This window comes from Methanocalculus taiwanensis, from assembly GCF_024372745.1.
In the GTDB taxonomy this organism is placed as follows: domain Archaea; phylum Halobacteriota; class Methanomicrobia; order Methanomicrobiales; family Methanocorpusculaceae; genus Methanocalculus; species Methanocalculus taiwanensis.
Map to the genome: position 1 here is coordinate 1 of NZ_VOTZ01000017.1, position 56,428 is coordinate 56,428.

Annotated in this window: 59 protein-coding genes and 2 tRNA genes; 23 read left to right on the forward strand and 38 right to left on the reverse strand. The window is 49.9% G+C overall.

The annotated features are described in order from the left end of the window. From FTO68_RS08225 to cfbA, 7 genes are all read right to left on the reverse strand, one after another. The coding region (locus tag FTO68_RS08225) for an IS701 family transposase (protein WP_368659889.1) at positions 1 to 671 on the reverse strand (671 nt) is incomplete at its 3' end. Positions 672 to 982: 311 nt separating this feature from the next. Next, positions 983 to 1,055, reverse strand: a tRNA-Glu gene (locus FTO68_RS08230). A gap of 99 nt (positions 1,056 to 1,154) precedes the next feature. Continuing rightward, complete coding sequence (gene ilvE / locus FTO68_RS08235) at positions 1,155 to 2,018, reverse strand: branched-chain-amino-acid transaminase (RefSeq protein ID WP_255332913.1); 864 nt, start codon at positions 2,016 to 2,018, stop codon at positions 1,155 to 1,157. 30 nt (positions 2,019 to 2,048) lie between these two features. After that, complete coding sequence (gene cfbB / locus FTO68_RS08240; RefSeq protein ID WP_255332914.1) at positions 2,049 to 3,434, reverse strand: Ni-sirohydrochlorin a,c-diamide synthase; 1,386 nt, start codon at positions 3,432 to 3,434, stop codon at positions 2,049 to 2,051. Beyond that, positions 3,419 to 4,495 (reverse strand): Ni-sirohydrochlorin a,c-diamide reductive cyclase catalytic subunit, encoded by a 1,077-nt coding sequence (gene cfbD, locus FTO68_RS08245; RefSeq protein WP_255332915.1) that lies wholly within the window; start codon positions 4,493 to 4,495, stop codon positions 3,419 to 3,421. Before cfbD ends, cfbB begins: the two co-directional genes overlap by 16 nt. A gap of 7 nt (positions 4,496 to 4,502) precedes the next feature. Further along, positions 4,503 to 5,729 (reverse strand): coenzyme F430 synthase, encoded by a 1,227-nt coding sequence (cfbE, locus tag FTO68_RS08250; protein WP_255332916.1) that lies wholly within the window; start codon positions 5,727 to 5,729, stop codon positions 4,503 to 4,505. Further along, positions 5,707 to 6,111 carry a sirohydrochlorin nickelochelatase gene (gene cfbA / locus FTO68_RS08255; protein WP_255332917.1) on the reverse strand — a complete coding sequence of 135 codons (405 nt, stop codon included), beginning with the start codon at positions 6,109 to 6,111 and terminating at the stop codon, positions 5,707 to 5,709. The genes cfbE and cfbA overlap by 23 nt, the downstream gene beginning before the upstream one ends. 104 nt (positions 6,112 to 6,215) lie before the next feature. Between cfbA and FTO68_RS08260 the strand changes: the two genes are divergently transcribed. From FTO68_RS08260 to FTO68_RS08275, 4 genes are all read left to right on the forward strand, one after another. Next, positions 6,216 to 7,349, forward strand: a complete 1,134-nt coding sequence (locus FTO68_RS08260; protein ID WP_255332918.1) for a methanogenesis marker 9 domain-containing protein — start codon at positions 6,216 to 6,218, stop codon at positions 7,347 to 7,349. Continuing rightward, positions 7,321 to 8,142 carry a triphosphoribosyl-dephospho-CoA synthase gene (locus FTO68_RS08265; RefSeq protein ID WP_255332919.1) on the forward strand — a complete coding sequence of 274 codons (822 nt, stop codon included), beginning with the start codon at positions 7,321 to 7,323 and terminating at the stop codon, positions 8,140 to 8,142. Before FTO68_RS08260 ends, FTO68_RS08265 begins: the two co-directional genes overlap by 29 nt. Beyond that, entirely contained in the window at positions 8,130 to 8,792 is a 663-nt protein-coding gene (locus FTO68_RS08270) for a DUF447 domain-containing protein (RefSeq protein ID WP_255332920.1), read from the forward strand. The genes FTO68_RS08265 and FTO68_RS08270 overlap by 13 nt, the downstream gene beginning before the upstream one ends. Positions 8,793 to 8,996: 204 nt before the next feature. Further along, positions 8,997 to 9,080 carry a type II toxin-antitoxin system HicB family antitoxin gene (locus FTO68_RS08275; protein WP_255332972.1) on the forward strand — a complete coding sequence of 28 codons (84 nt, stop codon included), beginning with the start codon at positions 8,997 to 8,999 and terminating at the stop codon, positions 9,078 to 9,080. Here FTO68_RS08275 and FTO68_RS08280 read toward each other — a convergent pair. Beyond that, on the reverse strand, positions 9,071 to 9,883 hold the full coding sequence (locus FTO68_RS08280) for an acylphosphatase (RefSeq protein WP_255332921.1): 813 nt from the start codon (positions 9,881 to 9,883) through the stop codon (positions 9,071 to 9,073). The genes FTO68_RS08275 and FTO68_RS08280 overlap by 10 nt on opposite strands. Positions 9,884 to 10,051: 168 nt before the next feature. On the opposite strand from FTO68_RS08280, the gene FTO68_RS08285 reads away from it, so the two are divergent. Then, positions 10,052 to 10,396 (forward strand): DUF447 family spectrin-like domain-containing protein, encoded by a 345-nt coding sequence (locus FTO68_RS08285; RefSeq protein WP_255332922.1) that lies wholly within the window; start codon positions 10,052 to 10,054, stop codon positions 10,394 to 10,396. Between the two features lie 15 nt (positions 10,397 to 10,411). On the opposite strand, the gene FTO68_RS08290 is transcribed toward FTO68_RS08285, so the two are convergent. From FTO68_RS08290 to FTO68_RS08315, 6 genes are all read right to left on the reverse strand, one after another. Beyond that, entirely contained in the window at positions 10,412 to 10,780 is a 369-nt protein-coding gene (locus tag FTO68_RS08290; RefSeq protein WP_255332923.1) for a type IV pilin domain-containing protein, read from the reverse strand. Between the two features lie 170 nt (positions 10,781 to 10,950). Further along, on the reverse strand, positions 10,951 to 11,379 hold the full coding sequence (locus tag FTO68_RS08295; RefSeq protein WP_255332924.1) for a hypothetical protein: 429 nt from the start codon (positions 11,377 to 11,379) through the stop codon (positions 10,951 to 10,953). A gap of 41 nt (positions 11,380 to 11,420) precedes the next feature. Continuing rightward, positions 11,421 to 11,696 carry a hypothetical protein gene (locus FTO68_RS08300; protein WP_255332925.1) on the reverse strand — a complete coding sequence of 92 codons (276 nt, stop codon included), beginning with the start codon at positions 11,694 to 11,696 and terminating at the stop codon, positions 11,421 to 11,423. A gap of 41 nt (positions 11,697 to 11,737) precedes the next feature. Then, positions 11,738 to 12,178 (reverse strand): Lrp/AsnC family transcriptional regulator, encoded by a 441-nt coding sequence (locus FTO68_RS08305; RefSeq protein ID WP_255332926.1) that lies wholly within the window; start codon positions 12,176 to 12,178, stop codon positions 11,738 to 11,740. Between the two features lie 28 nt (positions 12,179 to 12,206). After that, positions 12,207 to 13,028 carry a bifunctional hydroxymethylpyrimidine kinase/phosphomethylpyrimidine kinase gene (gene thiD, locus FTO68_RS08310; protein ID WP_255332927.1) on the reverse strand — a complete coding sequence of 274 codons (822 nt, stop codon included), beginning with the start codon at positions 13,026 to 13,028 and terminating at the stop codon, positions 12,207 to 12,209. A gap of 14 nt (positions 13,029 to 13,042) precedes the next feature. Beyond that, positions 13,043 to 13,171 carry a hypothetical protein gene (locus FTO68_RS08315; protein ID WP_255332928.1) on the reverse strand — a complete coding sequence of 43 codons (129 nt, stop codon included), beginning with the start codon at positions 13,169 to 13,171 and terminating at the stop codon, positions 13,043 to 13,045. Between the two features lie 2 nt (positions 13,172 to 13,173). Here FTO68_RS08315 and FTO68_RS08320 point away from each other — a divergent pair, with 2 nt between their 5' ends. Beyond that, complete coding sequence (locus FTO68_RS08320) at positions 13,174 to 14,490, forward strand: AIR synthase-related protein (protein WP_255332929.1); 1,317 nt, start codon at positions 13,174 to 13,176, stop codon at positions 14,488 to 14,490. On the opposite strand, the gene FTO68_RS08325 is transcribed toward FTO68_RS08320, so the two are convergent. From FTO68_RS08325 to FTO68_RS08380, 12 genes are read right to left on the reverse strand one after another with little or no spacing between them, the layout of a single operon-like run. Next, a complete protein-coding gene (locus tag FTO68_RS08325) occupies positions 14,491 to 15,207 on the reverse strand; it encodes a class I SAM-dependent methyltransferase (protein WP_255332930.1) in 717 nt (238 codons plus the stop codon). After that, positions 15,204 to 16,196: a DNA polymerase III delta subunit-related protein gene (locus tag FTO68_RS08330; RefSeq protein WP_255332931.1), complete on the reverse strand. Its 993-nt coding sequence runs from the start codon at positions 16,194 to 16,196 to the stop codon at positions 15,204 to 15,206. Before FTO68_RS08330 ends, FTO68_RS08325 begins: the two co-directional genes overlap by 4 nt. Continuing rightward, the gene (locus FTO68_RS08335; protein ID WP_255332932.1) at positions 16,196 to 16,915 is read right to left on the reverse strand and encodes a 4-phosphopantoate--beta-alanine ligase; all 720 of its coding nucleotides are present in this window, start codon (positions 16,913 to 16,915) and stop codon (positions 16,196 to 16,198) included. Before FTO68_RS08335 ends, FTO68_RS08330 begins: the two co-directional genes overlap by 1 nt. Further along, positions 16,912 to 17,757: a GHMP family kinase ATP-binding protein gene (locus tag FTO68_RS08340; protein WP_255332933.1), complete on the reverse strand. Its 846-nt coding sequence runs from the start codon at positions 17,755 to 17,757 to the stop codon at positions 16,912 to 16,914. Before FTO68_RS08340 ends, FTO68_RS08335 begins: the two co-directional genes overlap by 4 nt. After that, positions 17,742 to 18,866 carry a bifunctional phosphopantothenoylcysteine decarboxylase/phosphopantothenate--cysteine ligase CoaBC gene (gene coaBC / locus FTO68_RS08345; RefSeq protein ID WP_255332934.1) on the reverse strand — a complete coding sequence of 375 codons (1,125 nt, stop codon included), beginning with the start codon at positions 18,864 to 18,866 and terminating at the stop codon, positions 17,742 to 17,744. Before coaBC ends, FTO68_RS08340 begins: the two co-directional genes overlap by 16 nt. Next, positions 18,863 to 19,738 (reverse strand): class I SAM-dependent methyltransferase, encoded by an 876-nt coding sequence (locus FTO68_RS08350; RefSeq protein WP_255332935.1) that lies wholly within the window; start codon positions 19,736 to 19,738, stop codon positions 18,863 to 18,865. The genes coaBC and FTO68_RS08350 overlap by 4 nt, the downstream gene beginning before the upstream one ends. Further along, positions 19,738 to 20,778 carry a 60S ribosomal export protein NMD3 gene (locus FTO68_RS08355; protein WP_255332936.1) on the reverse strand — a complete coding sequence of 347 codons (1,041 nt, stop codon included), beginning with the start codon at positions 20,776 to 20,778 and terminating at the stop codon, positions 19,738 to 19,740. Before FTO68_RS08355 ends, FTO68_RS08350 begins: the two co-directional genes overlap by 1 nt. Before the next feature lie 6 nt (positions 20,779 to 20,784). After that, positions 20,785 to 21,075: a DUF424 domain-containing protein gene (locus FTO68_RS08360; RefSeq protein WP_255332937.1), complete on the reverse strand. Its 291-nt coding sequence runs from the start codon at positions 21,073 to 21,075 to the stop codon at positions 20,785 to 20,787. 43 nt (positions 21,076 to 21,118) lie between these two features. Continuing rightward, positions 21,119 to 21,946, reverse strand: a complete 828-nt coding sequence (locus FTO68_RS08365) for a TatD family hydrolase (RefSeq protein WP_255332938.1) — start codon at positions 21,944 to 21,946, stop codon at positions 21,119 to 21,121. A 1-nt stretch (position 21,947) separates the two neighbouring features. Next, positions 21,948 to 22,271, reverse strand: a complete 324-nt coding sequence (locus tag FTO68_RS08370) for a dihydroneopterin aldolase family protein (RefSeq protein ID WP_255332939.1) — start codon at positions 22,269 to 22,271, stop codon at positions 21,948 to 21,950. 8 nt (positions 22,272 to 22,279) lie between these two features. Beyond that, the gene (locus FTO68_RS08375; RefSeq protein WP_255332940.1) at positions 22,280 to 24,400 is read right to left on the reverse strand and encodes a minichromosome maintenance protein MCM; all 2,121 of its coding nucleotides are present in this window, start codon (positions 24,398 to 24,400) and stop codon (positions 22,280 to 22,282) included. Then, positions 24,397 to 25,380 (reverse strand): replication factor C small subunit, encoded by a 984-nt coding sequence (locus tag FTO68_RS08380; RefSeq protein WP_255332941.1) that lies wholly within the window; start codon positions 25,378 to 25,380, stop codon positions 24,397 to 24,399. The genes FTO68_RS08375 and FTO68_RS08380 overlap by 4 nt, the downstream gene beginning before the upstream one ends. A gap of 82 nt (positions 25,381 to 25,462) precedes the next feature. Here FTO68_RS08380 and FTO68_RS08385 point away from each other — a divergent pair, with 82 nt between their 5' ends. From FTO68_RS08385 to FTO68_RS08395, 3 genes are read left to right on the forward strand one after another with little or no spacing between them, the layout of a single operon-like run. Further along, positions 25,463 to 26,155: a hypothetical protein gene (locus FTO68_RS08385; protein WP_255332942.1), complete on the forward strand. Its 693-nt coding sequence runs from the start codon at positions 25,463 to 25,465 to the stop codon at positions 26,153 to 26,155. Further along, positions 26,152 to 26,916, forward strand: a complete 765-nt coding sequence (locus FTO68_RS08390; RefSeq protein ID WP_255332943.1) for a metallophosphoesterase — start codon at positions 26,152 to 26,154, stop codon at positions 26,914 to 26,916. Before FTO68_RS08385 ends, FTO68_RS08390 begins: the two co-directional genes overlap by 4 nt. Then, entirely contained in the window at positions 26,852 to 29,584 is a 2,733-nt protein-coding gene (locus FTO68_RS08395) for a DEAD/DEAH box helicase (RefSeq protein WP_255332944.1), read from the forward strand. Before FTO68_RS08390 ends, FTO68_RS08395 begins: the two co-directional genes overlap by 65 nt. Positions 29,585 to 29,590: 6 nt before the next feature. Here the strand turns inward: FTO68_RS08395 and FTO68_RS08400 are convergent, their stop codons facing one another. After that, entirely contained in the window at positions 29,591 to 30,145 is a 555-nt protein-coding gene (locus FTO68_RS08400; protein WP_255332945.1) for a TATA-box-binding protein, read from the reverse strand. Between the two features lie 224 nt (positions 30,146 to 30,369). Here FTO68_RS08400 and FTO68_RS08405 point away from each other — a divergent pair, with 224 nt between their 5' ends. Further along, positions 30,370 to 32,100, forward strand: coding sequence for an AMP-binding protein (locus FTO68_RS08405; RefSeq protein WP_255332946.1), 1,731 nt, complete (start codon positions 30,370 to 30,372; stop codon positions 32,098 to 32,100). 176 nt (positions 32,101 to 32,276) lie between these two features. Beyond that, positions 32,277 to 32,361: transfer RNA gene (locus tag FTO68_RS08410), tRNA-Leu, on the forward strand. A gap of 17 nt (positions 32,362 to 32,378) precedes the next feature. Here FTO68_RS08410 and rsgA read toward each other — a convergent pair. Beyond that, positions 32,379 to 33,473: a ribosome small subunit-dependent GTPase A gene (gene rsgA, locus FTO68_RS08415; protein WP_255332947.1), complete on the reverse strand. Its 1,095-nt coding sequence runs from the start codon at positions 33,471 to 33,473 to the stop codon at positions 32,379 to 32,381. A gap of 147 nt (positions 33,474 to 33,620) precedes the next feature. Here rsgA and FTO68_RS08420 point away from each other — a divergent pair, with 147 nt between their 5' ends. Then, positions 33,621 to 33,740 (forward strand): type II toxin-antitoxin system HicB family antitoxin, encoded by a 120-nt coding sequence (locus FTO68_RS08420; protein WP_255332948.1) that lies wholly within the window; start codon positions 33,621 to 33,623, stop codon positions 33,738 to 33,740. Between the two features lie 402 nt (positions 33,741 to 34,142). On the opposite strand, the gene FTO68_RS08425 is transcribed toward FTO68_RS08420, so the two are convergent. Beyond that, complete coding sequence (locus FTO68_RS08425) at positions 34,143 to 34,334, reverse strand: hypothetical protein (protein WP_255332949.1); 192 nt, start codon at positions 34,332 to 34,334, stop codon at positions 34,143 to 34,145. A gap of 393 nt (positions 34,335 to 34,727) precedes the next feature. Here FTO68_RS08425 and FTO68_RS08430 point away from each other — a divergent pair, with 393 nt between their 5' ends. The 3 genes from FTO68_RS08430 to FTO68_RS08440 are packed head-to-tail and all read left to right on the forward strand — an operon-like array spanning position 34,728 to position 36,565. After that, positions 34,728 to 35,375 carry a zinc-ribbon domain-containing protein gene (locus tag FTO68_RS08430; protein ID WP_255332950.1) on the forward strand — a complete coding sequence of 216 codons (648 nt, stop codon included), beginning with the start codon at positions 34,728 to 34,730 and terminating at the stop codon, positions 35,373 to 35,375. A gap of 58 nt (positions 35,376 to 35,433) precedes the next feature. Further along, positions 35,434 to 36,351: a hypothetical protein gene (locus FTO68_RS08435; RefSeq protein ID WP_255332951.1), complete on the forward strand. Its 918-nt coding sequence runs from the start codon at positions 35,434 to 35,436 to the stop codon at positions 36,349 to 36,351. Next, entirely contained in the window at positions 36,332 to 36,565 is a 234-nt protein-coding gene (locus tag FTO68_RS08440; RefSeq protein WP_255332952.1) for a hypothetical protein, read from the forward strand. The genes FTO68_RS08435 and FTO68_RS08440 overlap by 20 nt, the downstream gene beginning before the upstream one ends. Before the next feature lie 44 nt (positions 36,566 to 36,609). Here FTO68_RS08440 and FTO68_RS08445 read toward each other — a convergent pair whose 3' ends face one another. Then, positions 36,610 to 41,607: a right-handed parallel beta-helix repeat-containing protein gene (locus FTO68_RS08445; RefSeq protein WP_255332953.1), complete on the reverse strand. Its 4,998-nt coding sequence runs from the start codon at positions 41,605 to 41,607 to the stop codon at positions 36,610 to 36,612. Positions 41,608 to 41,991: 384 nt separating this feature from the next. Between FTO68_RS08445 and tnpA the strand changes: the two genes are divergently transcribed. Together tnpA and FTO68_RS08455 are read left to right on the forward strand one after the other, a co-directional pair. Next, entirely contained in the window at positions 41,992 to 42,393 is a 402-nt protein-coding gene (tnpA, locus tag FTO68_RS08450; RefSeq protein WP_255332954.1) for an IS200/IS605 family transposase, read from the forward strand. 1 nt (position 42,394) lies between these two features. Next, the gene (locus tag FTO68_RS08455; RefSeq protein ID WP_255332955.1) at positions 42,395 to 43,438 is read left to right on the forward strand and encodes an RNA-guided endonuclease InsQ/TnpB family protein; all 1,044 of its coding nucleotides are present in this window, start codon (positions 42,395 to 42,397) and stop codon (positions 43,436 to 43,438) included. A gap of 387 nt (positions 43,439 to 43,825) precedes the next feature. Here the strand turns inward: FTO68_RS08455 and FTO68_RS08460 are convergent, their stop codons facing one another. After that, positions 43,826 to 45,187 (reverse strand): ATP-binding protein, encoded by a 1,362-nt coding sequence (locus FTO68_RS08460; protein WP_255332956.1) that lies wholly within the window; start codon positions 45,185 to 45,187, stop codon positions 43,826 to 43,828. Positions 45,188 to 45,376: 189 nt separating this feature from the next. Here FTO68_RS08460 and FTO68_RS08465 point away from each other — a divergent pair, with 189 nt between their 5' ends. Beyond that, complete coding sequence (locus FTO68_RS08465; protein ID WP_255332957.1) at positions 45,377 to 46,393, forward strand: hypothetical protein; 1,017 nt, start codon at positions 45,377 to 45,379, stop codon at positions 46,391 to 46,393. 73 nt (positions 46,394 to 46,466) lie between these two features. After that, entirely contained in the window at positions 46,467 to 46,949 is a 483-nt protein-coding gene (locus tag FTO68_RS08470; protein WP_255332958.1) for a hypothetical protein, read from the forward strand. A gap of 23 nt (positions 46,950 to 46,972) precedes the next feature. Here the strand turns inward: FTO68_RS08470 and FTO68_RS08475 are convergent, their stop codons facing one another. Next, positions 46,973 to 47,629, reverse strand: coding sequence for a DUF998 domain-containing protein (locus FTO68_RS08475; protein WP_255332959.1), 657 nt, complete (start codon positions 47,627 to 47,629; stop codon positions 46,973 to 46,975). Between the two features lie 78 nt (positions 47,630 to 47,707). Between FTO68_RS08475 and FTO68_RS08480 the strand changes: the two genes are divergently transcribed. After that, positions 47,708 to 48,577, forward strand: a complete 870-nt coding sequence (locus FTO68_RS08480) for a cupin domain-containing protein (protein WP_255332960.1) — start codon at positions 47,708 to 47,710, stop codon at positions 48,575 to 48,577. A 56-nt stretch (positions 48,578 to 48,633) separates the two neighbouring features. Here FTO68_RS08480 and FTO68_RS08485 read toward each other — a convergent pair whose 3' ends face one another. Both FTO68_RS08485 and FTO68_RS08490 read right to left on the reverse strand, forming a co-directional pair. Continuing rightward, positions 48,634 to 48,999 (reverse strand): DUF1294 domain-containing protein, encoded by a 366-nt coding sequence (locus FTO68_RS08485; RefSeq protein WP_255332961.1) that lies wholly within the window; start codon positions 48,997 to 48,999, stop codon positions 48,634 to 48,636. Continuing rightward, positions 48,971 to 49,939 (reverse strand): hypothetical protein, encoded by a 969-nt coding sequence (locus tag FTO68_RS08490; protein ID WP_255332962.1) that lies wholly within the window; start codon positions 49,937 to 49,939, stop codon positions 48,971 to 48,973. The genes FTO68_RS08485 and FTO68_RS08490 overlap by 29 nt, the downstream gene beginning before the upstream one ends. Positions 49,940 to 50,084: 145 nt before the next feature. Between FTO68_RS08490 and hgcC the strand changes: the two genes are divergently transcribed. After that, complete coding sequence (gene hgcC, locus FTO68_RS08495; protein ID WP_255332963.1) at positions 50,085 to 50,396, forward strand: HgcAB-associated protein HgcC; 312 nt, start codon at positions 50,085 to 50,087, stop codon at positions 50,394 to 50,396. Then, complete coding sequence (locus FTO68_RS08500; RefSeq protein ID WP_255332964.1) at positions 50,389 to 51,222, forward strand: arsenite methyltransferase; 834 nt, start codon at positions 50,389 to 50,391, stop codon at positions 51,220 to 51,222. Before hgcC ends, FTO68_RS08500 begins: the two co-directional genes overlap by 8 nt. Before the next feature lie 30 nt (positions 51,223 to 51,252). Here FTO68_RS08500 and FTO68_RS08505 read toward each other — a convergent pair whose 3' ends face one another. Continuing rightward, positions 51,253 to 53,073, reverse strand: a complete 1,821-nt coding sequence (locus FTO68_RS08505) for a DUF2207 domain-containing protein (protein WP_255332965.1) — start codon at positions 53,071 to 53,073, stop codon at positions 51,253 to 51,255. Positions 53,074 to 53,082: 9 nt separating this feature from the next. Further along, a complete protein-coding gene (locus tag FTO68_RS08510) occupies positions 53,083 to 53,643 on the reverse strand; it encodes a LemA family protein (RefSeq protein WP_255332966.1) in 561 nt (186 codons plus the stop codon). A 186-nt stretch (positions 53,644 to 53,829) separates the two neighbouring features. Here FTO68_RS08510 and FTO68_RS08515 point away from each other — a divergent pair, with 186 nt between their 5' ends. Then, complete coding sequence (locus FTO68_RS08515; protein WP_255332967.1) at positions 53,830 to 54,102, forward strand: zinc ribbon domain-containing protein; 273 nt, start codon at positions 53,830 to 53,832, stop codon at positions 54,100 to 54,102. A 53-nt stretch (positions 54,103 to 54,155) separates the two neighbouring features. Here the strand turns inward: FTO68_RS08515 and FTO68_RS08520 are convergent, their stop codons facing one another. Continuing rightward, positions 54,156 to 55,034: a TdeIII family type II restriction endonuclease gene (locus FTO68_RS08520; RefSeq protein WP_255332969.1), complete on the reverse strand. Its 879-nt coding sequence runs from the start codon at positions 55,032 to 55,034 to the stop codon at positions 54,156 to 54,158. A gap of 14 nt (positions 55,035 to 55,048) precedes the next feature. Beyond that, positions 55,049 to 56,287, reverse strand: a complete 1,239-nt coding sequence (locus FTO68_RS08525; RefSeq protein WP_255332970.1) for a DNA methyltransferase — start codon at positions 56,285 to 56,287, stop codon at positions 55,049 to 55,051. Positions 56,288 to 56,428 lie beyond the last annotated feature (141 nt).

Consider the following 56,428-nt stretch of genomic DNA (forward strand, 5'->3'; position numbering starts at 1 on the left):
GAGCGGGTATTCACCACTTTTGTGTGGATCGGTACCCTTCCCCGTGTGCCCTTTCTCCGGGGTATCTGGTACTCAGGAGGTTCACAATATACTCGTGTATCGGACCCAACATCGGCAACATAGGTCACATTATCCTTCTCCAACTGTGTGAGAAGCCAGGGATGTTTTCCATAGAATCCATCCATGGCGATATGGGTAAACGGAATCTTTGTCTTCTTCGCCTCACCGATCATTTCGTAGGCAAGTTCAGCTTTCGTCTTGAATACCTGGTGTTCCTTGGGAATTCCTGCTGCGTCACATCGAGCGGGATCGTTGATCCAATCGGCCGGGATATACAACCGATGATTCAGCAACAATCGACGATTTCCTTTGACGTAGGCCATAAAAACACCGACCTGACAGTTATCTACTTTGCCAATATTCCCACAATATTGGCGATAGACAGCAACCGAGTGTTTTCCTGCTTTTGGATTGCCACATTCATCAATCACCAGGGCTCCCTTTTTCCCTATGATCCGCCATCCCTGCTCCATGATCATGGTAGTAAGTGCCCTATGATTCCATGGAGATTGAGAAAGGAAGTGGCTAAAAGCCTGATTGTTTATTGAGCTGCAATATGTGGCAATTGATGTCAAAGTCCGTTGTGAGGGCGCTGTTACAAGACCCACCACATAGTCAAATGCTATCTTCCACTTGTTATGAGTTGTCGTTGAAAAGCAATGTCTGAGTTGCGCTTGTTCAAAGAAGTGATTAAGACGGGGTATATGAGAAACGATGTGTTCTTTAAGCGCATCTACTTCCGGGTCAAATACTTCATTAACACAAACAATATAATTTCATTCATTATATAAAGATCTTACTATCTGATCTCAACAGATCCTATTCGAAACTTGACATTGTAGAGGTAAGTAAGTGAAGGGAAACGCCATTATTATAGTAGGATAGATCGTTCAGGAAAAAATCTCAATTGAAAACCAGATGATGCTGATATGGGGATTCGAACCCCAGTCGTCGGCGTGAAAGGCCGACATGATTGGCCACTACACTATATCAGCCATGCAACAAAAGTGCTATACAAGGTAGACCTTTGGAAATAAAAAGATATTGATATGGCTGTATCCTGCCGGACCTGATTCCTCTCTGAAATGCTGCTATTAGACCTGGGTTCCTTCACTATCTATGAGGGTCTTGAACGCGGCCATGATCTGCTTGGTGATGGGACCGGGCCGCCCGCTGCCGATGGCTCTTCCATCGACCTTGACGATCGGGGCGATCTCAGCTGCTGTTCCGGTTACAATCATCTCGTCTGCGGTATAGAGATCAAAGAAGCCTAGCTCGACCACCTTTAACTGCAATCCAAGCTTTGCCGCAATCTCAATTAAGACATCACGGGTGATACCCTTCAGATTTGTCAGTGTGTGGGGAGCATAGATGATCCCATTCTTGACAAGGAAGATGTTGTCTCCGGATCCCTCAGATATCCGTCCCTGGGTATCAAAGAAGATCGCCTCATCCCCGCCCTTGTAATTTGCCTCGATCTTTGCAAGGATGTTGTTGAGGTAATTTAAGCTCTTCACATTCGGCGGAAGCGTATCCGGGGCATTTCTCCGTATTGCAACGGTGACAGCAGTGAGCCCTTTCTCATAGAGATCGCCATACATCGCACCCCATTCCATTGCAATACAGACGATTGTTGGTTTTGGGCAGTGGCGGGGATCAAGACCCATGGTTCCGGCACCCCGTGTAACAATCGGGCGGATATATCCGTTTTTCACACCGTTTCTCCGGACGGTCTCAATGATGATCTCTGCAAACTCTTCTTTTGAGACGGGGACCGTCATATCGATCATCTTGGCAGAATCATATAGCCGGTCGATATGTTCTTTCAGGCGGAATATCCGACCATTATAGCTTCGTATTCCTTCAAAGACACCATCGCCATAAAGGAAACCATGGTCAAAGACCGAGACCTTCGCCTCCCCCTCAGGAACAAACGTTCCATCGATATATATTTCCATAGTAAGAGTATTGGAAAGAGGATCAATGTATTAGTTTTGCTTCGTTCCTGATCTGCGGCAGCACTCAAGGAATGAAGCGATCATGTCGGCACTTGCAACAGGGTGGAGATGTGCATAGCTTCCAATGGTATTGTTCACCAGGATTCCGTCATTTCCGGAGGCTATCCCCTTTCCACGGGAGAGCCTGAACGCATACTGCTGTTTTGGATCCATCCTGATCTCACTGTAATGGAACTCATGCCCACGAAATGCAGCTGTACCCATCGGGCTGTTTTGTGATCTCCCCTCCACATATCCAAGCACCCGTTTTGATGGCATCTCAGTGTCGCCGGGAAACACACCACACATCTGATGGGTCACTGCATCTGTCTGCCCCTGCCAGCCTGCTTTCTTTGTAATTGACCGGGTGAGATACATCAGGCCGCCACATTCTGCAAATATCGGAATACCATTATTTGAGGCGCTGGCGATTGAATCCCGCATTGCATCATTTTCTTCAAGCGCTTCTGCAAACAGCTCGGGGTAGCCGCCGCCGATAATATACCCGTCAGCTTCAGGGAGCAGGTCGTGAATCGGAGAGAAGAAGACCAGTTCTGCTCCACCAGAGCGGAGGAGATCAAAGAGATCGGCATAGTAGAAGGTAAAAGCTTCATCATAGGCAATTCCAATCCGAAGATCCACTTCCTGTTTGTTTGAAAAGGCGCGATGAGGGACACCTGGATGGCGCGGCTCTTCTGCGAGTGTTAGGAGGGCATCGATATCGATATACTCCTCAATCACACGGGTGATCGTATCGATCCGATCTGAGAATGCGCTGTCCTCGCTCCCCTCGCGATACGGCACCAGTCCGAGATGCCGCATAGCGAGTTCCATCTCCGGCATATTCGGCACTGCCCCCACAACAGGGATTCCGCAGAAGTGTTCGATTGCGCCTTTTGCCTTCTCAAGGTGCCTGCCACCGGATACATTGTTTAGGATCACACCTTTGATGCTGACATCAGGATCAAAGGACTGAAAACCCCGCACAATCGCAGCGGCGCTCCGGGTGATACTCTTTGCATTGATGACAAGGACGCAATTGACCCCAAGCGCCTTCGCAACAGATGCTGTACTCCCGGTATCTCCAAGAACCTCTGCACCTTCATAGAGGCCGCGGACACCTTCGATAACACAGATATCAGCCCCCTTTGCGGCATGAGAGTAGATGCCGCGGAGACCATCCGCATCAAGGACATAGCTGTCGAGATTCCTGCATGGCCGTCCGGTGACACCGGTCAGGTATGAGGGATCAATATAATCCATCCCGACCTTGTATGTCTGCACCGGCATTCGTTTCGCAAGGATCGCAGAGATTGCAAGCGTGATGCTCGTCTTTCCGCATCCGGACCGATCACCGGAGATCAGGAGGGTGCGCATTTCATGCTCCTGAGCACAGCCCCAAATTCACTCTCAACAATGGATCGGACTCCAAGGGTCTTTGGGTGGAGATCAATTTCGACGAGGACATACTGATGGCCAAGTTCACGTAATGGTGCTACCTGACGGGGTCCGTTTGTGATGGAGAAGACTGTGATTCCTTTTGTATATTCAGCAGGCACTGCATGGGGAACGCCGACAATCAACAGGAAATCCGGATTCCTCTCCTGGATTGCGCTGCCCATATCATCTCCAAGCGCCCCGTACTCATCAAGCGAGCCAAGGATGGAGAGAGGGAGCCCGCGCTCCTGCGCTTCTGTGCGGATCCTCTCAGCATCGCCCCTTACCTTCGGAAGGCCGCAATCGCCGAGGTTTGCGAGATAGGTGACATCGGCATCAGGCGCTGCCTCATGGAGTGCACAGAGCTCATCGATGAACATGTATGCGGTCTCCTTCTTCGCGTTCATGATCGCCATCCCTTTTTTACCGGATCGGGCATATTCGAGGAGAGCCTGTGCGGCGATATGCTTCAGATCTCCGCGTTCAGGTTCGATATAACGCTTTGATGCTGCGCCACGGAGCCGTTCCACCTCATTTGCCTTTGCAAGGAGATGGCGCTGCCTCGTCAGTTCATCTTCGGTGATCCAGCCAGCTTTTGCAGCCGGTTCAAGGGCGGCAATGACACCGTCAATATTCTCGGAAAACCCTGCATGGATATCTACTGTGATTGCCGGAGTGGTAATGCCTGAAGAGTCGATTGCCGCCTGCATATCCTCCCCGATGATCATCGAGACACATGTCCCGATAACTGCCATCCGTTTTGGATTAAAGGTCTTTTCAGCGTACCGAAGTACATCTTCAAGGAGCTGCTGGCCTCCGAAGATGAACTCGTTATCTGCAAGGGATGTGGTGATCACCCTGAGCCCGTCTTCCTCCAGAAGGCGTGCATGTTTGAATGAACACCCGGACGGCCCATGGAGGACTGCGACATCTACTCCGAGGTCACGGACTGTATACAGGGCGGCGACGATGGAACTTGGGCGTGGCTGAATGTATTGCATCTGATCTTTACCTCCATGTTTTTACTGCAAGAAGAAGAATTGTTCCCGGCTCCCGTGGCGCCTTCCGTCTTGCCTCATCAAGTGAAGAGGCGAGAGTGGCACCGGGATAGCCGGAAATACTCTCCTCATTTGGATTCATTAATACAAGCGTAAGTATATCAGGATGGATTATTTCAATAGCACGCCTGATATCAGATTCTGCAAAGTTTTCACAGACTGCATGCTGGTCCTGCCCTATAACAAGATGAAGCGGGCTATCCGGCTGAAGCCTGCGTGCATATTCTGCAGATTCAAGAGTGGTTTCCCATGTGGTCCCGCTGTTTGAAGCATCCACGATTAAACAACCATCCTCAATCTCTGTCCGCATGCGGCCGGGCAGTGGTTCAAATGAAGAGAGCGGGGCTGGATCGATACCAAGAAGGCACGCAGCCGCAGTTGCAAACATCAGGGGATAGCAGTACCCCTTCAGATGAAGAAGGGGATGATCGAATGATCCGCTGATACTTCCATAATCATAGATCAGTCTGTCCCGCTCAATTGAGACGATATCTCCGACAGCATGCTGATCTGGATGGTGATCCAATCTAATGTCATCGGGAAGAAGCACCTGCCTGCATACCTTGAGGGCATCGCATTTTGTAGCACATGCTGATCGCTTTTTGCCAGCGATTGGATAGTCATCTGCTGAGGTGAGAATGCCAAGATCCCCCATCCCCGATACACCAAGGGAACATTCGCCAATAAACCATCCTCCGAGAGCATATGCCTGCCTGGCAGGGGCAATCAGGCTTGCAGGAGTGATGCTGGTTCTCGCAAGTTTCTGCTTTTTTGGGTACTGGATTGTCCCCGAAGATGTGTGAAGGATACCTACGCTACCCATCAGGTGGGCAAGTGCATATGCAGTTGTCGTCTTTCCGCGTGCCCCGGTGATCTCGATCATCGGGTGCGGTTTTGCAGATCCAATCAGGATGCCCGCTGCCTGGTGATGAGTGATAACCGGTAATCCCGCATGAAGGAGGGGATATGCTGGATCAAGATGAACCGGCGCGATACAACAGGAGTATACCTTCTGAAAAGCGTCTTCCGGGGAGATTCCTACTTCACTCCGGTAGACATCCACACAGTCAACACTAAAACCCTGCTCACGAAGGGCAGAGGCGATTACTTCTCCGCCATGAATCGTGTCAAGCGCGAGCAGGCGCATAAAAAATTCAGAGGTGATCGCGGATTGCATTCTCCGCATTCTTCAGCATCAGTTCTGCAAGAAGAGGATCGCCACCAATTGGGTCAGCATAAACAAGCGGGATCTCTTTGCCACTCAGGCTCAGAACACCCCGCTTCTTCCCCTCTTCAAGACCGAGGATTCCTGGAATATCTTTTAATATGTGAATGCCCTTTGCAAGGAAGAGCGGGACAACGACGAGGAGATCGATATCCTCACCTGAGAATGCCTGCATTGAATCCTCTACCGAGGGCTCATTCATGCTCATAAAACCGGATTTGACGATATAACCATTGTTCTTCTCTGCGATGAGTGCGGCTGTGCTCTCAACGAGCTCCTTGTTGTGTGGGAGTTTACTCCCATGTCCGACCAGTAGTAAGCCTTTCTTAGCCATTATACAAGAGTTGTACCATTGAAGGTAAAAAGTATTATCGATCTGGATCTGTTGGAGGCAGATCCAAAATACTATCCCTGATCATTTCAAATACTAGAGAATCTATGATGGAGGCATACGAACGTTTTGAACTCCTGATGAACCAGCAGATCGTCAGGACACCAATTGCACTGGCATCCATGGCTGGAATTGTGGATGCAGCATATGCGCTGGAGCGAGGTGGACATATTGGTGCTGCGTTCCTCGGGGGGTTCTCCATCGATGATGAGACGGTGCTCGCAAGCCATGATCTTGCTGAAGCCGGAAGACGGGAGTTCTTCTTTCCCGATCCTATCGAGGGAATCAGATCAGAGATCAAAAAACTCGAGGGATCTGATATCGTTCCTGGAATGAACCTGCGTGGCTCATCACCAGCATCTTTTGAACATCTTGCAGATGAGATTGGGGATATCGCAATCTATGAGATTGATGCCCATTGCCGCCAGATGCCGATGATCAAGGCGGGTGCCGGGGAGCATCTGCTCACCCATCACCACGATCTCTGTGATACTATCCGGGCATTAAAAAAATATGATACCTGTGTTTCAGTGAAGATTCGGACAGGTATTACTGATGAGCGCACGCTTTCACGAGCACTCTGGAAGGCCGGGGCAGATATCATCCATGTTGACCTGATGGACAATGGATACCAGAAGATCCGGCAGATCCGAAACGCATGCCCTCTCCAGATCATCGCAAACAACTCAATGCACTCCTATGACCGGGTGATGGAGCAGTTCTCACATGGCGCAGATCTCGTCTCTGTTGCACGAAAAGCCGATCTGCATACCCTCAAAGGTCTGGATGCTGCCATCCGCAGGTATGCTGACGAGATCGGCTGGTACAACGCACCCAAGCAGCTCTGCCGCGGTGGTGATCTCCGGGCTCTTGCCTTCTGCTGTATGCCAGTCAAGGAATGTCCGCTCCTGCCTGCCCTCAAAGGAATACAGATGGACAGAACCGCATATGTTGACCTGAAGCGGCGTTCGGTTGCAGGCACTCCTCTCCAGGATGGGGCGCACACGTGTTTTGGGAGCCTTGCATGGTGCTGCAAGTCATCTACCCCCTGCATGTTCCGGGATATGACCCTGAAGAATCTCAATCTATCAAAGCCTGAATATATGAAGAATAAAAGGAGACTTTCTGAGAAGATTATGGAGGAGATCTTCCGTGAAGTGCCCGCCGACATCCCGTGCTGAGCTTGCCCAGCTCGCAATGATGCTTGAAGTGACGGCATATCCAAAGCCGGGGAATGTCGATCGCTGCCATGATTATGAAGATACCCGGCTCGAACATTTTCTCGCATCAGTGATTGCCTGCCGCCCCACCCTTGATGTAGTCGGGCGAGGGGAGCTCTCTATCGGCGCTGCCATCTATGATGCAGTTGTCAGGACAAACTGCCATTTGGGTGGCAACACCCATTTCGGTGCCTTTATCCTGTTAATGCCACTTATTGCCGGAGGCGATATCCCAGGCGCTCTCCGGCTCATAAAGGAAACAACCGTTCACGATGCAGTCCTTTTTTATCAGGCATTTGCAGAGACACAGGTCCGGGTGATCGAGTCTGACGGGCTGGATGTGAATGACCCTGATTCAATAGAACAGATCAGGCGTGATCAGCTGACACTCCTTGATGTGATGGCATATTCTGCGCCAAAAGATATGATCTGCCGCGAGTGGGTGGAGGGCTTTCCCCTCACAAGACGCTTTGCTGACCGGCTCCATGATGCCGGCGGCGGTGCAAAAGCGATCAGCCCCCTCTTCATCGGCTTGATGGCAAAGGAGATGGATACCTTCATCGCCAAGAAGTTCAATGCAGAGGTTGCAGAAGAGGCGATGGCGATGGCACAGGAGGTGCTGGGGGGGCGGCGGACTGTTGAATCGATGGATGAGGAGTGCATCCGCCGCGGCATCAATCCCGGTTCACTTGCCGACATCACCATCGCCGGGATCTATCTTGCACTCACTGAGGGATGGCAATGGGACCGATAAGGGATCAGAGAGGGGATCATCTTCAGGATCACTCAAAGGAACAGGCTCCGGATGAACGTATCCGGGAGGCAAATATCATGCAGGATAGCATCCTTCATGAAGGCATCAACGAGGTGATCGGCACCACCCGCCTGAATGCCGCACCGATGGGCGTGATACTCCGGGGCGGCCGCTACACGCTCGCCCTTTTTAAAGGAAGCCATACCGCAGAAAATATCGTCCGGGACGGCTGGTTTATTGCAAACCTGATCCATGATCCGGTAATCTATGTCGAGTCCGCATTTGGCGATCTCACTGACGATGTATTCACCACAGAAATAATAGACAGCACAGAGATGCACCGCCTCGCCGCCGCCGAGGCATGGGTTGCCTTCCGGGCAGAGGTGATCGGACAGAGCAGCGAAGCATACAGCATCCTCCTTACGCCGCTCAGAGAAGAAATCCTGGCTCGCTCCATCCACCCTGTGAACCGGGGCTTCAACGCGATCATCGAGGCAGCGGTGCATGCAACCCGGTATATCATGAACCACGATCCAGAACTGGAGTGGCTGATCCGGCATCACCTGGCGCTTGCGAGGAAGTGCGGGGGCGAGCGGGAGAAGCAGGCGGCGGGGATGGTTGAGGAGTTGATCAGGGAAGAATCTTTGTAGCAGAGAGACGATCTATATTCTATAGAACGATCTTTGAAGAGGATAGACCCCGATATCTTCGTATTATGACCGGGAGATAATCATGACATTCAGGAATTACCGTATTATGCTCCGTAAAGAACCCGAAGGCGGTTACACGGTCACTGTTCCAATCCTGCCAGGCTGTATATTACCTTTGGTGAAACAATAGATGAGGCAATAGAGATTGCAAAAGAAGCAATAGAACTCTATATTGAGCACCTTCTGGAGAAGGGAGAGGAGAGATCAATAAGAGGCTCTCAGACCTGAATGCCTGCCCGGGAAAGAGCATCTTCGATGGAGTGAAGTTTCTGTTTTATCTCTTTGAATTCATCATCAAGGCATTTTCCTGTCTCCTTTCGAAGACGTACAATCTCTTCTTTTGTCTCTTTCCCGGTCTGGTGCATCAGGTCTTGTTTTTCGAGCATCTGATCCGATTTCTCCAGCATCTGATCCTGCTTTCCTAACATCTGATCCTGCTTTCCTAACATCTGATCCGATTTCTCCAGCATCTGATCCGATTTCTCCAGCATCTGATCCGATTTCTCCAACATCTGATCCTGTTTTTCGAGCATCTGATCCTGCTTCCCTAACATCAGATCCGATTTCTCCAACATCTGATCCTGTTTTTCGAGCATCTGATCCTGCTTCCCTAACATCAGATCCTGTTTCTCCAGCATCTGACTCTGTAACTGAAGGCTTGTTTTCGTATGATCGAGGGTTGCTTTTGAAACATCCAGTATTTCATGCATGATCATCCCGGCATAATCCATCCTTTCGAATGTTTCCTCCTGAATATCTCCCCTGATTATGTTAAACCTCTTCCATTCACCTGTTGCATCCCCCCATTCTACATGACATGAGGTGACCTGTATCGGGTAGCGAAGTATGTTAATTTCTTTTATAAAGGTATGAATATCCTCTTCCCTCCCTTCGGCAACAATCTCGACTTCCTCTGTATCGAGATTCTTTACATACCCTGTAATACCACCCTTAACCGCTTCTTTGCGAACATGCTCCCGATAGCCGACCTTCTGGACATAGCCATCAACGATCACATGAATTCGTCTCATTAATTATCACTATAGGAAGGGAATATAAAAATAGTTTCTTCTGAACCGCAGAGACTGGTTAGAGAAAGAGGAGACTGCGCCACAGTACGTAAGGTATGAGCTTGATCAGACACTAACAAGCACCCTCCTCTCTGAAGACAGAATGATTACTCTCTATCCGGAATCTCTATGAGGCACACAATTTCAACTGAGCTGGCCAATGGCACTCCGATACACCGCCTCGCCGCCGCCGAGGCATGGGTTGCCTTCCGGGCAGAGGTGATCGGCGAGAGCAGCGAGGCATACAGCATCCTCCTCACGCCGCTCAGAGAAGAGGTGCTGGTTCGCTCCATCCGTCCGGTGAACCGGGGCTTCAACGCGATCATCGAGGCGGCGGTGCACGGCACCCGGTACATCATGAACCATGATCCAGAACTGGAGTGGCTGATCCGGCATCACCTGGCGCTTGCGAGGAAGTGCGGGGGCGAGCGGGAGAAGCAGGCGGCTGGGATGGTTGAGGGGTTGTTAAAATAGAAAAGGGTTGTTAGGTTAGAACTGCTTGTCGAAGATGACTTGCGTTGTTCCATCATTAAATGTTCCAGTAATAATAACCCTTTCTCCAGGCGAAAATTCGATAAGATCAAGATCACCGATTTGGGGGTTTTCGCCACTGTCGTCATTAGCTGGTGATGTAACATTCCAATAAGCGATATTCGTCAGATCAGCACCACCCTGCCAGGTTATCTCACCATATGTAGCATTAGTTTGTGAAACCGTCAGCCCAACAACCTTCGCACCCTGGACATTGCCAACGAGTCCGAAGACAAACGCTGCAATGACTGCAGCTAAGATCACCGTGATGGCGACCATCAGGATAACACCGATAACCGGTGATACCGCATCGTCATTTCTCTTCATAGTCATAATCGTACACCTCACTGCCGAAATCCAACCGGATCCGGTGTGTATGATGATTCAATGGGGAATGAACTATATAAATACTATGTCGGCAGGCGTGGGGAGAAAGGAAAAATATTCGGAAACCAGAGAGGGAAATATTATTTCGTTTTTTACAGTTTTTACGTAATTTATTTCACCAATCGATACCGGATCACCCCATCCACCTCCTCAGATAGCCAGTCAGGCAGGAGCCCGGCGAGGAGTCCCCGCAGGTAGGCACCGGCAATAAGGTGGCAACAGAGGGGATGATCGGCCGGGATAGTGAAATCCGTCCTGATAATGATCCCGGTATCACACTTCCGCTCATAGGGCACCCCGATAGTGATCAGGAAGCTCTCGACAACCGTAAGAATATCTTCACCCTGCACCCGCTCCCGGAACCCGGTGCCATGTTCCTTCCCAATCAAAAAGGTATGACGGGTGACGGCATCGCGAACCTCAGGAGAGGGATCTTCGGCAAGGCGGGCGAGGAGGGGGGCAGCGATCCGGTTCTTCCCAAAAAACCTGGAGGTCTTGCTGATCGTCCAGTCCCGTGCAAATGAAGATCCAAGTCGCATCCTCTTTTGACCCCCTTGAATTATATGCCCTCAGATACTCCCTATCTGACAACTCCAGTGATCATGCAGCCGATTCCGGCAATCTGGAAGAGGCGGGCGATCACAATCGACCAGTACGAGAGAAACGTCTCTCCCTGAATAATAGTGACGATATCAGTGAAGACGATACCAATCACCAGGAGAAATAACCCCAGGTTAAAAAGGAGGAGCGTCTGATCCTTTACACGCTTATAGCTCAGGTACACAAGCACATTCAATGCCGCCCCCATCAGGAGAGTGATGATCGCAAGTACCCCATGCAGAAATTCAAAAGCCATGGCTCTCTCCCATAAAAACCACGCTAACCAACATATCCAGCCTAACCAACATATGTCTGCTCCTTGATCTTCTTTACAGCCAGAATGGTATTCACCTCGCGAACCCCCGGTAGTGCCGAGAGCGGGTGAATCAGATCAGTCTTCAGCTCAGAGATGTCCGCTGTCACCGCCTTCACCAGATAATCATTTGGCTCGAGCACCTCAAAGACCTCCCGCACAATCTGTTTCCCTGCGAGATAGGCGATCAGATCTGTTGCTGACTCGGGATCAACCTTGATCGAGAGGAATGAAACCAGACGGCGTGGGAAGAATTCAGGATTAATAGCAATAGTAAACCGCTCGATCACACCTTCCTGCTTCAGCCGCTCGATCCGCTTGAATACAGTGGAGGGAGCAATGGAGAGCCGCTTTCCGAGATCTGCAAGCGGGATTTTGGCATCCCCCATCAGTGCTTCAAGGATGGCATGATCGGTCGCATCCATTATGGAGATGATGGTCAATTGGATCAGATTAATGGATCGATTTGTCTCCGGGAACCGCCCCCCGCCAGAATGGATTGGGCACCGCCCCCCCCGAAGGAAGGTGGATCGCTTCCCGGATTGCGCCATCTATGAACTGCTTGGCTCCGGATAGAGCCATGGGAAGATCCCGTCCCAGGCTGAGCTCTGATGCAATCGCAGAGGCAAAACAGCATCCCGAACCATGCACCTCGTAGGGATATCGTGGAGCTTCATATGTGATCTCAAGGTCATGTGTGATAAGCAGATCAACTGCTTTTTTATCATTCCCACGATGCCCGCCTTTCATCACAACCGCATCTGCGCCATAAGAGAGGAAGACCGAGCCCGCTTCCTGCATATCATCGAGGGAGCGGATCGGTGAGATCCCGCTCAGGATCTCCGCCTCAGGGATATTCGGGGTCACGACCGTTGCACGGGGAATCAGGCCGTCTGTCAACAATCTCAGGGCTTCTTCTGTGATCAGCCGGTGGCCGCTTGTCGAGACGATCACCGGATCGAGGACAAGGGGGACGCCCGCCGGAAGTGAGTCGATCACCGCACCAATGACCGCAGCATCCCCAAGCATACCCGTCTTCCAGGCAGAAACAGAAAACTCCTCGCAGAGGGTCGTAATCTGCGCTGAAACGGAATCAGCTGACTGCACCCACGCCCCGGTCACCTTTCTGGTATTCTGGGCCGTGACTGCTGTTACCACTGAAAGACCATAGATGCCATATGCAGCAAAGGTCTTCAGATCAATCTGAAGGCCGGCGCCTCCGCTTGAATCAGAACCGGCGATTGTGCAGGCGGCGGGGAGCACGTGAGAGATCATAAACACTAGAAGACTCACCCTGCCATATCATCAGGATTGCGATCGGTTTCATGCGCTCCAGCCTGATAGACCTGTGATCCTGCAGTATCACCTGAGGTGGTCAGGATCACGCCTTTATTGCCGTTCCCGATCAATAGAGTCATATATGGATATTGAAGGATATGTGCGCAGGCATCTGGCTGGCGGGTGCCCTGATGAAGACCTGCGCATCCGACTCCGTGATCGGATCCTCGAGATAAAGGACCTCCCCTTTGAATACGCAGAGGCATTTGCACAAGCCGCAATCGAGGAAGTGAGACTCACCGAAGGCCTGAAAGGAGACCTCTTCACCTATGAAAAAGCTGGCGTCTCGATGGGAGAGTTTGGCGTCGGATCACGAGGCACCGGAGACTTCTACGCACACAGAAAGATCGCTCAGATCATCGGGGACACGGGTGCATCAGTCGGCGTATCAGAGATGGATGACGGCGGGGTTGTCCAGGCTGGCGGCCGGTATATCATTGCAACCGTCGACGGCATGCACTCCCGCCTCTCGGACTTTCCCTTCCTTGCAGGCTTTCATGCCACACGGGCAACCCTCCGCGACGTCTACGTGATGGGAGCAACTCCGGCCGGGCTCATCTCCGACATTCACGTCGCAGATGATGGCGATGTTGCAAAGATCTTCGACTATACCGCCGGGATCACAACCGTATCAGAGGCACTTGGCGTTCCCCTCATCGCCGGATCCACGCTCCGTATCGGTGGCGACATGGTGATCGGCGACCGGATGACCGGATGTGTCGGTGTTGTCGGGGTTGCAGATCATATCACTGCCCGGAGAAAGATCATGCCGGGCGATCTCTTCCTTATGACTGAAGGATCCGGTGGAGGCACAATAGCAACAGCAGCAATCTATTCGGGCAATGCGGAGTATGTGGACGAGACGATCAACCTCCATTTCCTCCGTGCCTGCGATGCCCTTGTTAAAGATCCAATCTTCCCTGAGATCCACGCAATGACCGATGTAACAAACGGAGGGCTCCGCGGCGACACCTACGAGATGGCTGAGACAGCAGGCTGCCGGATTCTCATTGAAGAGGAGAAGATTCGGACGCTCATCAACCCGCGTGTACTCACGCTTCTTGACACACTCGGGATTGATTACCTTGGCGTATCCATCGACGCGCTCCTTGTCGTTGTGCCACCAGAAGCAGCAGAACGAGTCCTCTCAGTCATCAGAAAAACCGGAGTTACCGTTGACATCATCGGCAGGGCAGAAGAGGGGCCGGCAGAATCCATTCTCCTCTCAAACGGAGTCGAGACAGATTTCTCACCGCAGTTTCGGGAAGCTGCATATACGCCTCTGAAGAAGGTTGTGGAAAAGCATTCCGGTGATTTTGAAGCGATGAAAAAGAATGTTGACCGGGCAGCAGATGCAGCACGGGAGAAGAAACAGCGAATACTGAAACGGCTCCAATAATTATTCCTTTTTTCCACTCACACAGACATTAAAGGCAAGATAGGGGATATGCGCCTCAATGAATGGCTCACAGCGCTGCGCAATTCCAAAGAGCCGTGGAGAGAGAGTGTAATGAGCAAACGAGCAGCGTGCTGAACTGACATCTACAAACCCAGCCTCTGAAAACATCTTTTCCATCTCTTCTCCGGTATAATAGTGTTCGCCGAAATCCCCCATTCCTATCTTATTATAGCCAAGACGCTCTCCAAGCCGGTAGAAAAACGGCACCATCCAGGTGAGCATATTCCAGGAGAGTGCACAGATCGCGATCCGGCCACCGGGTTTGAGGATGCGATATGACTCACGCAGCATCGCCTCTGGATCATGTAAGTACGTAAAAGCAAGCAGGCTTGCGACACTGTCGAATATCTCATCATCAAACGGGAGAACGTCAGCTGTCCCGACCAGAAATTCAGATTCCGGGCAGCGGAGACGGGCCATCCCCACCATACCCGGAGAGATATCGAGCCCGACTGCGCAACCGCCAAGCGTATGATAATGATCGATAAACAGTCCTGTACCACATCCAAGATCCAGAAGGAAACCCCTATTTGGGAGTCTATCAAGAACCAGTCTGCTGAGATGCTGATGGTACAGCCGCCCCTGCCGGAGATCATACCGCTGGTCATAGACCTCCGCAACTTCATTATAATGTGCCTGTACCTTTGCCCTGCTCATATCTTCAACTCCTCTAAGCTCGCTAAAAAGGCGTTTATCTGGAGATATTCATTCCCTGAGATCCCGAGATTTGAATCTGCTTCTGCAAGCAGGATGGTTGCCTCTGGATTGGTGCAACAGATCCTGAGTGAGCGATGGAGTACCCCGATCAGCTCCCTTCCTGAGAGACCATACTCGATCATCAGGCTCTCGGCAGTTTTGCGTGCAGTTCCCGGATCCCCACGTCTGACTGCATCCACTATCGCATCTCCAAACCGTGAGATCTCGGTATCATCAATTGACTCAGGATTAATCGGGGTGCCCAGCTCGACTGCAACCTGGAGATGCATAATCGCTTTTCTCAGATCCCCCCGCACAGCAATGGCAAGCAGTTCGAGATCTTCATCCGGGATCGCACCGCTTTTTCCTTCAGATGCAAGAATCTCACGCATTCGGGATGTAATAAGGCTGCTCTCTATTGGTAAAAATGAGAGGGGAAGAGTACGGGATCTGATTGGGTCGATTATTGCTGCCGGTTGGGTTGTCACAAAGATAAAACGGCAGGTGGCACTAAACCGCTCCATTGTTCTACGAAGGCCGTTCTGTGCATCCTGTGGGAGCGCATCAGCGCAATCGAAGACGATCACCCTGAAGTCCCGGTTCAGGGGCTTGAGTGAGGCATGCCACCTGACGATATGCTTAAAATTCGAGAGGACACTCTGGCCCTTCTGGTAAAGCGGGGTGAACTTCGGGTGTGACTCGAGGTACGCCCTCCCCTGTGAAAAGAGCGTCCCTGAAGAGATAACAGTCACATTCTCTGTGGAATAATCCCCATAGATCAGGGATAAGAAGCAGTCAAGCGCCGTTGTCTTCCCCGTCCCTCGGGGACCGGAGAGGAGAAGATGTGGAAACGATCCCATATCAGCAAACTGGCGGAGCTGGATTTTGATATGCTCCTCTCCTAAGATCCCCTCAAGCTCTTTGGGGCGGTACTTCTCTATCCAGAGCATCAGATTAACCTCTCCCTCATCTCTCTCAATGCATCTGCGAGGAATTTCTTGTTATCGATCGGGTCTGCAACCTCACTGAGATCTCCGGCACGTTCAGTTTCACAGAAAGCAGTGATTGCTGGCAGAGCACGGGTTAATTCATCAACTATCGTCAGTGTTGCAAGCCGGGCAGTCCGTGAGAGGGGATTTAAGTCGATTGCTATTACGATCCGCCCCATCTTCCTGAGTGCCTCACACCGATCGCCATCCTCAAGTGCAACAAGAATCAGATCCGCAGATCCGATGCCCTCAGGTAGGCAGAGGCCGCGATCATGAGCAAGCGGGACAAGCCGCTCACAGGTGCCCGTCAGTACCTTGACCCCGTGAGCAACAAGATGGTCGGTAACCTGCCGCATCCTGTCTTCTGTCCTATGGAAGAGATTCACCTCAACCGCTGCCCCGGTCACCTTCTGGAGATTCGCGATCTCCTGAGCAGCAAGTGCTGCGCAGTTCCCATTCACCGAGATGACCGGCCGCTTTGCAGAGATGATCAACTTCGCCGCAAGCCTTTCTGCCGCTGCCGCACTTTCTGTTGTCCTTTCTCCGATCAGATAGTCGAATGCTTCACCCCGTCCATGAGCGGCAAGTCCCTCCAGAGAGACAAGACCGCTTCTTGCTGCTGCAGCAAGCGCTTCCCGGACCGTAAGGGAACGGTACCGCGGGTGATCACGGGGGATCAACTCGTTACCTCCAGGATCTTCGGCCCTTCATCTGCTACCATTGTGGAATATACCTTTCCAAATTGTGAGAGGACTGCCCCGGCATCCTCCCCAATAGCAAACACACCTTCTCCGAGCATGGTCATGCTTGCCAGGATCCCGGCATTATCACATGCTGAGAGAATGGTATTTACCTGTTCGGTGATCAGACCTGATGATTCGGCAAACTGCCTTGAGAGAATGAAAAAATCTTCGATATCCCGCGGGCACCTGCCGGGATACGCAGCAGCAACACGCTCCATTGATGCAGGGGTAGAGAGCACGTTCTGTGTTGGGATTGGAGCGAGGCTGACGATCGCAACCGGCTCCATGCCAACATTGAGGCGACAAGTAACCCCGGTGATGCCGGGTGCGGTTCTGCATACAAGGCCGCCACCAAGCTCTGCTGCCACATCACCAAGCCCGTTTCCGCATTCCACCTCAATGCTGTGCGCAAGTTGGGCAATCTCCGAAATTCCCATTGAGAGGGAGAAGATTTTGTTAGCGGCCATGATAGTTGCGAGAAGAGAGGCGGCAGAAAGTCCAAAGCCTGATCCGATCGGAAGCGCAGATTCTGTAACGATGGTCGCAGTCACCCCAAGCCTATCAAGCGCCTCCTCGATTGGGGGGGAGCCGCGATTGGCCATCCCATCTGCAAGAACCAACACATCCGTGACTTCAGATCGTGTCACTGTTACCGTCACCCCATCACTGAGGACGAGTCCGGCACCTATGCTCCCGGTATCTTCAGGTCTCCCTCCGGTGATCCGGGAGAAGTACCCTGAAATATGACCGGGAGAGTACGCTTTCACAGACGCCGGCATATCTCGAAAGCCACCTCCTCTTTTGTTGAAACAGCGATGTCAGGTCCATCCCCCATGATCAGAAATGTCCCCGCAGGAGAACCCATGACAGAAGGGGGATTGGCAACAACCAGTGATGCCCCCCGTTTCAGAAGCTCTCGTCCGAGATCTTCAGCATCATCTCCAAGTTTAAATCCGATTGTCCTGATCTTCGGATCAGACAAGGCACGATCAATAATTTTAGGGAGAGGGCGCAGTATCATCTGTTGCTCACTACCTGATGGAATCTTGCCTTCCCTTTGATTGGGTGCATAATCCGAGATGGCAGCAGCACTGATATAGATTTCTGCCCCCAGATCAAGTTCTTTTTTAACCGCTTCCATCATCTCACCTGCTGTTTCCACTGAAATATTCAAAACAGCCGGGAAATGGCCGGCATGGATCACCGTCACCTCTGCACCAAGCCTGAATGCTTCAAGGGCAATTTCGCGCCCCATCTGCCCGGATGATCGGGTGGTAAGGACACGTACATCATCAAGAGGCTCCCGGCAGGCGCCACTGGTGATAAGGACCTTCTTCCCGGAAAGCGGCTGGCCGGACACCGCCCTCTCGCACCAGAGGACGATCTCTTCAATTGCGGCAACTTTTGCTTTTCCCTCCTCAATACGAGGTGGGATCACAAGAATCCCATACTCCTGTACGATCTCAAGGTTTCTCATAACCGCCGGGTGCCTGTACATTGAATGGTGCATCGCAGGAGAGAGGACAATCGGCTGGCCGCTTCCAAGTGCAGTCGTTGCAAAGGTTGTTACGGTTGTATCGTCGATACCGCAGGCGATCTTGCTGATCGTATTGGCTGTACAGGGAGCAATCAGGAGGAGATCGGCCGTCCTGTCATCCCCGCAATAGATCACATGCTCGACATGTCCGGAAATCGCCGTGATCACCTCCCTGCCGGTTGCATAGGTAAGGGCAGCCGGACTGATGATCCCCATTGCGGCATCCGAGAGCACAGCCTGCACCTCAGCACCTTTCCTCCGGAGCTCGTGCGCGAGCCGGACGCACTCGACTGCGGCAATACTGCCTGTTATCGCCAGCACAATCAGTTTCCCCTGAAGTGTCTGTCTCAACGAATCACCACATCCATAACGCTATGCCATATTCTGGGGGCATATTTCTTTATTCTATGCACTGTGATCTCTGCTTCAAATCCATCTTCAGATAACAGTGCCTTTATATGGTCACTATCCGGATTCACCGTATGAAGATGGATTATACTGCCATAATGAACATGCGGGGTCAGGCATTCAAGATAGTCCGCCGCATCAAAATGCCCCATGATCACGCGATCATATATTCCGGAGAGGAGATCCCGGCAGTCACCGCACGCCGGGACGACCTGATCAGATAGATCATTTTCCCGGATATTCCTGAGTAAATACTGATATGAATCGGGGTTCTTCTCCATCGCATGCACATATCCACCAGAAACAGCAGCAGGAAGAGTGAAGTAGCCGATCCCGGCAAACATATCTGCAATCCGCTCTTTCTTCCCAGACGATGAGACCTGGGATCTGATCCTATCTTTCTCACCCCGATTTCCCTGCGAGAACATCACCTTTGATGGATCGAGCCGGTATGAAATCCCGCATTCACGATGAAGAACCTCATGCGGCATGCCTCTGATCACTTCATACGAGGGGATGCGGAGCGAACCGGAATGTCCTGGAATAAAAAGGATGCATTCGGGCTCTTCACGGGAGAGGATATCATCAATATCATCTGGTGTGGGTCTCTTCCCGTGGAAGAGGATAGTATCCCCAAGCCGCTGGTATCCACGCCCCCGCCGGCGCCTGTCAGGGATGATAGTATCATAGGGTTCTCCCTCCTGCACAGGAACGTAGATGATATCGCCATCCCGGTACGGGCGATGTGACCGATCCACCCAGACGTACCCGGGAAGTGCAGAAAGTTCATCAGCTGAGAGGATTTTAGCACGCATCAGTATCCAACCAGAACGAGCGTATCAGCATCACGGAGAATGGATACAGCGCCACCTGCCTGCGTATGGCAGCCTTTCGGTGAAGGAATCTCAAGGGGGAGGTGCGTCTTTGGATCAAGGATACCAAGGGTATCCCCTTCATGGTAGGTCACCATCGCCTCCTCGGCATCACGGATATTCCCTATGAGACGAACGCTCGCATCATCACGGAAGCTCCTCGGCTGCATGGTAAGCAGGTGCTTTGTCCTGAGCGTGTTTCCATCGGATCCCGTGACCTGATAGTATTCATCCTTCATCACGACTACATCCCCACGGACGATTCTGGGGAGCCGGATTGACCATGTAACACGGTATAGCCGTTTCCCCTCTTTCTCACCGACAAGTTTCGGATGTGAGGTCGATTTTGCGCCAAAATACGATGATATGTCATTGACAATCGACTGCCCAAGACCAAGAGAAGAGACGATAATATCAACTCCATCCTTTGAAGAATCGATAGAGGAAACAAATGAGAGGCGATCACCTCCCTGCTGTGCGGTATCCTCAGCCTGCCATGCGATCTCAGCGGATCTTCTGCTCTCCCACTCGGTCAGGCGCCTCTCTTCCCCCCTGACCTGAATGATTCCCTCATAATAGCTTCCTGAGATCCGGCAGCACCGGTCACACTGTTCTTTGCCCCAGACGATCAGCACCTGAAAATCACCTTTGACAGGGATGCCATAACAGGTTCCGGATAATACCAGGTACGCCTTTGAGCGGTTGGAACTGATATCCCGGATCGTCATCTCCATCGCATGATCCCGTACATCAGGGTGGAACCGGATTCCATCGATGACAAGTGAGCGCCCCAGATCCTCCTTTTCCATCACAGAATCAGACCAGGTGCTGCCGACCTTGCGTGATCCACAGCTTGGGCAGAGGATCGTCTCAACCCGTGGCGACACTGTCACCCATTCGATCTCATGAAGCCGGCAGGGGCCGCAGAGCCCGTCTTCGGAGGGACGGCCACACCGGGGGCAGATGGTTTCTTTGATACTCATGATCTTCTATTGTATGAATTGTGCATGTGGAACAGATCCGATCATCAGGCATGACGACCTTTTGATACAGCCCAGTGATATGGCTATCTCAACAACCTGTGTTCCGATGATATTCGCATTGCCCGCATGTGTAAGAGCATGCCGTACCTCCTCTTCAGAGGCAGGCGTATCCCCATAAAAATCCCTGGTAACCGTAATCTCGATATCGCCTTCAGTAAGTGTTTTTCCAAGAAGCTCGCTGTCGCAGACGGCAACGACCTGCCCGCCTCCCAGCTCTCTGTGGATCTTTAAGAACATTATTTAGTATGTGGTGTCATGGGGCAAAAAGGATCGTTTCATATCAGAGGGAGATCTCAACACCATAGACCTCTTCGGGCACCTCTGCATGAATGCGCCAGATATCCTCTTCAGTAAATAGCCCTGATTCATAATACCTGAGTGTAAACCTTGGCACAGAACGGGGGCCGAGTACCGAGCCGGGACGGTCGCGTTCATCCATATAATCACTCTCCATCGTAAAGGCCCTGCCATCCCGTGCAGCGTGTGCAATGCCATCATGGTTTGCAATAAATGAAGGGTGAAGCGGTGTATCAGGTGTGGCGAAATGTTTTACCACTCGTGCAATAGGCATACCTGCTTTCTCTGCCATATCAACAACATCAGTACAGGGTCCGCTCTCTGCATGCAGCTGGACTGCACACCCGCATTCGGCGGCATGTTCAAGCGAGGCATATAATACCCGGTTTGATGCCTCCCATACGGCTGAATCAACCTCATAATGAGGACGGCCGCTTTTCAGGGCGACAGCCGATCCATTCCGGACATAGTCGGCCGCCAGTCCGAGTGCCCCGATCATCAGGGATTCGGCTTCCTGAAGACTCATCCGTTCGGTCATTTTCGTTATTTCCGCTGGATGAACACCGAGGATTGGGAACGCCACCACTCCCTCCCGGCAGCACTCCTCAGCAAGTGTGATTGTCTTCTGAAAGACCACGCGAAAATCTTCGGGCACGCCCGGCGTGATTCCATATGACCATGAGGGTTTTGTCACCAGGAAGATATGGGTTCCCCCGGAGCGGGCAAACTCTTTCACTGCCCTAATTCCAATTCCTCTCTCAGGATCGATATGGATATGATCATCTGTTATGGGAAAGCGTTGTTTTGGCATATCAATCGATGATAGACATCATAGGATAGCCGTTCTCATACCGGAGTGCAGCTGTACAGGTCGCATCACCCACGCGTGTTGAGATTGTAACAGCAAACATCCTGCCAGAAACTTCAGAATACCCAAACGGGTTCTCAAGCATAACAGATCTATCAAGCTCCACCTTCACTTTTGTTACATATGGCTGTAGGCTGACTGCCGATTCTATCGCTTTTTCAATTGATGCTGCTGTCTCCGGGGATACCGGAGTGCCGACGAACTGGTGGTAGAGGGCACCAAGTTTAATCGCCGCTTCAAAGACTGCACGTTCCCTGTCTGTTGGCATATTATCACCTATATTAATTTTATAAGCCCGTTACGAGGCGAGAGTGCCTCGCCACCCCTGAGAAGCGCCTCGATCTGCTTCTCGATCGAATCGCGGGCAAACCCTTTCTGAACCAGTATCTCCTGCACCTGTTCGATCCGGGCAGTCCCGCTTTCGTCCCCGGACTGGCGGATCGTCTCTTTAATACTCCGGATCAGATCCCGGCTCTGCTTGGATACACCTGTTACAATCTTATCGATATCAAAGGAGCCGGTCTGTGGATCATATGCTACTTTTCGTAAGCAGCTGTCAACAATCCGGATCACCCGGACAGCATCATCCCGCTCAATCGACATCGAAAGGCGCGTGCGTGCACTTGCTTCAGCCAGCCTGACGAGCGCTTCGAGCTGGCGTGCAGTTACCGGGACAGGCTTATCGGCAGATGCCAGGTTCCTGAGTTTCATATAATATTCAACAAGCGTTCCCTTTGCTTCTTCTGTTATGATCGGAAACGAATTCCGTTTTGCATAGGCGATGTACTTCCGGAAGAGCACCGGATCGATCTCAGGTGTAACCGGTGCGAGCTCGCGCTCGATATATTCCTCGTTGACGCCATCAATCGGATTTTTTTTGTGCTGCATGATCAGCTCGCCGACTGAATGAGCTTTTAAGATATGCAGGGCAATTGCTTCATCACGCTGTTTTTCAGGCTTATCGGTCATGATGAAGATCAGATCAAAACGCGACAGAAGCGATGGCGGCATGTTGATCTGCTCGGATATCCCGACATATTCATCAAATCGGCCAAGCTTTGGGTTTGCAGCACCGAGAAGTGCACACCGGGATTTGAGCGTCGCGGTGATTCCTGCTTTTGCAATTGAGATCGTCTGCTGCTCCATTGCTTCATGGAGTGATGAACGATCCTCTTTGGCCATCTTATCCATCTCATCGACTGCCGCAACGCCCATATCCGCCAGAACGAGTGCACCTGCTTCAAGTGTCCATTTTCCATCCCCAAACTCATCCTTCACCGCCGCAGCAGTCAGACCGGCTGATGTTGCGGATTTTCCAGAGGTGTAGATGCCCCGCGGAGAGAGTTTCACGACGTACCTCAGTAGCTGTGATTTGGCAATACCAGGATCTCCGACAAGAAGGACATGGATATCCCCTCGGAGTGTGCTCCCATCAGGCATCTCTTTTGCAATACCGCCAAAGAGCTGAAGGGACACCGCCTCCTTGACATCATCATTTCCATAGATCGTGGGGGCAATGGAATGGGCGATCTTTCTGTAGAGATTTGGATCCCGTGCGAGCTCAAGGATCTGTGCCTCATCCTCTTCAGTGATATTGACCTCTTCAAACTCCTTTTCCCCAAACTCTATCGAGTTGCAGTCGAGGTAAATATCAAATGTGGTGCTCTTTGTGCCGGAATTAACTCGCTGGATGGAACGAAGCACGCCATTGACGATGACCCGATCGCCTGGTGCGGCAAGCCCCGTCAGGTCATCTGTTGCATCGATATCAAGGATCTGTGGCTGTTCACCGCCACGGAGCCCTTCGGGGATCTCCTGAATCCTGATCTTCTGCGCATCCACAAATTTGGACTTAAGATGGATCAGTTCAAGCCTTTTATGAGTGCAATCAGCCATTCCACAGGATTCGGGTTCCACAAATTTTCCATATCCCTGTTCGCGCAGGGTCATGTGCCCTGAAGGGCACCGGAAGACAGCTTCGACGATCCGGGGGCGAACCTCGGTGGTCTTCCGGATAATTCCTTCAACCGATACGAAGGTATTCATCTGTTCGGAACGGATATCACGAACCAGCGTTTTCCGCGGGAGGTTGATAAACCTGATATTCATCCGCGGGATGATCTCATGGGCATCTTTTCGTGCAAGAAGGTTATGTGCCCGTAATGCATCACGGACCTCGGCAAAGACCTTATTTGGGTAGGAGAGGAGCTCATCGGCAAGCCTGACACCACTCTTTCCAAACTTCTGCAATGTCTCGTAATTGATGATCAGGGATCGTTTATAGGGAAATTCACGGCCGATGGTGCGGATCTCCTGTTTATATTTTTTTGAGAGGAAATCCGCCCATTCCTTTGATTTATCGACGACTTCCACGTCAAATGATTCATCATCGATCAATGTTGATCAATCCCTCTCTGCCTCAATGCTGAGAGGACAAAACGTGCGATCATCGCTTCCATCTGAAGATCGCCCTGTGCCCCCTCCGAAATCCGAAAGTCCGCTTCACCGATATGGTCAATCAGCTCAACTTTCAGCATACGATCAAGCTCCATCGCAACCAGGTGCCGGTAACACTGGCTGAGAAGTTCATTTGGTGCAATACCACGTTCCCTGATAAGTGACGAGAGATGCCGTTCTGCACCCTCGAAATCCCCGGATAAAGAGAGGGTGAGAAGAGATGCAATCTCCTCGGGTTTTGCGGCAGCACTGATCTCGTAGATCTGCTCTTCCGTGATATTCTGTGTGACAACAGCAGCACCCTGGAGCGCATTAATCGCCTTTCGCATATCTCCCTGTGCAACATAAACGATTGCATCCCCGGCTTTGGGAGTTACCGTGATGCCCTCAAGTGCAGCTATTCGTCGAACCTCTTCCTTCACATCATCTGAGGTGAGAGGCCGGAACCGGTAGAGTGCGCACCTGCTCTGGATAGGATCGATGATCTTTGTTGAGTAATTGCAGGAGAGGATGAAACGGCAGCTCTCAGCATAATTTTCCATTGTTCTACGTAATGCCGCCTGTGCATCTGTTGTCAGCGCATCCGCCTCATCCAGAAAGAGGATCTTAAATGAGGCATTGCCCATCGGGGAGGTTCGGGCAAACTGCTTGATCTGGTTCCGTACAACGTCAATACCCCGTTCATCAGAGGCATTCAGCTCACGGAAGTTCATCCGCCAGTCTTCACCAAAAAGTTCACGTGCAAGAGCCACAGCCGCGGTTGTCTTCCCCACTCCCGGGCTGCCAGTAAATAGAAGATGAGGAAGGCTTCCCCGGTTGACATAGCTTTGCAGACGCTCTACGATATCCCTATGGCCAACCATATCTGCTAACCGTAATGGCCGGTACTTCTCGATCCAGATCCCGTGGATATCCTCCATGCATGATCATTAGATCCCACCTGATGAAAAGGATACGTTCCATCGATACCCTGATGCCTCACGCAGTTGACATAATGAGACAATGGCATATGCAATCAATCCTGTCGGCTGGGTCTTCGCAGACGAGCTCCACCGTGCAGAAAGGGGAGATAATGGTTTTATCACGCCTACCGGAGCCAGTCTCCACCGCCTCTTCCAAATCGGCGTCCTGACGGAAGTGCATGTGCAGAATAGCCGTGCGGTTGAAGCACGGATGAGTGATCCCACCGGAGGAATCGCGATCTCGGTGAACCGCTCATGCCCGCTCGTTGCCGATCTTCTTGCCGCAACAGAACCGCCTGCATTTGTTGCCATCTCAGGTGAGCTCTCACAGCGTGGACGCGAAGAGATCCGCGTGATTGCGGATTCGTGCAAGGTGGTGGAGCGGGAAGATAGGGATCGGTTCGTCCACCTATGCGCGGAAGAGACATTACAAAGGCTTGAGCAGAGAGGCTCTCTCTCTGACGAACAGCGGGAGATAGCTGAGATGGTGCAGAAGGCGCTGAAGGTGGTCAGCGGACAGCCGATAGTACAGCTGGGTGGAGCTGATGATAAGGAAGAGATGGTGCGCTTCATCGTTGAGCTTTCAGGACCTAAAGGGGCTCAGCTCGATGAGGTGATCCGGCGTGCAGATGAAGCGGGGATCAACGAGAATAAGGCAAAGGCAGCCTTAATCGCTCTCCTTGAAGAGGGAGACTGCTATATGCCGACAAACAGCATAATCAGGCTTCTATGAAACCACGGTTTCTTCCAGGGGGGCCGGCACTCCTGATAAACCGTTCGATCTCAATTCTCGTTCTTGCGGACATCCATCTCGGTGTTGAGAGTGCACTCGATTGCGCCGGTTGGCACCTGAAGAGCTATACAGACAATCGGCTCCAGCGGATCCTCGCCTGTATCGATGAAGCCGATCCCGATCTTCTGGTTATCCTTGGCGATTTGAAGCATTCTGTGCCACGGATTACCTGGCAGGAGCATACGGAGCTGCCAAGGGTTCTTGATGCAATCAGGCGGCAGGTAGATCTCAGGCTTCTTCCAGGAAACCATGATGCCGGGATCGAACGATATATGGAACCAGAAGAGATCCTGAATAAGAATGGGGTAATAATCGACGGAACCGGGTACCTTCATGGCCATACCTACCCTTCACCGGATCTTGCAGGGCACCTTATTGTTGCAGGCCATCACCACCCTGTCCTCCACCTCTATGATGAGGTTGGCTGTTCCCTTAGGGGTACTCCGGCGTACCTGCTTGCAGAAGTAGATGAGGGGCAGCTCCGCATGGATTCGGTATCATCATCCACACGGCTCCTGCTTGTACCTGCCTTTTATGAGTATGCAGGCGGGATAGATATCAGAACAATCCCCGAGAGTGGTATATCACCCCTTTCCCGGAGCATCAGGATAAACACTGCAGAGGTGTTTCTTCAGGATGGAACCTACATCGACACCCTCGGATCACTCAGATCCGATCCACATTATCGCCCTTCTGCATGAGCGGATCAGGTTAGCCCTTGATAAACGGGGGTTTACCGATCTCTCAGAGATTCAGCTTCGTGCTATCCCTCCCCTGTTGCTGGGTGAGCACCAGATCCTCATCGCACCGACAGGAACAGGCAAGACAGAGAGTGCGATGCTCCCGATATTCCACTCCCTGCTCACAATGAAGGATCGACGCGGCTTTTCCGCCCTCTACATCACCCCGCTCCGCTCACTGAACCGGAATATGCTCTCCCGCCTCACCTGGTGGTGCGGAGAGCTCGGCTTATCTGTCGGTGTCCGGCATGGCGATACCACAATTGCAGAGCGGCGGAAACAGGCACTTAAACCTCCCAATCTCCTGATCACGACACCCGAGACAATCCAGTCGATGCTGATGGGATCCCGCCTCAGGCAGCATCTGGCGGGGGTTTCCCATGTGATCGTCGATGAGATCCACGAGCTTGCGGATGGAAAACGGGGGGTGCAACTCGCTATTGCGCTTGAGAGGATCTGCGAGTATGCGGGTGAATTCCAGCGGATCGGAATTTCGGCAACCGTTGGAAATCCTGAAACGGTCGGTTTATGCCTCTGCGGTGAGCGGCCGTTTTCAATTGTCGAAGTTCCGGTTGCCTCCCGGCTCTCACTCCGTGTGGTCTTCGGGGGTGATCGATTTGATTCACAGGTTGAGATGATTGAGGAGGCAATAGAGAAGACCGGGTCATCACTTGTCTTTGTCAATACCCGATCGGTGGCAGAAGCAATCGGCCACCACCTTATCCCACGCGGCGATGTCGAGGTGCACCATGGATCGCTCTCAAAGGAGGTGAGAATAGATGCTGAGGACCGGTTCTCAAAAGGATTGATAAAAACCCTCGTCTGCACAAGTTCGATGGAGCTTGGGATCGATATCGGGCATATCGATCATGTAATCCAGTTTGGATCCCCCCGTGATGTTGCACGCCTGATCCAGCGGGTTGGGAGGGCCGGGCACCGAATCGACCAGATTTCACGGGGAACGATCATTGCGACCGGATTCGACGATCTGCTCGAATCTCTTGTCATTGCACGGCGGGCGGTGATGAACAGGACCGAACCGGTTTCCCCGCCACTCTGCCCTGCTGATGTGATCGCAAACCAGGTCGCGGCAATCGCGGTTGAGCGGGGCGAGTGTGGGATTGGGACTATTCAGAAAATCCTCTCACGGGCATGGCCGGTATCAGACTGTAAAGGGCTGCTGGATGACTGCATCAACCGGATGGAGGAGCACCGCCTGATCCGAAGAGAAGGGGATCTATTGATAAAAACCGGTCGTGCCCGGAAATACCTGACAACAAACCTCTCCATGATCACTGATGAGCGGAAATTCCGGATCATCGATTATGTTACCCGGAGGACTATCGGTACCCTTGATGAGTCCTTTGTCGTTGGCTGGATCCATACCGGGGCTGTATTCATCACACGGGGCAGGCTCTGGCGGGTGCTTGAGGTGCTCGAGGATGCAGTAACCGTTGAGCCTGCGCCAAAGAGCATGGGTGAGCTTCCATCATGGGAGGGGGAGCAGATTCCGGTTCCCTTTGAGATTGCAGAAGAAGTAGGGCAGCTCAGACGGATGAGGAATTTCACCGCATATGGGGCAGACGAAGCATCTGTTACATATATTAACAGGATCCTCTCGGAGATGGAGAAGAACAGGACTCCTGTTCCAACCGACCGCCTGGTGATGCTCGAGCATTCGAAAGAGGGGGTGATTGTGAATATCTGCGGGGGCCATAAGGCAAATGAAGCCCTCGGCCGTGCCCTCTCCATACTGGTTTCAGCACGATTTGGAACGAGTGTCGGGATTGAGGTGAATGCATACAGGATATTCCTCCGGCTGCCGAAGACAGTCGGCGCAACTGATATCAGTGAGATTCTCTTTTCGCTTGAAGGAGAGCATGTCGAGGCAATTCTCAGGATTGCGATGAGAAAGACCGCGCTTTATAAATGGAAGCTGGTCGGCGTTGCCAAGAAGTTCGGGGCGATCGATTCTGATGCCGAATATGATAAGATCAGCCTCCACCGCCTAAGCGAGCATTTTGATGGAAGCGTGATAGAACAGGAAGTATACCGGGAACTCTTCAGCCGGTACATGGATACAAAGGCAGCAGGCGAAATAATCTCCCGGATACGGACAGGAGAGACCGAGGTGAGGATTGGCCCGCTCTCCATTATCGGATCTGAAGGCCTCTTTTCATCACGAGACCTGATAGCACCGCCGGATATGGATCAGGCGGTGATTGCGGCATTGAAGCGGCGCCTTGATGCGCAGGAGGTGATCCTCGCCTGCATGCATTGCCGGAGCTGGAAGAAGAAGACCATTGTTGAGCGGATTGAAGAGCACCCCGAGTGCCCGAAATGCAATGCCCGGCTCATCGCAGTGGTCAAGCCGTATGAGGAGGAGAATATTCAGATATCGAGGAAAAAGAAGAAGACCCCACTTGATATGGAAGTCGAGAAGCGGATGCTCAAATCTGCAAATATGGTTCTCTCAAGTGGCAAAAGAGCAATTATTGCCCTTGCAGGACGAGGTGTCGGGCCGGATGCGGCATCGCGTATCCTCAGCTCTCATGCAAAAGGCGATGGATTCTATAAAGAGATTCTGAAAGCCGAGAGGAAGTATATTACTACCCATCGGTTCTGGTAAAAAAAATCAGAGGATATCTGCAAGATGCTGTTCAAGCACCTCAAGACCTGCCCTGACATCCTCCAGGTTCTTGCCACCTGTAAGAATTACTTTTCCTGATGAGAAGAGGAGGGCAACGATCTTTGGATCGGCAATCCTGTATACGAGCCCCGGGAACTGTTCGGGTTCATACTCGATATTCTCAAGCTGGAGTGTGATGACAACTTTATTCAGGTTGATCGGCTTGCCCATATCATATGAGCAGACGATATTTGTGACATTGACGTCGGGCACCTCATGTGTTGTGATACCTGCACTCTTGAGTGACGAGATGATTAAATCAAGCCCTCTCCCGAGATCGCTTTCATTCTTGATGCCGGTGAGCACGACTTTCCCGGATGAGAAGATGAGCGAAGCCATCTTCGGATCCTTAATCCGGTATACTGCACCCGGGAACCGCTTCGTATTAAGCTCGCACCCTTCGATATGCTCAGAAATTGCCAACAGATCGATTGAGTCGGCGATGACACCGGAGGCCACGATATTTTCGATCTTTAATGAGTCGTACTGTTGATCTGCCATCTTCGTACATTTAAAGCTTTTCAGACCATAATAATGTTGGAGAACCTTTATGGTACTGATCTGATCGAGGATTTTTGCACCGTATTTTCCCTTATTTTGTATCCATTAAAAAGAGGCACGCGAGTGATATAAATATTAGTTATAAATATTGTTTAATCGTTTTATGAAGCCCGGAGATGGATCGAATGCCATAAATGGAATCATGACCAAATATCACCGTTTTTATGTCCGAAGATGCAGGCAACAATATAGAGAGCAGGCAGACGGTCGCCGACTGGACCCGAAATCTGCCGGAATATGCTCAATCGACATCTGATTTTGCGATTCAGGTGCCAGAATTTTTTAATTTTGCATTTGATGTGGTAGATGCATGGGCTGAAAAAGACAGGAATAAACTCGCGCTGATCTGGACAAACCAGAAGGGTGAAGAGAAGAAGTTTAGTTTCTGGGATATGAAGACGCTCTCAAACGAGGCGGCAAATATCCTCCTGAAATATGGGATTAATAAGGGAGACCGGGTCTTTGTGATGCTTCCCCGGATCCCGGAGTTCTGGATCCTGACGCTGGCGCTGATGAAGCTCGGAGCAGTCTTTGCACCGGCACCGACGATGCTGACGACAAAGGATCTCATCTACCGGATTAATGCGGGCGACTTCAAGATGATCATAACCGATTCCGAGAACGCCCCCAAATGTGATGAGCTATCAGACCACTGTCCGTCACTTGTCCAGAAGATGGTTGTTGACGGTGAGCGTAACGGCTGGATCAGCTATCCCTTTGAATTGAGCTATCCGGCACCGGTGGCACGGAAGCTTGTCCATTTCAGAAGCCTCAGGAGAACCCTCCCGACCGATCCGATGCTGATCTTCTTCACCTCCGGGACAACCGGAAATGCGAAGATGGTGATCCATGAGCAGAGCTATGCCCTTGGGCACATTATCACTGCCCGCTTCTGGCATGATCTCAGGGAAAACGATCTCCACTTCACCGTATCTGATACAGGCTGGGCTAAGGCGGCGTGGGGTAAGTACTTCGGCCAGTGGGTCTGCGGATCGGCAATCTTTGTCTATGATATCAGGGGGCGGTTCAAGGCAACCGAACTCCTTCCCTTAATCGAGCGGTACGGGATCACAACGTTCTGCTGCCCTCCGACGATCTACCGGATGCTGATCATCGCAGATCTCAGGAAGTTCGATTTCTCAGAGCTCCGCCACTGCTGTTCGGCGGGAGAGCCCCTCAATCCCGAGGTGATCCGCATCTGGAAGGATGGAACCTGCCTTGATATCTATGAAGGGTATGGCCAGACCGAGACAGTCTGCTGTATCGGGACCTTCCCCGGCATGAAGCTGAAACCCGGTTCCATGGGGAAGCCCGCCCCCGGCTGGAATATCCAGCTCCATGATGATGACGGGCAGATGGTGCCTGATGGTGAAGAGGGGAGGATCGCGGTCTCCCTCAATCCCCGGCCGGTGGGTCTCTTCCGGGAGTACCTTGATAATCCCGAAGCAAATGCCGAGTCGTTCCAGAACGGATTTTACTATACCGGAGATAAGGCATACAAGGATGAGGACGGGTACCTCTGGTTTGTGGGCCGCGATGATGATGTGATCAAGAGCTCCGGATACCGGATCGGCCCCTTCGAGGTGGAATCTGCGATCCTCGAGCACCCGGCTGTCCAGGAGGCCGCGGTCGTAGGCACCCCGGATCTGATCAGGGGTGTGATTGTAAAGGCGTTCATCGTCCTCCATAAGGATGTGAAGCCTTCTGAAAAGCTCGTAAAAGAGATCCAGAACCACGTGAAGGAGACGACAGCCCCCTACAAGTACCCGCGTGCGGTCGAATTCGTTGACGAGCTGCCAAAGACGATCTCAGGCAAGATCCGCCGCTCCGAACTCCGCGATCGCGAGATGGCAAAGGCAGCAGATCAGGGCGAAGATACAATAAGGAAGAAATAGGGAACGGGAGGGAAGAACCAGGGGGACATTCCGGGTCCTTTACTCCGTCCCCATCCACTTCCAAACCCATTATCGAGCAACACGTTATTTACAGAACAGTACTTCCAATCCATCTCTTCGGGATCGAAAGTGGACATATTTATACCCGATGAAGTCAAAGAGGTAAGAGCACAGGCGCGAGGGTTGCCGAGCCAGGTCAAAGGCGATAGGTTCAGGGCCTATTCTCGTAGGGGTTCGCCGGTTCGAATCCGGCCTCTCGCATTTCCATTTTCGAACGCTTACCTCTCCTTACTCTTCTGTATATCCTTTGCGAATTTGGCTATAGGTTTCCAGCGTTTTTTCTTAAGTCGAGCGAGTCCAATTTCAGCTTTCTCCTGTTCGAAGGCGAGTTCCCGCATCAGGCGTTGATAACTATCCAGCCGTGCTGCCTGAAGGAGTCCGTTTTGTACGGCTGCCTTCACCGCACAGCCCGGCTCCTCTTCATGCTGGCAGTCTGAAAACCTGCATTCTTCTGCCAGTTCGAGAATATCCGGAAAGGTATCGGCGATACCTTCAGATGCACAGCCAATGCCAACCTCCCGCAGGCCCGGATTGTCAATCATGAGTGCGCCGCTCTTCAGGATGAAAAGCTGGCGGACTGTCGTAGTATGGTGGCCTTTTCCATCATATTCCCGGATGTGCGAGGTCTCCTGCACCTGATTTTCCAGGAGGTGATTAATGAGTGTCGATTTTCCTACGCCGGATGATCCGATAAGGGTGATCGTTTTTCCCGGCAACAGGTATGGATCAAGCCCTTCAACTCCCTCCCCGCTCATAGCACTGATCGGGATAACCGGAATATCTGAAGAGATTGAATGGATCTCATCAATCAGGATAGACGGATCATCAAGAAGATCGGTTTTATTCAGCACAACAACCGGACAGGCACCGGATGCATGGGCGATCACCAGGTAGCGTTCGATCCGGCGGAGATTGAAATCATGGCCTGCTGCGGTGACGATGAATATATAATCAATATTTGCAGCAATAACGTGATCAGAGCTCTCCCTCCCGGAAGCCCCTCTTGAAAAACGGGTCTTCTGTGGGAGGATATCAACGATTGTCAGAGTTTTAGCCTCTGGGTGGCTGAAAAGAACGACAAAATCACCAACTGCAGGATAGCGCCCAAGCTTACGCATGGCTCCGGATAATCCGGCGGTGACCTCTCCATCTTCAATAAGCAGATCAAATACCGTTTTCTGCCGGCAGGCTACCCGACCCGGCAGGTACGGGCCATTGTACTTTGAAAATGCTCTTTCGAACTCTTCAGTCCAGCCGATCTCTTCAAGGGTATGGATACGTTGGGGATTGCATGGTGAGGATGATTTACTCATAGAATGACCAGTAATCTTTCAAATGCATTGATTGGGAAGCGCAATGTGCTTTGTGGTTGTAATATGAGACTGAATACAACAGCAAATAGCTATTACTCCACAATGCCATAATTGCTCCTTACTTCAAATACGAGAGTGGAAGAAATAATGAAATTTCAAGTAGTTGTTCGGGAAGATCCGGAAGATGGAGGCTATAATGTCAGTTGCCCGGCAATCCCCGGATGTCATTCACAGGGTGAAACGGTTGAAGAAGCTCTTGAAAATTAAAAGATGCCATTGTCGCCTGTGTTGAGGTTCACAATGAAGTTCTTCTTCGAACGAAAAGTGCCCGGGTTGTGGAAGTGACACTCTGAATACACCAAAATACCAATCCCAATAAAATTGTTCTCTGTCTCGATCTCCTGCCGACGCACATTGACGAAGTTGTATCAGAAGTCAAAGATACTGTCTTTGATCCGGTATAACCCCTGCCGCTTACTCCCGAGGAGGGGGAGTTCCTTTTCGATCAACCCAGGCCGGGTCATCGCCTAAAGTAGGGGTAGAGATAGCGGGCGTCCATACCACAGAGATGTGAGATTGTGCCAGCAGATGTATTCCCTATGGCAAGGGCATTAAAATCGCCTGATAGGTCTTCAGCTTCCGAAATTCCTGTGAAAGGAGGTAGTAGGGCTACCGGTAGAAATACCCATACCTGTTGAAGAACTCACACTCAACGAAACTGGCATAGTCAGCATAGTCGCCTGCCTTGAGAAGGTACTTGGGAATTCCTCTGATAGTAAGGTGAATCTTAAGGGCATCCTTAAAGGAGATGGTGAGGAGAAAGGTTCGGCTATCAAAGAACCTGAGGGCTCCATGGAGCATATCACGAGTTCTCCTGACAAGGCTGCGTGCCGGGGTGGAGAAAACAGCTTACCTGATTGCGTTGTTCTGAGCACATATTTCTCCATTCAAAAGTGAATCGTCCCCAGTTAATTGGGGAGTACCGAGAGCAATAGCTCTGTCTTTTCAATTGGTTGTGAGTTTTCTGGAAAGGAAAACTGATCTTTTATGAGGACAATGTCAGGTATATCGAGCAGGCAGGTGACATATTCAGTGCTCGATATGGAGATCTGATAAAACAAACGATACTGAATTTCATCCCATCAGATCAGGAGTGATGGTGTTTTGACAAACTCCTCGGAGATATAAATTAGAAGTAAAATTTATGTATAATAAGACCTACATACACGAATATCAATTAAAATGGAGGGAAACATGCCATATTGTGAGAAATGCGGGAGTAAAATCAAAGAGACGTCAAACTTTTGTCAAAATTGCGGTACAAAAGTTGAATTTCTCTCGGAAATTCCATCTGAAAAGAGAACTGAAGAACCCAAATCTCAGACATATGCAGAGGAACAGATAGTTCAACAGAGCCAGGATCATGAGAAGACCCCTCCACCACCACGGGATAGAGTATCTACTCCATTCTCTCCTGTCGTTGAAGAAACTCAGAATTATAATATGCCAGATACAACTCAACCACAGACAATCCGGAATCAATGGATTGCACTTATCATCTCTTTATTCTTCCCAGGGCTTGGGCAGGTCTATGTAGGTCAGTTGCAACGCGGTCTCATATTCCTCGCAGCCACGATGATCATCTCGATCATTCTAGGGGCTCTTGCTCTTGTGCCATTATTATGGGGTATGTACGATGCATATTCCATTGCAAAGAAAGTGAATAACAGAGAGGGAGCATATATTCCAAGCCCTGCAACCAACTATATTATCTACTTTGTAGCATGGGTAATATTCCTCATCCTCGCTGCTATAATACCTGAGATCCTCTTCGGGAGCAGCACATTCTCCGACTCGATCGACTACTCATACTACCCGAGTTTCGATAACCCGAGGATATGAACCATATGATACATTACGCAAAAGGGATGCTGGAGCGACAATCAATCGGAGTATTACGATGAAGCTGGCAGGAAGGATTTCCGGTCCTCTAATACTCTCATTCCCATTGATAATTCTTCTTGTATCAAGTGGGTGTTTTGGGGTCTTCGGGACATATATCGAACAGGGAGGGATCACAGAACATGTCGAGACACTTGATGGTACGTATCTCCTCGAAGGTACAACTAAAGATTATGGATATCTGCTTTTCACCCCGGATGGAAGATGGCAATTCATTGATGAGGGCGATATAGTCTATGTGGGCCAATATATCGTCATCAATGATCGTGCATACATTACAACAGGTAATCAGGCTTTAGATGTTGATTCAGCAGAAGAATATTTTATCCTGAAGGAAGGAGGAGATGCCTTGGTCGATAGTGATGGATTTGAGTGGAGGAAAGACGAAGTTTCATCTCATGTTCCAGAAACCACTGCACCTTATCAGACTCCGGTTGAGATAGGAACGCCGGTTGCAACATCTTCACCAGTAGATAATGCTACCACCCGGAATCTGCCCAGAACACCTGATCCGATACTGGAATATCCGAAAGAATTAAAGAGCGTCGTCTTCACCCTTATTGCTGAGCCGAATATCCCGGCAGAAAAGCTAAATATCGGTGTGAAGATCGACTCACGCAGGTCGGGGGATGAACAAATGGAGAGAGATCAGAAAGATGTACCGCTTCAAAGGATTCGTATAACCTTTTTTGCATATAATATACAAGATACTGAAGAGGAGTTCATGCCACGAACCTTTGCAGAGATCTATTACTCCGATATACCATATGTGACGAAGCACCATACAATTAACCCAGATGTGATCGAGTCAAAAGGGGTGGATTTACCAATAGATTCTGCAAGAGGATTTCTCAACGTCAGAAAACCCTATAATTATGGAGCTATCATTGAGATCGTTGAAAACAAACCCGAATGAAATTGAGGGTTTTGTACCTGCTCAGACTGTTCTGAAAGGATACCGGAACGGGAACAACAGGTTAGATATCGGTGATATTGCAAAGGTCGCCTACATGGCAATCGGGCTTGTTGAAGAAGAGCTCCGTGGTGATTTCTCCTATGACGGCACAGTGAAGGCAGCAGACGCCGCCCGGATCGCGTATTACTATGTCGGGCAGATCCCGATCTTGTAAAACCAGTAAAAAAATTGAGTGATCAATCAATTGATCGCTTCTTTTTACAGCACCTTCTCCTTCCCCACATAGTAGTACGCAATCTTTGATGCATCAGCACCATCAACCCGTCCGTCTCCATTGAAATCTGCTGCCATATCAGGCTCGATGAGCCCGGCAGCCATCCACGCAACTCTGGCGACATCACCAATATCCACCCGCTCGTTTCCATTGAAGTCGCCTTTCTCATAGACAGTTACATACCTGATCTTTGTTTCTGTATCGGTCCCACCACCATCGTTTGTCACTGTCAGACTGACATTATATGTCCCTTTTGCAGTATAATTGTAAACCGGGTTCTGAGACGTGGATGAATTACCATCGCCAAAGTTCCAGAGCCATGATGTCGGCATACCAGTTGAGAGATCGGTAAATGTCACATGACGTACAGCAGGACCGGTTGTTGTTGAGGCAGTGAAGTTTGCAACAGGCTGAGGATAGATCCTGAGGTAATCAATCCGTTCAAACGTATCCTCCCCTGCGGCATTCGCAATGGTCAGCTTCACCGAGTAATTGCCCTCCTCAGTGAAGAGATGGACAGGGTGGTGTGTAGTGTTAAAAAGCTCCCATGAGACGCCTCTATCCCTACTGAAAGCCCAGTTCCATGCAGTTGGCGTATTCTGGCTATCATCAGTGAATGTGACCGCAAGCGGGGTAACCCCGATGAGTGGCGTTGCAGAGAAATTCGCAACCGGGGCCTGCACCTGATGCCACATCGGAGCAAAAACAGAGAATTCTGTAATATTCTCTGCATAGACATACCGTGCTGTTGTGTTCACATTGTTTGGCTGAGGCAGCTGCTGCCACCCGGATCCACCATTCTTCCAGAGAGAGAGGAATGCCGGATCTTTGCCCCCGAGATCGCCATCCTTGTAATTAAAGGAAAGCCACGCCTCTGCGGTGCTATTTGTCTTCATTACCAGATAGGATCCGATGTTGAGTATACCTGGTTCATCAGGCGGAATTGAAGTAGTATTTGAGACGATCAGATTCCCTTCGACCCGGAGCTCATGGATATCAGCCCCAGATCCAAGAGTTGTTCTCTTAATCACATTGGAGTATTCAGAATTCTCAAAGAGTGCATAGGATGCATTCTCTTCCGGCATGACCGCCCCTACCGCACAATCCTGGATAATCAGGTGTTTTGCACCTTGTACCTGGAAGGCAGTTGCGTTTTGAGTTGCATAGATAGTATTGAAACTGCATTCGGTTATGGTGTTGGCAGTGCTGTTCTCCCCGCTGAAGATACCTGAAGCTCCGGCGGCTGCACCTCTGAGATCAGTGAAGGTAGAGTTTTGAATCTCATTATACGATGCCGTGAGCCGTGCACCATCCACACGGGACGCCATGAGCCCGGAGATGGTGCACGTATCAAATACATTACGATATGATGTTCCATACATCTCAATCCCTGTTGCCGCATATCCGACAACCTGAAGATCTGCAATGGAACAATCGGTAAACCGGTTGTTATCTGAATTATGGAGGGAAATACCGACCAGATTCGATCCACCCGCTTCCCCTCCGGATATCGCAATACCGGTGAAGGTATTCTCATCAGCACCATCACACCGTATGCCTTCAGGAGCACCGGTGATGGTCAGATCGGTGAATGTACTCTTCTTTGTTTCTTCAAGCAGAAGCCCGGAATCTTCAGTATTGGTGATTGTTGTATCTTTCACAGTCTCAGACTCACCTGAATACAGGTAGACGCCAAGACCCCCGCCGGTAATTGCGTTGTTTGCGATCTCGTTACTCTTTCCGACATTGGATGCAATACCATAATCCTTACAGTCGGTGATGGTATTTCCTGAGATAAAGCTCCCTTCGCTGTTTTGAAGTCCAACACCGACAGCACCTGAGAGCGTATTCTCGATGATAACTGAGTCTTTCGATCTATTGACATAGACGGCACCATTATCATTTCCGGTGATGGTGCAGGATGTGATTTTGCAATTTGTCGATGGATCTGCGTCTCCACTCCAGTGCTGTTTAATAACAACGCCGAAGAAATTGCCCTCCACCTTTGAACGGGTCAGTTTCGCGTTTTCACACCCTTCCATCCGGACACCCTGTGAGCCGGTTGCCCCGGTGATGATAAAACCATCAATCTCAACGTCCGTACTACCCCAGATCGAAAGTGCCGGCGAATATGGATCGGCTGCTGTGAGTGTCACGGCTTCCGCAAGCCCGGAGGAGGACTTCAGTTTGAAATTTCTATAGCTTTCGACATTCTCCTCTGTGCCACTGTATGCATCATCAACAGTGATCGTATCCCCATCCTGAAACTCATAGTCATCCAGCGCCTCCTGGATGGTAGTGTAGTCTTTTGGTATACGTGCATTATGAACAGGAAGGCCACCGAGTGGTGCAAAGATACAGAGTTCCTGCACCTGTACTCCAATGTCATGAGTCCCGAGATTATGCCACCGGGTTTTATTCCAGGAATCCCATGCATCGCTACCGGGGTCCCATCCGGTTCCATTGTATTTCCAGATGGAGAGAGTATCTTCACTGATGTACTTGACATCATCTTTGGTATAGTGGAAGGTAAGATTCAAATCGACATCAGTATTTACTTTCTGTTCATTCCAGTCATATTCACCATAAATTTCAAGCCATTTGCCAATTGAACTCTGGGTGACATCATAATCCGGGGGAGAGGGTGGATCCGGAGGGGTCTCGACGGCCCGGATAAAGATTGGATTATCAATATCCTCGAGTGTGAATGTCGTCGGGTGGTTATTCCCGACCGTATTCTTCTCAAGGAGAAGGGTATCCTGGAGAGTGTCTGTCGGGATCTGGAGGTAAATATCTGATCCACCGGCTCCCTTTAAGACGTTGTTTGAGAAGGTTGTCTCTGTACATTCGCGGATCTCGACTCCCGTAGTGGAATAGCCGGAGAAATAGTTACCAGCGACGGTGAGGTTGCTTATTGGATTTGTAAATTGCCCGCCTTTACGAGTTACATTAAAGATATTCGCGTTGACAACCGACTGATCAGATTTGTAAATATAGATCCCCTCCGGGATATCCAAAACCCGATTGCCCTCTACGGTTGCCATATCAGACTGCTGAATATGGATTCCTCTTGTTATTCCATTTGTGACGACATTCTCCTGAAACGTGACATTATCAACATAGTTACAGACAAGACCAAAACTCGTACCATTTATTGTGTTTCTTACAACAGAGACATCGGCTTTCCCCTGATAATTTTTTTCCGAGTCCCCGTTCTTTGCCATGTTTATCCGAATTGAGGTTCGCTCACTACCTTTGATCGTATTATTTACAATCTCGATACCGTCATCTGCCCTGGATATATGAATACCGTTAGTTCTCGGGGACTCTTCTATCACATTATCCTTGATTGTGACATTCCCACAATACTGGAGGAAAATTACCCCATACTCGGCATTTCGTGATGCATTGATAAATGTGTTATCCTCTATGGCGAATGAATAGACATCATGACAATAGATGCCCCAGTCGCCAAAGAGATCATAGAACTCATTGTGCCGTACCGTTAAATTGTCTCCTTGAATGTCATTAATGGACATTCCATTAAAGCAGTTCTGAATGATATTCTCTTTAACTACGCTGTTTGAAGCAGAGACCTCGATTCCTTCCGGCTGGTTATCGGCATGATAGGTACCATTGATGAGATTTCCTGAGATAAGCAGATTATCCCCATGTATTCTGAGTGCTTCTGAATCTAGGACATTGAAGGTGTTGTCCAGAATTGAAGAGTGATTACCCGTGAAATAGAGGCTTCCTGAGACATTTCTGAGCTCATTGCTCTTTATTGTTACATAAGAGAGAGTACCCACGTTATAAAACAACCAGTTTGGACATGAGTCGAAATAATTGTTCGTGATCATCCAGCCAGAGCCCAAGCCACGGCCCATAAATCCATACTTTCTGCTATTTGTGATGATATTATATTCAATCGCAAGATTTTCAAGAACTTTATCAGAATCAAGAATAGAATATATCGCCTGTTCCTGAGCATTGTCGATTGTGTTATTGTAGAGTTCTATATCATGCTCACAATTCCGGAGATAAATGCCGGTTCCATAATACGTATCATAATAGCTTTTATCCCAGGTACTGGCATTTATGATCTCATTTGACCAGATGAAGAGATTGTTGTTTGCGTTTGCGTAGATAGACCACCCAAGCACATCCTGAAGAACATTATTTCTGATGGTGTTATTATTCCCTGGTGCATCACCAAATCCAGAAACCTCTATCTTTGCCCATTGTCCCTGGCATTTCTCAATGATACCATCGCTGCCATAGAGGCTGACCCATGCATTACACTCCTCGACATGGTTACCGTTGCCATAGAGGGTTAATGTTGCATCAACTGATTCATCCCTTGGGATCACAACACCACTTGCCGAGATACCACCGCCGCGGACGGTGATCGGCTGATCTGACTCAAGGGTCCTGAGTGTTGCATCTGGAGCAGTGACATCAATTTTCACATCCTCAAATGTCGAATCCCTGATTTCGAGTCCACCGGTTCCGCCGATCGTCCGGATTACACCTCCGTCGGTAAAGACGAAAGGACTCGTGATCTCAAGAGTGTGTCCGCCAAGATTGACATTTCCACCCAGAAACACAGATGAATCATCCCAGGTGTCATCTCCACATGTAAGGGTACCACTGGGATAGCCGACACGAGCGGTTTTGATGGTCGAGAAGTCCCAATCATCCTCTGAATACCACCGCATCTCATAGGAGTACGAGCCGGTGTTTAGGCCGGAATCCCGGTATTGTGTCACGTTTCGATCATAGATCGTGTGTACAACCTCTCCATCCCTGCGAATTTCATAGCGGTCAAAACCTTCGACACTAATAGCTGACCAGGATAAATCCACCTTATCAAGACCGACATAATTTAAATTATAGTAAAATAATGCATATGCGGGCGAGATACAGACGATTATAAGACCAAACAATAACAAAATCAGTTTAATTCGCGACTCAGATATCATTTCACACCTCAGATTATTGTCAATGGCAATCGAGTACATGTCAAGAAGAGCTGATAAAAGTTCCTATATATACCATGAATTGAATGGGAGCCCATCAAAACAACACCCTTTCTGATTTGAGGGGATGAGATTCCGGATCGTTTGTTCCATCAGATCTCGATAGATAGCACTGAAATCATCGCCCAGCTGCTAAATTTCTTTGCGGGGGGGCGCTGACTGTTCCAAATAGTCTTCATCTGTTGCATCTAATCCCGTCACCGGATGCATAGCGGCATTGCCATTTTACGATCATAACAGCAGAAAGCCCACCCCTTTAGGGGTGGGATGAATGCGTCAACGTCTGCCCACAAACATTATCTATTATCCATTCATATAATAATATGGATGGCAAAAGAACGGTGGACGCACTCAGATACAACGGTATACAACATCGGATACCATATCATATGGTGCCCTAAATATCGGCGTAAAGTTCTCCAATCACCGATATCCGAAAGGTTAGAAGTTCTTCTTAAAGAGAAGGCAGATGAGATCGGAGTTGTCATCGAAACAATGGAGGTTATGCCTGATCACCTCCATCTGTTTGTCAAAGCTAAACCGACCGCAAGTCCACACTGGATTGTACAACAGTTGAAAGGATACACATCGAGGATACTCCGGCAGGAGTTCAAGCCATTGAGAACACGGTTGCCGTCATTGTGGACTCGTAGCTACTATGTTGAATCGTGTGGACACATATCCGAAGATGCCGTGAAAAAATACATCGAAGATCAGAAGCGGAACTAACATGATTCTGACCTATAAACTCCGTCACAACCGCGATTTCAGCGATGAATTAAAGAAAGCATTCTCTGTAGCGGAGTTTGCAGTCAGGAATCCAAAGTGTCGAACATCTGCTGCGGTCAAAGAGATTGGATTACAATCAGCCATCTCAAACCAGATTCTCAAGAAGTATGGAAACCAGAAAACAATCAGGCAAGTACGGAACGTCAATCTGGTTGTACCGGGACAGTCAATCAAAGTAGATCGGGAGACTCAGACCATCCGGGTTGTCCCACTGAAATTGACGCTCCACTACCAGTTTCCAGAATTTGAGAAGGTCAATCAGATCGAGATCGATGCCAACTACGCCTATGTATCATGTACTGTCAGAGAGGAACCGGATATGATACCCCGGCAGTTCATCGGGGTTGATCGGAATACTACGGGGCATGTGGCGGTAGCGGCGAATCCCGACACCGGGAAGATCGAGAAACTCGGTAAGAAGGCTATCCACACACACCGGAAATATTCTGCGATCCGAAAACGCCTTCAGAAACAAGGAAAGTTCCAAAAACTAAAAGCGATCAAAGATCGGGAATCCCGTATCGTCAAGGATCTGAACCATAAGATTAGCCGCAAGGTTGTCGATTTGGCAAAGGAACAAGACGCAGCACTTGTCTTCGAGGATTTGAGCGGTATCCGCAAGACGAGGAAGCAACACCGTTCGTTCAAATACGCCCTGCACAGTTGGTCGTTTTATCATCTACAACAGTTTGTAGAATACAAAGCCAAGCTGCTCGGCGTTCCTGTCCTCTACATTGACCCGGCATATACATCGCAGGATTGTTCCAGATGCGGTGTGAGAGGTCAACGGCGAGGAAAGGAGTTTAAGTGTCCGGTCTGCGGGCACGTTGACCATGCTGATGTGAATGCAGCATTCAATATCGCACTCCGTCAACAAAGCATGGTTGATCGTGTACAGAAAGAGATGTACACGATGGGAGCACTGATACCCCACGACGCAATGCTTGAAGAATGCCAGGCAACGTCAGAACCCCACGCGCTTTAGCCGTGGGAGTATGTCAGCAAAACATGAGGCAAAGATAATGATACCCTGAGAGAATAGTGCATATGCACTTTTCCAAAAATGATCTCATCATCATCGCCTGTAGCATCATTGTAATTCTGGTAAATATCTACAACATTGCAACAGGAGTCGGCGGAACTGGATTCTATTTCTCATTGTTAGCGATTTTGGTATTCTTCATTCTCATCATCAATACCGTGTACAGAGTGACAAGATTGACCTGATTGACTATTGAACAGAGTAAACAGAGTGGCTAGAGTAAACAGGGCAGAAGAATGGTGTGACCGGGATGATCACGTCATATCTCTATGCCTCTATGCAGACGCCACATTGGTATATTCAGATACCCGCCATTTACATATTTACATATTAACACATCGCTTCAATATCCTCAAGATCATAGACCAGAAACCCCTCTTCCCGGAGACGATCCTTCCCCTCTATCCCGCCACCGATAAGGAGAAAGCGCTCATTTGGGTACTGCTCATGCCGGATAAGCTCTGCTTTCTGGATAAGTCGTGATAGGACAAGACGAGCCTTCTGCTCAGTGAGATTTCCCCACTTGCATTCTCCAATGACGATGCTTCCATCATTCTCCCTGACAGCAACCAGATCAACCTCCTCACCTCTATACCACCATCGCCCTATGGAATACCCCGGCAGAAAGGTGCGTGCAAACTCATTCCGAACGAAGACCTCGAATTGTTTGCCAAAATAGGGGTTCATATCAATAGTATCAGCAGAATAGTTCTCTGTCTCGATCTCCTGCCGACGTATATTGATGAAATTGTACCAGAAGTCAAAGACACTATCCTTGATCCGGTATAACCCCTGCCGCTTACTCCCGAGGAGGGGGAGTTCCTTTTCGATGAACCCAAGCCGGATCATCGCCTCAAGGTAGGGGTAGAGGTGGCGGGCATCCATACCGCAGAACTGTGAGATGGTGCCAGCAGATGTATTCCCTATGGCGATGGCATTAAGAATCGCCTGGTAGGTCTTCAGTTCCCGAAATTCCTGCGAGAGGAGGAAGTAAGGTTCCCGGTAGAAGTACCCATACCTGTTGAAGAACTCACGCTCAACGAAGGTGGCATAGTCATTATAGTCGCCTGCTTTGAGAAGGTACTCGGGAATTCCTCCGATAGTCAGGTGAACCTTAAGGGCATCCTTAAAGGAGAAGGTGGGGAGAAGTTTTCGGGCATCAGAGAACCTGAGGGCGCCAAGGAGCATATCACGGGTTCTCCGTCCGTAGAGAGGAGATGTATAGGAGAGGGCTGTATCCGTTATCAGGCCAAGCATCGATCCCGAGAGTATAATGCACCAGTTAGATTTAGCGAGGGCATTGTCCCACGCCTTTTGGAGGGCAGAGAGGATGGACGGATCATTCTTAATCAGGTAGGTAAATTCATCAATGACAAGGTACCGGCGCTCAGGGAGGCTTTTTCCAGCCAGATACGTGAATAGTTGATCCCAATTTGTAAGCTCAAGCGAAGGGAGGAGGGGATCGGCAAAGAACCCTGCTATTGCATCCTGAAGTCGTCGCAACTGTATTTGAGGTGCAGTATCATCGGCGAAGTAGAGAATGCCTTTCTTTTCCCGAATAAACTCTGAAACGAGGCGGGTCTTACCGATTCGGCGGCGACCGTAGAGGATGATCAAACGCCCGCCATCTTTATTCCACTCTTCTTCGAGGATGGCGAGCTCGGTTTCGCGGCCGACGAACTTCCTAATCATAATTAGTACTAATCAGGATTAGTATTAAGGTTTCGCCTCCAGATTAACCACAAGATTTAGAGTGTGCAACCAATATGAGAGTTATTGGGCCGCATATTCAACGTAAATGGAAAAAGATGCAAAAGACATCCTTTTAATAACCCATAGATACCTATCAGAGTAGATCCATTACCAGTAACGGGGTGTAATGTGACTGCAAAGATTGCTCTGTACATCAAGGGTGCTGCCACACTGGTCTTCGTGGCAATTGCAATGTTTCTGCTCTTTGGCACCTTTGTTGAGTTTTTGGAGACATCTGCAATCCTCTTTGCAGCACTTGTCGTATATGTCCTCTATTGCGGGACAATACTCCCGGCAATAGACAGATGGGTAGCAGGGAGAGATGGTGGAGCAGCAGATAAAGCACCCCGGACACAATCAGATGCCTTTAACCGGCTGCCCCGCAGATTCCGGTATTCAAAGGTGATCGTCTTCATCTCTGTTCTGGTCATCTCGTTCTTCATCCTCCACCTGCTCGTGCTCATGATGCACGAATTTTCCCACAGCACACTCGCCTGGCTTCTCGGAGCAAAGGCTGATCCCCTGAATATCATCTATGGTGATCTGATCGGGAGCGGGTGGGATGAGAATGTTGATTATAGCGTCCTCTTCAATGCCGGACGAGGGTCTACCGCAGCGGCTATCGCATTTGCAGGCCCCTTCTCAAACATCGCCCTCTTCTTCATAACCGCGGGCCTGATGGCAACCGGATGGGTGAAAGAGCGCCGGTGGGCATACCACACCGTCTTCTGGACATCGGTGATCACCTTCATCATGATCTTTGAGTATGTCCTCACCCGCTCCTTCATGACGCATGATGATTTCGGAAACATCAATCACGGCCTCGGCATCTCGCCCTGGCCGATCTTCATCACCGGAACAATTCTCGGGCTTATCGGGTTATACTACCTCTATGCGTACAAACTACCGGAATATTTCGCCATCATGACCCCTGACGCCCGGACGCTCCAATATATCTCCGGGGCAGTGATGTCATTCATCATCTTCCTCTTCTATATCGGCCTGCGGATCACCTCGTACCCGGAGATCCCCCAGTGGTGGTTTGGGACAGTCGGGATTGCAATGCTCTTCGGTGCCCCGTTTATCGCAAGCCCCGCAAGGACATGGATGCTGGCGAGGATGAGGGAATATTCTACGGGCAGATAGGGGGGATTCAAAACCCATCCATCCCTCCATTTCAGAGGAATTCTTATTATTCCCGGTTGCAGATCAGTGTATTATGAAGAGAGTGTTTGCCGGATTCCTTGCTGGAGTCATCATCATAGCTCTGGCCAGTGTCGCCGGATGCACAGACGGGGAGAAGACCCAGACCCCGCCCGGAGTGATTACCGGACCAGATCCGATCCTCACGCATGAGGTCACCTTCAATTATGCACCCGGACTCGTGCAGGCAGATCTCATCGTCAGGGGAACAACTGATCTCCCGGATGGCTCGCTCGTGATTATCGAGATGAAGGATAATTTTCTCCCTGCCACCATCCCGGATAAGCCGACGATCATGCCGGATGGCAGGGTGATCACCATAACCGAAACAGGAACAGTCACCACACGTGACGTCAGGGTATCGGGTGGCAGGTATCAGGCGACGTTTACTATCATTGACATCCTGACAGGAGACCAGTTCTGCATCCGGGCTGGATATTATCCGGTGCAGGGAGGGGAGCCGCGTTTCCTTGATAACGAAGTCTGTGTGAGGAAATAGCATCCTGTTTGTTTCAAAACCAGTCACACCATTTCTTCAGCTTTCCCCGCAAGCCACCCGGCAAACACAATCTCCCAGATAATGATCGGATACGCAATCATCCGCTCCATCCCGCCATGCCCAAGCCCAAGCGTCAGATTGGCAATCTCAAGTACGAGTGCTGTAAGCGTGACTGCCCCAAGGAGAACGAAGAGGAGGGCAAACGGCATCCTTGCCTGTTGTGAAGAGACGATCGCCGCAATGCCTCCAAAGAGAAATGCTGTCAGTGCTGAGAGATAGTGGGGCAATCCAAGTGTTTCAGGAAAGAGCCCGACACAGATTGCCCCGATGCCTGCAAATGCCATACACACAGGAAGAAGCCGTCCAGGCCTCGACCGAAGAAGATATGCAGCTGCGAAACTGGCAGCACCAAAGATAACGATAGAGGTATTGAAGATAACAGCCGTCTCCCCGACTCCAAGATCGCTAATTGCATTTGTTGCAACACTATAGCCGGGATAGAGCGCCTCTGCTGCAACCAGCAGCAGGAGGAACTGGGAAGCGCCGATGAGGAGGAGGGAGGGGGCAAGGGCGGCCCCACGATCCAGGCTCATCTGTTTTCCATGATCCATATCCGCATTATTATGTATCGAGACCTGCTCTTGTGCCATATCCATCACCAGCAGACTGATACTGTTCATTGAATGATAATAACCATACCGCCATCGAAAGAACGATCTGCACAGGTTTTTCTCCATGAACGCTTCAAGAATGTACATATGCAAAAACTCATCCTGATTCCATTCATCCTGCTCCTCTTTACTGCCGGATGCATAACTGCAACCCCCCCGGCGGCTGATGAGCCGGATATCCTGCTGATTACGCCTTCAGATCCCTTCCCAACCGTCAGCGGGCAGGGAACGTATGTTAACATCATCATTGCTGAGACGATAACTCCCCCGGTGAGCTACAACCTTGGCTATGTCACCATCCCTCCCGGAAATGCCACGCCGCCCCACCGGCTCCTCGGCACATCCGAACTCGTCTATGTGATCGGCGGGGCTGCCCGGATACACTGTGATTCCAAAACGGTAGAGGCAGCAGCAGGTGAGCTCGTCCTTCTCCCGGAAGGTGTACTCCAGTCGATCGAAAGTATCGGGGAAGACGATCTCCGGTACCTCTCGGCAAATCAGCCACAATATACATATGAAATTGATATCCGGGATGATGGCCTCATCCCACTCAGCAACACAACAAATGCTGAGCCTATTGTAATCCCAGATCCTGCAGGCGGAATTGAATGGGATTTTGATACCGGGACGCTCATCTACACCCTGATTAATCCCGTACTGATGCCTGAAATGGATATTCCAATCGACTATAGTGCCGCATATGCACAGATCCTTCCGGGAGGATCAATCGTCGGGAACCGTCTTACCGGATCAACCGATCTGATCTACGTCGTGGAGGGCGAAATCACCATCCGTGCCGGTGACGGAGTGGATTACTCAATTCCAGCAGGATATGCTGCACTCTTCCCCCCAGGCAAGCCAAAGGAGATCTCAAATGCTGGTAATACAGATGCCGTCATCCTTAGCGTTGTCGATCCTGCATGGCGGCCTGAGATCTTTGAGATGACCGAAGAATGAAGAGAGAACTGTTCGCCTGAACAATTCACCTTTTTTTCAGAAAGAATCCTGCATAGTCATCCGTTTAAGAACGGCATGAGATAATACCCGATCACAAGAATATGCAGCAGGAGGAAGATATAGACAATCTTGAACTTAAGTTTCTGCGTCTTGTGCCGAAGCAGTTTCATCCCTGCGAGTGCGCCGAATGGTCCGACAAAAGCGTAAATCAGGAGCCTCTTCTCACTCGTCCTCCATGAGTTGTTCTTCGCCTTCAGCTTGTCATCTGCAAAAGTGAGGAATGAGAAGATGTTCAGTACCACATAGAGAACAAGATGAAGAAGGGTGGTATCGGGTATCGTCATGCAATTACCGCCAGGAACAGATATATCCGGGATACAGAAGAGACCATACTTATCCCCTGCCAGGAATTCCTTTTCCAATCCGAATCTTCTTCTCCGGACCGGTGAGAATCTTTGCTTTTATCAGCTCAGTTGCAATCAGCTTCACCATGATCGGAGAGAGACGGATTTCAAATGCCGGATCGGCAGAATCGGAAGACGATCTGTACTTTGCCATACCAGCGCTGATCTCAGGTAATGAGAGGACGTTCTTTCTGCTGATCAGGTCAAGCAAAGAGAATACAATCTGCCGCTTTGGAGTATAGTTCTCATAGAGGAGATCGAGAGATGCCTCATCCACTGACAGGGAATCAAGGAGATCAAACATTTTATTCTGATCATCCAGAAGATAGATCCCGGGCCCAGCAGTCACAACACATTCTGAATCGATCGAATAGTTTGCCGAGAAGGTTGCACCATGCGACTCGCCAGCATCCATAAATGCATCCTCATATGATACAAGCGTATTCTGATAGAGGAGTTCGCCCGGATCGATCTTCTTCTGAAGGCGGTAACCCTCGGGTGACTCGACAACCACATCGTTGTCCTTCATCATGACCTCGATTGGGATCCAGACATCATTCATCTCAGGCAGATCACCGAGTGCCTCTGCATCCTTTTGTGGGAGTGTGAGAAGGGATAGGATCGCCTTCTGCACTGTCTCCAGAGTGTAGATAACATCACCAATCTCCTTTCCAGAAAAGAGCTCATCCAGTTTCGCCCGTGTTCTTGTAAGAAGATCTACATGACGTTTAAAAATCGAAATCTCACCACCAGAGAATTTCTTGAGATCCTCAGATTTGGAATCTATCATCTCCGAATACCAGTCGATAAAACCCTGGAGGGAACAGGTGACGATATCCTCTGTTATCGCAACCCCCCTAAACGACTTCTTCACACTAATCTTATTCTCTTTGGCAAATGCACAGAATGCATCCGCGTCTTCCTCTGAATCAAAGATGAGCGTCTCCTCAAGGATCATACCAGTACTTTGGTACCAGGAGTTATGAATACTGCTTAATGAATATCAATTGGGAATGGAAGATCGAATGAGTGGTTTGAATTTTCTAAATTTTCTGAAAATTCAGAATATTTATATCCAATACCACCAAACGTCTCTATTGACGATGACAGATCAATTACTGAAAGAAACAAGAATCTCCGGTTACGAAAATCCCTGTGACTGCTCGGTTGAGGGGATCGTCACCATTGATGCCCGGGGCCAGATGGTGCTCCCAAAAGAGGTGAGGGAGCGGGCGGGGATTGCACCGGGCGATCGGTTCGCAGTAGTCTTCTCAGAAAGGGAGGGAGCGGTCTGCTGCATTACCCTGATTAAAAAAGACCACCTTGACCGCTATATCTCCTCACTCGTTCACCCGGAACACCAGATGTGCAGAACTGAAGATCAAAAAGCAAATCGAAATGAACACTATGACTGACAGAGAAAGCACCAGACGGCGTGTTCGTGAGCGATACGGCAAAGTAGCCCGTGAAGGAGGCTTTGGATGCGGATGCGGTCCCGGTTGCTGCGATGGCAGACAGGATCCACAATCAGTATCTGCCTCATTTGGCTATTCTGACGAAGAACAGCAGGCGGTTCCGAAGGGGGCCAATCTCGGGCTTGGATGCGGGAACCCGGTGGCGCTTGCATCCCTGAAAGAAGGTGACACCGTGCTTGATCTGGGATCGGGTGCAGGTTTTGACTGCTTCCTTGCAAGCCAGAAAGTCGGTGCATCCGGCCACGTCATCGGTGTTGATATGACGGTCGATATGCTTGAGAAAGCCCGCAGAAACGCTCAGGAGGGAGGGTATGCCAATGTGGAGTTCCGGCTTGGCGAGATTGAGCACCTGCCGGTTGCAGATGCGTCAGTTGATGTCGTCATCTCCAACTGCGTCATCAACCTCTCAGTCAACAAGCCACAGGTCTTTTCAGAGATATTCAGGGTGCTCCGCCCGGGCGGCCGTCTCCTCGTCTCGGATATCGTCCTCACCGCCCCGCTCCCGGACGCCATCAAAAATTCATCACTCCTCTATACGAGCTGTGTTTCCGGAGCTCTCCTGAAGGAAGAATATCAAAAATGTATTCATGATGCGGGATTCTCGCGGATCACGATTTATGGCGAATCCGTATTTCCCCTGAATCATATCATCAGCGAACCGGAACTGATCAGGACTATTGGATCTGTTCCTCTTGATGAGGCCGAGCGAAAGAGACTCTCAGATAGCATCGTTTCGATAAAAATCGGCGCAGAAAAGAAGATGTAGAGAGGGTGATAATCGGAGTAAGGGAGGAGCTTATCTCCCTCCTGCCCCTCCGCCGCCAAATCCGCCGCCTGCGCCAAATCCTCCACCGCCAGCGCCAGCCTGTGATGGCGGGGAGAATGTGCTGATCGAATGGAACCCCATGAACCAGAAATAGGTCGGGACATAGTAGCCGGACTGCGAGATATCCACCTTCAGCTCCTTCATCGCCTTCTGGACATTATCGCCAACACCAAGCGCTGTACCGTAAATGAGCCAGATCCCCCACATATTCAGATCATCGGGGCTGTACTTCCGGATCATGCTCATATCTGAGAGGAATCGCCTGAATGCACCCCATTCGAGCTTCCTCTTATAGTAATCATCCTTCCAGTGTCCAAAAAGCGTCGAAGGCATGGCAACTGCAATTCCCGCCTGCACCGCCATAATGAAGCCCAGAACAAGAGCAGCAAGCAGCATCCCTTCGGTATCGGTTGCAAAGAGGAATGCTAAAATCACAATGAGGATATAGCCGACTGCGCCAAGGAGAAGAAGCGCCGGTGTCCCCCTCCCATCAACAGCATAGGTTCCGGAGATCCGCTCATCGGTCATCGTCATCAGGCTGTTTAAATTCTCCTTGAGCCGGATGGCAATCTGCTCGTCAGCCGTTGACTTCTTTGCCCTCTCTGCAACAGCTTCGAAATATCCGGTATCAAGAACGCCTGATTCATCTGAATTCAGGGTGACGAAATTCATTACCCTCTGTTCATATGGATCATCCCCTTCCTCTTCAAGAAGCCGGATTCTGACCCCTTTCTGGTCGGGGTTCTCTTTTATCTCGATCTTCTTTTTTCTGTGGAGATCGAGGAGGGTCGCATAGAACCCATTCTCATCTGAAGAGAAGGCATCCTTATTGAAGACCAGATTCACCTGCCAGGGCGGCATCGTCTCATCTGGAACAGTACTGAGGTACTCTGGAACAGTGAATTGTTTCTCTCTTCCATAGAGTATGTAGAGGAGAAGGAGCAGAAAAGGTGTCAGAATAACAAGTATCTTTCCAACTACAAGAAGAATCCCTGCAATAAAGAAGCCAAGGAGATAGGAGTCGTTTGCTGAGTGTGTCTTCTCACGGACTCCTTCTACATAGGTTTTTACCCCCATAACAGAATCCGCCGCATCCGGACTCATCAGGAACTCAACCTCAATCCGCTCATTGGAAGGCGAACTGCCGGTAAGCACAACCATCCCCTCACTTCGGGTTATATCGTACGTTGGGGGATGAGTAAAGACATCTGTTATTTTGTTGGAGATGAGCGTAATGGTGACATGCTTATAGGGAATATGCTCATCTGCAAACATCAGGTTAATATGGACCGCATCGCTGTCGTACTCAACCGGAGGAACCATCTGGTAGGTATATTCAACGGCATACTCGCCGGGTACGAAGTAGTCCGGATAGACGATTCCAACCTCATTTGGGTATGCGAGATCAGAGACGAGTGATCGGGCACGGGCATTATCCCCTTCAAAGAGATGGATTCTGCTTGTTCCCTCTTTCAGGTATAGAACAGCTCCATCCGGTGCCGAACCCTCGATAAAACGGACGTGAGGGTACCCGGACTCCGCCTCTCCATAGATAAGGGCGGCGTTCCAGTTGCGGTACAACATCCGGTACTCCTGGGAAGAACGGACAGAATAGACGTACCGCTCGGTGAGCGCCCCATTCTCCTGCCAGGTCACTTCATATGACTCAACGATCAGATCTCCGCTATAATCGAGTGCACCAGCTGGATTAAGCCCCATCAGCCCGATGACAGAGAGGCCAAGCAGCAGGGTTCCTGCAACCAGGAGTGCAATCAGTTTCTTCTCTTCCATGAAGAGACCTCAGAACTCGATCTTCGGGGCCTTTTCCAGGTTCTCATCCTGGAATTCGAGGTATTCGAGTTTGACCATCCCGATCATGTTCCCGACGATATTTGAGGGGATTGTCTGGAGCATGGTATTGAACTGCTGTGAGATGTTATTGAAGGTGTACCGGTGGCGGGCGATCTCATCCTCCAGTCCTTTGATAGAGCCCATCAGGTCTTTTACCGTCTGTGAAGTCTTCAGATCCGGGTAGTTCTCCATCACCGCAAAGAGGCGGCCAAGCACACTCCGTGACTCGGCTTCGATGGCATTGAGGTCACCTGGTCCTGCGGAGCCGACACTTGCACGCATCTTCGTGACGGATTCCAGAGTGCTCTTCTCAAACTCTGCATAGCTCTTTACAGATCCAAGGAGCTGATCGATCATGTCAAGCCGTTTCTTCATGGCAACCTTGATCTGGCCCAGTGTCGCCTCGGATGCGTTCTTCAGGCGGTAATAGCTGTTATAGATACTGATAAACCAGAATACAATCCCAATGGCGAGAAGTACAAGTATCCCGCCGATGATGAGTTCAAACATCTTCTTTCACCTGTACAGGAATTGATCTGATAGAATATATACCCTGATGCAGGCTGCCTGGATGGATCGTTGGAGTCAAAATCAACCCCTCAGTCAAGCGAATTGTGAAATCAACCCTCCATTCTGTTTGAAAATCCATGATGTGAACCTGCCTGTTTTATTATCCAAAAAAACAGAAAACCCTGTATGAACGAAATACCACAGGGACCATTCTGCCAGAGCTGCGGCATGCCGATGAGCGAGCCGGAACACTTTGGAACAGAAAAGGACGGCTCAAAGTCAGAAGAGTATTGCAGTTACTGCTACCAGAACGGGGCATTTATTGATGAATCAATTACCCTTGAAGAGATGATTGAATTTTCTGCGCAGAAGATCGATGAGATCGGCATTATGCCTTATGCAGAAGCAAGAAAGATGACCGGGCAGTTCCTTCCCGAACTCAAACGGTGGAGGAAGTAAAGGATCATTCTTTGAATAAAACCATAAATTGAGCAAAAAGATTGGATCAATGCTCATTTATGCTTTTTTGAATGATATTCAGGTATTGGCTCATGGAGCTTTGCATGTGCAGGATCATATGCCGCAGGGGGTTCGATCCCAAGATATTCCCTGTAGATACGCTCTTTATATTCAACCCCAATCTCATTCACTGCTGATATAAATGCATTATATGTTCCAGCACCACCGATAGTATCCCAGAATTCATCGCCGATTAAAACGACATCATCATGCTTCATATCAAACCATCGGGCAGGAAAACTCCAGGAGTACTTTTCACGTGATCCATATGGATTATAGGGCAATGCAAAATAGGCACCATCCACCACGTTTGGCTCCATACAATGAAGTTTAAGGATTTTTTCCTTGCTCACTTTCGTCTGGTCACTATTGGGCAGAGGTGCCTTTATTTCAAAAGCATATCTTTTATTTGTCAGCTGATCTTCGACATAGAGATCACAGATCACTGGCACAGGGATTAATTCGCCTTTCCCTTGCCTGATATAAGAAAGCTCTCTCTCCCAATTTGGAGTTGTTTTCCCTTTATTTTTCTTCGAATGCTCTAATGTGTTAAGAACTTCTGAAATACGATGAAGCTGACCCTCTGGAATTAAGCCATCAATACGGTAACCCATCTCAGCATACCCAAGACCATGTGTTGCCGCAACTACAGCCAGTTTCTCCCAGACTTTGCCAAAAGGAGTTACAAATCGCCGCTCAAAATGCGATCCTTTGAATATTTCATCTGGAACAAGCGCTGCGTAGAGGGGCTTTGTGGATAGATGCACATCTTTGAGAAAAGGATCCTTGTACAGCACTTTATCCATGATACTATCCATTAATTCCTGAATAACACCCTGGATAGCATCTTTCATCTCCTGTGATTCAGCCATTCCATTCTCCCCGGTTATCGTTTCCGCCAGATGAATATTGATTCATAAAACTCACCAGCTCGTCTGCCAGTCCTCCGGTTTACATGGCGTTCGATGATATTCTCCACTTCAACATCCAATGAGGCTGCGATATCACGATAGAGATCAGCACTATCATTGGCAACGACAATTAATCTGCCACTATCATGCATTGAACGAAGGACCCGCCGGAATACCTCTGCAATATCCTTCTGGTATGCTTCTTTTGCGGATCTGCTCTTTCCGTTGGCAGCAGGACCTATCTCATGTACCCGCTTGTCTTCAAGGCCAAGGAGATTATATGCATACGCATGCTGCTCATGATAATCGATCAATCCAACATATGGGGGACTCGTGATAACTCCATGAATCTCCGGAAAGTCGACTGTTCTGCAGTCATCATGGTACACCTCGACAGTCGCTTCAGTTCTCAGTGAAGCGAAATCCGATACACGCTTAATCGTATCATTACTGTATCGTTTTAGAAATTTGAAGGCTTCCTGTGTTGGCTGGCAGATTCGGTTGTGTTTATAGCATTTATAGGGTTCAGTCACAGGTTTCTTTGGGAAATCCAGATCAAAATGTGTTGTCAATCTTGCTGAGCGGGCTGAACGGCAGAGGATTATTTTGAGCAGATCTTTGTACTGATAATCCCCCGCCTCGATAAAATAGCGATAGGTGAGCAGCTCCTCGCGTGCTTTTAATGCAAACCATTTCTCAAGATACTCGTTATTTTCATCTGAAAGATAGGGTCCATGTGTGCACTCAAACCACAGCCGGCGCTGTGTGGAATCCACCTGTGTTGCAGCTTTAACCTTATTCAGAATATCGAGGACTTCACGTTTCATCTGTGTAAGATCATACTGCTGTGTCTTTGCCCGTGCCAGAAGAACGTTGAATGCAGAGATATCAAACCCAATTGAGTTTATTCCAAGCTCATGTGCCTGTACGAGCGTCGTTCCCGATCCAGAGAACGGATCGAGAACAGTCTGTCCCCTGGAAAAATATTTTCTCAGAAAAATCTCAACAAGCTGTGGGATATATTTGCCGAGATATGGGTGAAGGCGATGAACATGTTTTGTCCGTTCTCTCTCAGGGAGATCCTTTTCTGTCCAGTTTAAATTAAGACATTCCAGAGGTGTTTCAGGCGTCACATCATATGCTCGGGTTGGAATCTGCTCGACACTATAGATCTTTACACGTTTCTCTTCATTTGTGAGCGTAGATGATACCATGGAAACACTTTCAATTTCATTAGTGGTGTCGGCGTTAGAAAAACATATTGATCCGGGTCAATAAGGAATAAAGAGAGAATACATTTAGCTATCACCAATACCTTATTTCAACACCAACAGGCGAAATCACCATATACCCGG

Bases quoted from the DNA above. Each gene is read 5' to 3' on its own strand.
- FTO68_RS08325 (WP_255332930.1), bottom strand. From the start codon at position 15,207: ATGAGCAGGGCAAAGGTACAGGCACATTATAATGAAGTTGCGGAGGTC.
- FTO68_RS08475 (WP_255332959.1), bottom strand. From the start codon at position 47,629: ATGAACAGTATCAGTCTGCTGGTGATGGATATGGCACAAGAGCAGGTC.
- FTO68_RS08515 (WP_255332967.1), top strand. From the start codon at position 53,830: ATGAACGAAATACCACAGGGACCATTCTGCCAGAGCTGCGGCATGCCG.
- FTO68_RS08360 (WP_255332937.1), bottom strand. From the start codon at position 21,075: ATGTTCTTAAAGATCCACAGAGAGCTGGGAGGCGGGCAGGTCGTTGCC.
- FTO68_RS08420 (WP_255332948.1), top strand. From the start codon at position 33,621: ATGAAATTTCAAGTAGTTGTTCGGGAAGATCCGGAAGATGGAGGCTAT.
- cfbB (WP_255332914.1), bottom strand. From the start codon at position 3,434: ATGCGCACCCTCCTGATCTCCGGTGATCGGTCCGGATGCGGAAAGACG.
- FTO68_RS08445 (WP_255332953.1), bottom strand. From the start codon at position 41,607: ATGATATCTGAGTCGCGAATTAAACTGATTTTGTTATTGTTTGGTCTT.
- FTO68_RS08425 (WP_255332949.1), bottom strand. From the start codon at position 34,334: ATGCTCCATGGAGCCCTCAGGTTCTTTGATAGCCGAACCTTTCTCCTC.
- FTO68_RS08315 (WP_255332928.1), bottom strand. From the start codon at position 13,171: ATGACTCTATTGATCGGGAACGGCAATAAAGGCGTGATCCTGACCACC.
- FTO68_RS08390 (WP_255332943.1), top strand. From the start codon at position 26,152: ATGAAACCACGGTTTCTTCCAGGGGGGCCGGCACTCCTGATAAACCGT.
- FTO68_RS08270 (WP_255332920.1), top strand. From the start codon at position 8,130: ATGGGACCGATAAGGGATCAGAGAGGGGATCATCTTCAGGATCACTCA.
- FTO68_RS08405 (WP_255332946.1), top strand. From the start codon at position 30,370: ATGTCCGAAGATGCAGGCAACAATATAGAGAGCAGGCAGACGGTCGCC.
- FTO68_RS08395 (WP_255332944.1), top strand. From the start codon at position 26,852: ATGGAACCTACATCGACACCCTCGGATCACTCAGATCCGATCCACATT.
- FTO68_RS08460 (WP_255332956.1), bottom strand. From the start codon at position 45,187: ATGATTAGGAAGTTCGTCGGCCGCGAAACCGAGCTCGCCATCCTCGAA.
- FTO68_RS08430 (WP_255332950.1), top strand. From the start codon at position 34,728: ATGCCATATTGTGAGAAATGCGGGAGTAAAATCAAAGAGACGTCAAAC.
- FTO68_RS08470 (WP_255332958.1), top strand. From the start codon at position 46,467: ATGAAGAGAGTGTTTGCCGGATTCCTTGCTGGAGTCATCATCATAGCT.
- FTO68_RS08505 (WP_255332965.1), bottom strand. From the start codon at position 53,073: ATGGAAGAGAAGAAACTGATTGCACTCCTGGTTGCAGGAACCCTGCTG.
- FTO68_RS08490 (WP_255332962.1), bottom strand. From the start codon at position 49,939: ATGATCCTTGAGGAGACGCTCATCTTTGATTCAGAGGAAGACGCGGAT.
- FTO68_RS08510 (WP_255332966.1), bottom strand. From the start codon at position 53,643: ATGTTTGAACTCATCATCGGCGGGATACTTGTACTTCTCGCCATTGGG.
- thiD (WP_255332927.1), bottom strand. From the start codon at position 13,028: ATGATCTCTCACGTGCTCCCCGCCGCCTGCACAATCGCCGGTTCTGAT.
- FTO68_RS08340 (WP_255332933.1), bottom strand. From the start codon at position 17,757: ATGCCGGCGTCTGTGAAAGCGTACTCTCCCGGTCATATTTCAGGGTAC.
- FTO68_RS08330 (WP_255332931.1), bottom strand. From the start codon at position 16,196: ATGCTCTGGATAGAGAAGTACCGCCCCAAAGAGCTTGAGGGGATCTTA.
- FTO68_RS08480 (WP_255332960.1), top strand. From the start codon at position 47,708: ATGCAAAAACTCATCCTGATTCCATTCATCCTGCTCCTCTTTACTGCC.
- FTO68_RS08455 (WP_255332955.1), top strand. From the start codon at position 42,395: ATGATTCTGACCTATAAACTCCGTCACAACCGCGATTTCAGCGATGAA.
- FTO68_RS08320 (WP_255332929.1), top strand. From the start codon at position 13,174: ATGGATATTGAAGGATATGTGCGCAGGCATCTGGCTGGCGGGTGCCCT.
- ilvE (WP_255332913.1), bottom strand. From the start codon at position 2,018: ATGGAAATATATATCGATGGAACGTTTGTTCCTGAGGGGGAGGCGAAG.
- cfbD (WP_255332915.1), bottom strand. From the start codon at position 4,495: ATGCAATACATTCAGCCACGCCCAAGTTCCATCGTCGCCGCCCTGTAT.
- FTO68_RS08385 (WP_255332942.1), top strand. From the start codon at position 25,463: ATGGCATATGCAATCAATCCTGTCGGCTGGGTCTTCGCAGACGAGCTC.
- FTO68_RS08300 (WP_255332925.1), bottom strand. From the start codon at position 11,696: ATGGCTTTTGAATTTCTGCATGGGGTACTTGCGATCATCACTCTCCTG.
- FTO68_RS08350 (WP_255332935.1), bottom strand. From the start codon at position 19,738: ATGCGTGCTAAAATCCTCTCAGCTGATGAACTTTCTGCACTTCCCGGG.
- FTO68_RS08380 (WP_255332941.1), bottom strand. From the start codon at position 25,380: ATGGAGGATATCCACGGGATCTGGATCGAGAAGTACCGGCCATTACGG.
- FTO68_RS08280 (WP_255332921.1), bottom strand. From the start codon at position 9,883: ATGAGACGAATTCATGTGATCGTTGATGGCTATGTCCAGAAGGTCGGC.
- cfbA (WP_255332917.1), bottom strand. From the start codon at position 6,111: ATGGCTAAGAAAGGCTTACTACTGGTCGGACATGGGAGTAAACTCCCA.
- FTO68_RS08260 (WP_255332918.1), top strand. From the start codon at position 6,216: ATGATGGAGGCATACGAACGTTTTGAACTCCTGATGAACCAGCAGATC.
- FTO68_RS08525 (WP_255332970.1), bottom strand. From the start codon at position 56,287: ATGGTATCATCTACGCTCACAAATGAAGAGAAACGTGTAAAGATCTAT.
- FTO68_RS08435 (WP_255332951.1), top strand. From the start codon at position 35,434: ATGAAGCTGGCAGGAAGGATTTCCGGTCCTCTAATACTCTCATTCCCA.
- FTO68_RS08370 (WP_255332939.1), bottom strand. From the start codon at position 22,271: ATGCCAACAGACAGGGAACGTGCAGTCTTTGAAGCGGCGATTAAACTT.
- hgcC (WP_255332963.1), top strand. From the start codon at position 50,085: ATGACAGATCAATTACTGAAAGAAACAAGAATCTCCGGTTACGAAAAT.
- cfbE (WP_255332916.1), bottom strand. From the start codon at position 5,729: ATGCAATCCGCGATCACCTCTGAATTTTTTATGCGCCTGCTCGCGCTT.
- FTO68_RS08295 (WP_255332924.1), bottom strand. From the start codon at position 11,379: ATGCGACTTGGATCTTCATTTGCACGGGACTGGACGATCAGCAAGACC.
- FTO68_RS08355 (WP_255332936.1), bottom strand. From the start codon at position 20,778: ATGAGTATCAAAGAAACCATCTGCCCCCGGTGTGGCCGTCCCTCCGAA.
- FTO68_RS08365 (WP_255332938.1), bottom strand. From the start codon at position 21,946: ATGCCAAAACAACGCTTTCCCATAACAGATGATCATATCCATATCGAT.
- FTO68_RS08285 (WP_255332922.1), top strand. From the start codon at position 10,052: ATGAGGCACACAATTTCAACTGAGCTGGCCAATGGCACTCCGATACAC.
- FTO68_RS08290 (WP_255332923.1), bottom strand. From the start codon at position 10,780: ATGAAGAGAAATGACGATGCGGTATCACCGGTTATCGGTGTTATCCTG.
- FTO68_RS08520 (WP_255332969.1), bottom strand. From the start codon at position 55,034: ATGGCTGAATCACAGGAGATGAAAGATGCTATCCAGGGTGTTATTCAG.
- tnpA (WP_255332954.1), top strand. From the start codon at position 41,992: ATGGCAAAAGAACGGTGGACGCACTCAGATACAACGGTATACAACATC.
- FTO68_RS08305 (WP_255332926.1), bottom strand. From the start codon at position 12,178: ATGGATGCGACCGATCATGCCATCCTTGAAGCACTGATGGGGGATGCC.
- FTO68_RS08400 (WP_255332945.1), bottom strand. From the start codon at position 30,145: ATGGCAGATCAACAGTACGACTCATTAAAGATCGAAAATATCGTGGCC.
- FTO68_RS08500 (WP_255332964.1), top strand. From the start codon at position 50,389: ATGACTGACAGAGAAAGCACCAGACGGCGTGTTCGTGAGCGATACGGC.
- rsgA (WP_255332947.1), bottom strand. From the start codon at position 33,473: ATGAGTAAATCATCCTCACCATGCAATCCCCAACGTATCCATACCCTT.